Source organism: Microbacterium sp. JC 701 (assembly GCF_021026215.1).
Lineage (GTDB): Bacteria > Actinomycetota > Actinomycetes > Actinomycetales > Microbacteriaceae > Microbacterium > Microbacterium algihabitans.
Genome location: NZ_JAJNCV010000002.1, coordinates 588903 through 646573, shown reverse-complemented (window position 1 = coordinate 646573; position 57671 = coordinate 588903). Strand labels below are relative to the sequence as shown.

42 protein-coding genes, 1 tRNA gene and 1 pseudogene (1 of these 44 only partly in view) are annotated in these 57671 nt (G+C 66.4%); 21 read left to right on the top strand and 23 right to left on the bottom strand.

Features of this window, described 5'->3' with window-relative positions; translation table 11 throughout:
* From LPW41_RS11005 to LPW41_RS10985, 5 genes are all read right to left on the bottom strand, one after another.
* A protein-coding gene (locus LPW41_RS11005; RefSeq protein ID WP_144835108.1) for an SUMF1/EgtB/PvdO family nonheme iron enzyme crosses the window boundary here: on the bottom strand, positions 1-611 show its 5' portion. Its footprint begins 49 nt before the window's first position; the window shows 611 of its 660 coding nt (coding positions 1-611); it begins with the start codon at positions 609-611; its stop codon lies off the left edge, out of view.
* Positions 612-917: 306 nt separating this feature from the next.
* Positions 918-1103: a hypothetical protein gene (locus LPW41_RS11000; RefSeq protein ID WP_144835106.1), complete on the bottom strand. Its 186-nt coding sequence runs from the start codon at positions 1101-1103 to the stop codon at positions 918-920.
* 192 nt (positions 1104-1295) lie between these two features.
* A complete protein-coding gene (locus LPW41_RS10995; RefSeq protein WP_230704824.1) occupies positions 1296-1859 on the bottom strand; it encodes an LPXTG cell wall anchor domain-containing protein in 564 nt (187 codons plus the stop codon).
* A gap of 325 nt (positions 1860-2184) precedes the next feature.
* Positions 2185-4002, bottom strand: coding sequence for a DUF4012 domain-containing protein (locus LPW41_RS10990; RefSeq protein WP_230704823.1), 1818 nt, complete (start codon positions 4000-4002; stop codon positions 2185-2187).
* A gap of 69 nt (positions 4003-4071) precedes the next feature.
* A complete protein-coding gene (locus LPW41_RS10985; protein WP_230704822.1) occupies positions 4072-5589 on the bottom strand; it encodes a polysaccharide biosynthesis tyrosine autokinase in 1518 nt (505 codons plus the stop codon).
* Positions 5590-6194: 605 nt separating this feature from the next.
* Between LPW41_RS10985 and LPW41_RS10980 the strand changes: the two genes are divergently transcribed.
* On the top strand, positions 6195-6755 hold the full coding sequence (locus LPW41_RS10980) for a CPBP family intramembrane glutamic endopeptidase (RefSeq protein ID WP_230704821.1): 561 nt from the start codon (positions 6195-6197) through the stop codon (positions 6753-6755).
* A gap of 153 nt (positions 6756-6908) precedes the next feature.
* Here LPW41_RS10980 and LPW41_RS10975 read toward each other — a convergent pair whose 3' ends face one another.
* From LPW41_RS10975 to LPW41_RS17080, 3 genes are read right to left on the bottom strand one after another with little or no spacing between them, the layout of a single operon-like run.
* Positions 6909-8447, bottom strand: a complete 1539-nt coding sequence (locus LPW41_RS10975; RefSeq protein ID WP_230704820.1) for an O-antigen ligase — start codon at positions 8445-8447, stop codon at positions 6909-6911.
* Positions 8444-9385: a glycosyltransferase gene (locus LPW41_RS10970; RefSeq protein ID WP_230704819.1), complete on the bottom strand. Its 942-nt coding sequence runs from the start codon at positions 9383-9385 to the stop codon at positions 8444-8446. The genes LPW41_RS10975 and LPW41_RS10970 overlap by 4 nt, the downstream gene beginning before the upstream one ends.
* Positions 9385-10200: a glycosyltransferase gene (locus tag LPW41_RS17080; protein WP_230704818.1), complete on the bottom strand. Its 816-nt coding sequence runs from the start codon at positions 10198-10200 to the stop codon at positions 9385-9387. The genes LPW41_RS10970 and LPW41_RS17080 overlap by 1 nt, the downstream gene beginning before the upstream one ends.
* Before the next feature lie 403 nt (positions 10201-10603).
* On the opposite strand from LPW41_RS17080, the gene LPW41_RS10960 reads away from it, so the two are divergent.
* From LPW41_RS10960 to LPW41_RS17075, 4 genes are read left to right on the top strand one after another with little or no spacing between them, the layout of a single operon-like run.
* Positions 10604-12034 (top strand): lipopolysaccharide biosynthesis protein, encoded by a 1431-nt coding sequence (locus tag LPW41_RS10960; RefSeq protein WP_230704817.1) that lies wholly within the window; start codon positions 10604-10606, stop codon positions 12032-12034.
* Between the two features lie 16 nt (positions 12035-12050).
* A complete protein-coding gene (locus LPW41_RS10955; protein ID WP_230704816.1) occupies positions 12051-13046 on the top strand; it encodes a polysaccharide pyruvyl transferase family protein in 996 nt (331 codons plus the stop codon).
* The gene (locus LPW41_RS10950) at positions 13046-15031 is read left to right on the top strand and encodes a glycosyltransferase (RefSeq protein WP_230704815.1); all 1986 of its coding nucleotides are present in this window, start codon (positions 13046-13048) and stop codon (positions 15029-15031) included. The genes LPW41_RS10955 and LPW41_RS10950 overlap by 1 nt, the downstream gene beginning before the upstream one ends.
* The gene (locus LPW41_RS17075) at positions 15028-16032 is read left to right on the top strand and encodes a glycosyltransferase family 4 protein (protein WP_230704814.1); all 1005 of its coding nucleotides are present in this window, start codon (positions 15028-15030) and stop codon (positions 16030-16032) included. The genes LPW41_RS10950 and LPW41_RS17075 overlap by 4 nt, the downstream gene beginning before the upstream one ends.
* Positions 16033-16550: 518 nt before the next feature.
* Here LPW41_RS17075 and LPW41_RS10940 read toward each other — a convergent pair.
* A tRNA-Met gene (locus LPW41_RS10940) sits at positions 16551-16624 on the bottom strand.
* Between the two features lie 83 nt (positions 16625-16707).
* On the opposite strand from LPW41_RS10940, the gene LPW41_RS10935 reads away from it, so the two are divergent.
* Both LPW41_RS10935 and LPW41_RS10930 read left to right on the top strand, forming a co-directional pair.
* Entirely contained in the window at positions 16708-17205 is a 498-nt protein-coding gene (locus tag LPW41_RS10935) for a DUF6328 family protein (protein ID WP_230704813.1), read from the top strand.
* Positions 17202-18008 carry a carbon-nitrogen hydrolase family protein gene (locus tag LPW41_RS10930; RefSeq protein ID WP_230704812.1) on the top strand — a complete coding sequence of 269 codons (807 nt, stop codon included), beginning with the start codon at positions 17202-17204 and terminating at the stop codon, positions 18006-18008. Before LPW41_RS10935 ends, LPW41_RS10930 begins: the two co-directional genes overlap by 4 nt.
* Positions 18009-18042: 34 nt before the next feature.
* Here LPW41_RS10930 and LPW41_RS10925 read toward each other — a convergent pair whose 3' ends face one another.
* The 3 genes from LPW41_RS10925 to LPW41_RS10915 form a co-directional block, all read right to left on the bottom strand.
* Complete coding sequence (locus LPW41_RS10925; RefSeq protein ID WP_230704811.1) at positions 18043-18261, bottom strand: hypothetical protein; 219 nt, start codon at positions 18259-18261, stop codon at positions 18043-18045.
* 153 nt (positions 18262-18414) lie between these two features.
* Positions 18415-19620 carry an aminotransferase class I/II-fold pyridoxal phosphate-dependent enzyme gene (locus LPW41_RS10920; RefSeq protein ID WP_230704810.1) on the bottom strand — a complete coding sequence of 402 codons (1206 nt, stop codon included), beginning with the start codon at positions 19618-19620 and terminating at the stop codon, positions 18415-18417.
* Between the two features lie 195 nt (positions 19621-19815).
* Positions 19816-20787 carry an acyltransferase gene (locus LPW41_RS10915; RefSeq protein ID WP_230704809.1) on the bottom strand — a complete coding sequence of 324 codons (972 nt, stop codon included), beginning with the start codon at positions 20785-20787 and terminating at the stop codon, positions 19816-19818.
* 1064 nt (positions 20788-21851) lie between these two features.
* Between LPW41_RS10915 and LPW41_RS10910 the strand changes: the two genes are divergently transcribed.
* The 4 genes from LPW41_RS10910 (at position 21852) to LPW41_RS10895 (ending at position 27821) form a co-directional block, all read left to right on the top strand.
* On the top strand, positions 21852-23366 hold the full coding sequence (locus tag LPW41_RS10910; RefSeq protein WP_230704808.1) for a S1C family serine protease: 1515 nt from the start codon (positions 21852-21854) through the stop codon (positions 23364-23366).
* 62 nt (positions 23367-23428) lie between these two features.
* Positions 23429-24673 (top strand): CDP-glycerol glycerophosphotransferase family protein, encoded by a 1245-nt coding sequence (locus tag LPW41_RS10905; protein ID WP_230704807.1) that lies wholly within the window; start codon positions 23429-23431, stop codon positions 24671-24673.
* Positions 24670-26118: a CDP-glycerol glycerophosphotransferase family protein gene (locus LPW41_RS10900; RefSeq protein WP_230704806.1), complete on the top strand. Its 1449-nt coding sequence runs from the start codon at positions 24670-24672 to the stop codon at positions 26116-26118. The genes LPW41_RS10905 and LPW41_RS10900 overlap by 4 nt, the downstream gene beginning before the upstream one ends.
* 1166 nt (positions 26119-27284) lie before the next feature.
* Positions 27285-27821, top strand: a complete 537-nt coding sequence (locus tag LPW41_RS10895; protein ID WP_230704805.1) for a hypothetical protein — start codon at positions 27285-27287, stop codon at positions 27819-27821.
* A gap of 119 nt (positions 27822-27940) precedes the next feature.
* Here the strand turns inward: LPW41_RS10895 and LPW41_RS10890 are convergent, their stop codons facing one another.
* Together LPW41_RS10890 and LPW41_RS10885 are read right to left on the bottom strand one after the other, a co-directional pair.
* Complete coding sequence (locus LPW41_RS10890; RefSeq protein WP_230704804.1) at positions 27941-28276, bottom strand: GIY-YIG nuclease family protein; 336 nt, start codon at positions 28274-28276, stop codon at positions 27941-27943.
* Between the two features lie 481 nt (positions 28277-28757).
* Complete coding sequence (locus LPW41_RS10885; protein WP_230704803.1) at positions 28758-29840, bottom strand: glycosyltransferase family 2 protein; 1083 nt, start codon at positions 29838-29840, stop codon at positions 28758-28760.
* 43 nt (positions 29841-29883) lie between these two features.
* Here LPW41_RS10885 and LPW41_RS10880 point away from each other — a divergent pair, with 43 nt between their 5' ends.
* A complete protein-coding gene (locus LPW41_RS10880; protein WP_230704802.1) occupies positions 29884-31110 on the top strand; it encodes a CDP-glycerol glycerophosphotransferase family protein in 1227 nt (408 codons plus the stop codon).
* 1047 nt (positions 31111-32157) lie between these two features.
* Here the strand turns inward: LPW41_RS10880 and LPW41_RS10875 are convergent.
* The 3 genes from LPW41_RS10875 to LPW41_RS10865 all read right to left on the bottom strand — a co-directional run bounded on the left by LPW41_RS10875 (position 32158) and on the right by LPW41_RS10865 (position 35531).
* Positions 32158-33498 (bottom strand): aminoglycoside phosphotransferase, encoded by a 1341-nt coding sequence (locus tag LPW41_RS10875; protein WP_230704801.1) that lies wholly within the window; start codon positions 33496-33498, stop codon positions 32158-32160.
* A gap of 334 nt (positions 33499-33832) precedes the next feature.
* A complete protein-coding gene (locus LPW41_RS10870; RefSeq protein ID WP_230704800.1) occupies positions 33833-34753 on the bottom strand; it encodes a hypothetical protein in 921 nt (306 codons plus the stop codon).
* An 85-nt stretch (positions 34754-34838) separates the two neighbouring features.
* Positions 34839-35531, bottom strand: a complete 693-nt coding sequence (locus tag LPW41_RS10865) for an NTP transferase domain-containing protein (protein WP_144834736.1) — start codon at positions 35529-35531, stop codon at positions 34839-34841.
* A 971-nt stretch (positions 35532-36502) separates the two neighbouring features.
* Between LPW41_RS10865 and LPW41_RS10860 the strand changes: the two genes are divergently transcribed.
* Genes LPW41_RS10860 through LPW41_RS10850 form a run of 3 tightly spaced genes read left to right on the top strand, consistent with a single transcriptional unit; the run spans position 36503 to position 40050 of the window.
* Positions 36503-38194 carry an ATP-binding cassette domain-containing protein gene (locus LPW41_RS10860; protein ID WP_230704799.1) on the top strand — a complete coding sequence of 564 codons (1692 nt, stop codon included), beginning with the start codon at positions 36503-36505 and terminating at the stop codon, positions 38192-38194.
* A gap of 11 nt (positions 38195-38205) precedes the next feature.
* Complete coding sequence (locus LPW41_RS10855; RefSeq protein WP_230704798.1) at positions 38206-39732, top strand: hypothetical protein; 1527 nt, start codon at positions 38206-38208, stop codon at positions 39730-39732.
* A gap of 51 nt (positions 39733-39783) precedes the next feature.
* Complete coding sequence (locus LPW41_RS10850) at positions 39784-40050, top strand: DUF3039 domain-containing protein (RefSeq protein WP_144834742.1); 267 nt, start codon at positions 39784-39786, stop codon at positions 40048-40050.
* Positions 40051-40911: 861 nt separating this feature from the next.
* Here the strand turns inward: LPW41_RS10850 and LPW41_RS10845 are convergent.
* Positions 40912-42237 (bottom strand): nicotinate phosphoribosyltransferase, encoded by a 1326-nt coding sequence (locus LPW41_RS10845; protein WP_230704797.1) that lies wholly within the window; start codon positions 42235-42237, stop codon positions 40912-40914.
* A gap of 97 nt (positions 42238-42334) precedes the next feature.
* Between LPW41_RS10845 and murI the strand changes: the two genes are divergently transcribed.
* Genes murI through rdgB form a run of 3 tightly spaced genes read left to right on the top strand, consistent with a single transcriptional unit; the run spans position 42335 to position 44515 of the window.
* Positions 42335-43153, top strand: coding sequence for a glutamate racemase (gene murI / locus LPW41_RS10840; protein WP_144834746.1), 819 nt, complete (start codon positions 42335-42337; stop codon positions 43151-43153).
* Between the two features lie 38 nt (positions 43154-43191).
* The gene (gene rph, locus LPW41_RS10835; RefSeq protein WP_056230582.1) at positions 43192-43917 is read left to right on the top strand and encodes a ribonuclease PH; all 726 of its coding nucleotides are present in this window, start codon (positions 43192-43194) and stop codon (positions 43915-43917) included.
* A 1-nt stretch (position 43918) separates the two neighbouring features.
* A complete protein-coding gene (rdgB, locus tag LPW41_RS10830) occupies positions 43919-44515 on the top strand; it encodes an RdgB/HAM1 family non-canonical purine NTP pyrophosphatase (RefSeq protein WP_230704796.1) in 597 nt (198 codons plus the stop codon).
* A 167-nt stretch (positions 44516-44682) separates the two neighbouring features.
* Here rdgB and LPW41_RS10825 read toward each other — a convergent pair whose 3' ends face one another.
* Both LPW41_RS10825 and LPW41_RS10820 read right to left on the bottom strand, forming a co-directional pair.
* Positions 44683-46836 carry a hypothetical protein gene (locus LPW41_RS10825; protein ID WP_230704795.1) on the bottom strand — a complete coding sequence of 718 codons (2154 nt, stop codon included), beginning with the start codon at positions 46834-46836 and terminating at the stop codon, positions 44683-44685.
* 295 nt (positions 46837-47131) lie between these two features.
* On the bottom strand, positions 47132-47437 hold the full coding sequence (locus LPW41_RS10820; RefSeq protein ID WP_230704794.1) for a hypothetical protein: 306 nt from the start codon (positions 47435-47437) through the stop codon (positions 47132-47134).
* 383 nt (positions 47438-47820) lie between these two features.
* On the opposite strand from LPW41_RS10820, the gene LPW41_RS10815 reads away from it, so the two are divergent.
* A complete protein-coding gene (locus LPW41_RS10815; protein WP_230704793.1) occupies positions 47821-48738 on the top strand; it encodes a cation diffusion facilitator family transporter in 918 nt (305 codons plus the stop codon).
* Positions 48739-48820: 82 nt separating this feature from the next.
* Here the strand turns inward: LPW41_RS10815 and LPW41_RS10810 are convergent, their stop codons facing one another.
* The gene (locus LPW41_RS10810) at positions 48821-51016 is read right to left on the bottom strand and encodes a hypothetical protein (RefSeq protein ID WP_230704792.1); all 2196 of its coding nucleotides are present in this window, start codon (positions 51014-51016) and stop codon (positions 48821-48823) included.
* Positions 51017-51257: 241 nt separating this feature from the next.
* Here LPW41_RS10810 and LPW41_RS10805 point away from each other — a divergent pair, with 241 nt between their 5' ends.
* Entirely contained in the window at positions 51258-51959 is a 702-nt protein-coding gene (locus tag LPW41_RS10805) for a GNAT family N-acetyltransferase (RefSeq protein WP_230704791.1), read from the top strand.
* Between the two features lies 1 nt (position 51960).
* A pseudogene (locus LPW41_RS10800) lies at positions 51961-52327 on the top strand (bleomycin resistance protein).
* Positions 52328-52651: 324 nt separating this feature from the next.
* Here LPW41_RS10800 and LPW41_RS10795 read toward each other — a convergent pair.
* Together LPW41_RS10795 and LPW41_RS10790 are read right to left on the bottom strand one after the other, a co-directional pair.
* On the bottom strand, positions 52652-54640 hold the full coding sequence (locus tag LPW41_RS10795) for a hypothetical protein (protein ID WP_230704790.1): 1989 nt from the start codon (positions 54638-54640) through the stop codon (positions 52652-52654).
* A gap of 417 nt (positions 54641-55057) precedes the next feature.
* On the bottom strand, positions 55058-57496 hold the full coding sequence (locus LPW41_RS10790; protein ID WP_230704789.1) for an ATP-dependent DNA ligase: 2439 nt from the start codon (positions 57494-57496) through the stop codon (positions 55058-55060).
* Positions 57497-57671 lie beyond the last annotated feature (175 nt).

The following is a 57671-nucleotide window of genomic DNA, read 5'->3' as shown; positions in this document are numbered from 1 at the left end:
TCGAAGGCATCGCGCGGTCGCCCTCCGCGTCGTGCTGCCGCCCGCACCTCGGCCGGGGCATCCGACCAGCCGCCGCCCCGGAACACGCGCGCGTCGCTCTCGCCCTCGGGGTCGTAGAGGTCGCTGCACCACTCCCACACGTTGCCGAGGGTGTCGAAGAGGCCGTGCAGATTCGGCATCCGTCCCCCGACGTCGACGGGGCCTCGCAGGCCGTCTGCGGCCGTCCAGGCGATGTCGCGCACGGGGCCGTAGGCGGGCCCGGTGGCGCCGGCGCGGCAGGCGTACTCCCACTCGTCTTCAGTGGGCAGACGGAAGCCGTCGGAGTCGGGATCGGGGCGCACCACCTCGCCGTCGAACGAGTAGACCGGGTCAAGGCCCTCCCACTCGCTCAGGGCGTTGCAGAGGCGAATGGCCCGCAGCCAGCTGATCTCGGTCGCCGGATGCCGCGGATTGCGCGCCGGAATGCCGATGAGGTCGGCCACTTGCTCTTCGGTCACCGGGTAGACGCCGATCTCGAAGGCTTCGACCACGATCTCGCGTCGCTCGACGCCCCGCAGATCGCCGCGCAGCACGCTGCCGGCGGCGATGCGCGCCATCTCGACGTCGGTCACGCGCCCACCGCCGACGGCGCCGGGAGGGCGGGGGAGCGGCGGTCGCGACGCGCGCGATCGAGGCGGGGGGAGAAGAGCATGTGCCCAGTGAAGCGGGCCGGGGGGCCGCATCGAGGTGGGTTGACGCGCGAGGCGTGACGCCGCGTGTGGCGAGCCGGGGGGCCGCAACGCAATTTGTGGGGCGCGAGGTGCGCGGTGGGGGGAGGGGGTGCGAGCCGGGGGGCCGCAACGCAGTCTGTGGGGTGGGTGGTGCTGTGGGCTGGGGGAGCGAGCCGGGGGGCCGCAACGCAGTTCGTGGGTGTGGGGTCAGTCGTCTTCGAACATGGGCTCCCAGCCGGGCTCGAAGGGGTCTTCGGGCAGGCCGGTCTCTCGTCCGCGGTTGTCGATGGCGTCTTGCCACCGGATGCCGATGTCTTCCGGTGCGGTGACCTCAAGGCACTCGGGGCACCGCCAGCACGCCTCGATGAGGGAGCCGAAGGGTTCGAGTGACACGAGGCATTCGCCGCACTTGGGAGATGACATCCAGTCGTTCACGTGGATCACGCTAGCTTGGGCGTCTGGCTGCCGCGGGGGTGCCGGGAGCGGGTGAAGTCGGCGCCGTTTTGGAACGTGCGGAGCGTCCGTGGGAACGACGAAGGGCCGCCACCGACCTGAGTCGATGACGGCCCTTCGTAGAGGTGTGTCTTACGCGCTTTCGTTGCGACGACGCGTCTTAGTCGCGACGACGACGACAGCGCCGGCGAGCACGAGGGCTCCGCCGCCGACCCAGACACCGAGGAGCGAGTTGGCGTCCATACCGGTTGCGGGGAGAGCGGTGCTGCCGCCTTCTTCGGCGCCGCCGCCGGTGGAGCCGCCGCCCGTCGACCCGCCGCCAGCGGGCGAACCGGAGCGATCGCCCGATGCGGACAGGGTGTACGTTCCGGACGGGCTCGCGGGAAGCGTGACCACTGCGGTGGCCGTGCCCGCAGCGTCCGCGGTCTTGGTGACCGACGCCGCAGTTACCGGCAGGTTTGCCGTAGCGATGTTGGCCCCGGTGATGCCCTTGCCGACGAGAGTGAACTCGACGGGTGCGCCCGGCGTGAACCCGTCAACGGGGACGGGCCCGTCGGATGTGATTGTGATCGTGATCGTGTTGGGCCCGGTAGGAACGTATCCCTGGGTATCGGCCTGCGCAGCGACGGGCGCCGCGATCAGCAACGCGCCGGCGAGGGCGACAGCTGCACCAACCTTCGTGGTCTTGAGCTTCATGAATGCCTGCCTTAGATTCCGGTCTACCGGTCAGATGAGGGTCCGCACGCAAACGATCCCAGTGAGACATGGAGACGAAAACAATGCGGCGGTTGTTTTGAGGTCGTACCTGAGTATTGCTTAGGTGATCGCTTGAAGCAAACTGAGAGGGTTTCCGGTACGTAAATTCTTGGCGCCCGGCGCGACGCGCACGGATCGTCCCATTCGCGCAATGTTGAGCTGTGGGTTGAGGTTCAACGGAGCTCGCTCATCGATCGACTGCACGATCTTCGGCCGCCGCACCGCACCCGGCTTTCCCCGAGTGAATCGCCCGGCTTCCGCTTACCTATCGAAGAGCCGCAGTGGAGGCAGGTTTGCAGTCGGCGGATAGAACCGTTGGCCTTGATGCATCCGCCGTAGGGGTCGTGACAACCTCCGCGGAAGTGGCTGACGAGGACACAGATCGCAGAACCATCTTCGCGCTCTCCGAAGTCTGCGGTGCGAGATTTGATTCGAACGTCAGCACCTGTTGGCCGGAGAACTGTGAACGTGAGAAGCCGATACCGGTCGATGATTCTGCCGAGACGACTTCCCAATCGCTGGGGATGAAGACATTACTCACCGTGGCAGCGTTGCCCGGCGCAACGCCGAAGGCTCCGTTGGCGGTCATGTAGGAGGGCAGCGATGTCGCAGCATCAAGTGGTGCGTCGCTGGTGAGCTCGATCGCGAGCGTGATCTCGCTGGCGCTCGACGGCGAGGTCGTCTTGCACGCCCCCCAAGAAAGAGTGACCGTCGGACTGACGTAATAGCTCATCTTAGAGCCGCCACTCTCGTTCAGGTAGACACCAAATGTCGCGGTGTCCGGACTGGAGGTGGGCAGAACACCCGACAATGACGAGTCGAGCAGAATCGCTTGTTGGTCCGGGTCAGAACTCCAGATTTTTATCCTGCGTTCTTCCGTTGCGCGCGACAGCGCACTCAGCAGCTTGGGTGTCGATGCGGTGCCGCCAAGGAAAGCCTGAAAAACTGCGCCAGTGGAAGCGGCGAAAAATGCATCCTGATCCGATGGCTCGGGGTACTTTTTATAGACGCCGTTCAGTAGGAGATCCACGGCGTTGTCGGAACTGAGCTTGCTGCCATCTTCCAAGCGGACGGATCCGGTGGCTTGGAGTAAATACGACAAAACAACAGGGTCGATCGCAATCACGCCGTTCACCCGAACCCCAGTTACGATTTCATACATCTGCTGGGCGAGAGGTCCATCGATTGTGAAATCTGGGATCTGAGTCAAGTTCTGAAAGTAGCGAGCCGGCTTTGTTCCGTAGAGAGCCTGAATGTCGCCCGGCAGGTCGAAAAGAGGAGCTTTGATAGCACGGGACAGGGCGGTTCCTGATTCGGTCGCCTCCAGCGAGATGGCGCCTTGGTCCGTTCGGAGGAGAATTGTGGTTCCTGCAATTCCCCCGAGTGATCTCCATTCGGCGTTGTTCTGAACGAGGATGAGATACTCCTGCGGGCCATCGTTTCCAAGCATTGCTGGCAGTAGTTGTGCGGCTTTAGAGATGGCGTCTATGCCCGCTGCGGTCCGCGAAAAGACGCTGTCGAGGTCTTCTACTCCTCGAGCGAGTATGCCGACGAGGGGAGTTCTGTCGATCTCGTGAATCTCGTTGGCTGCCTGGGAAGAGGCTTGCGCCGCCTGAGCGGCGGGCTCTGCGAGCGGGGCAAGTGCGGTTGCTTCGATGCGACCGTTGTCAGGCTTGAGCGAATCGAGGGACGCGGTTTGCATGGCGTCGACGAGTGGTGTGACAGCACCCGCGATGAGGGTGTCCGCCGCGGTTGTGATCTGGCGGAATGCAGTCAGCTGAGGACCGGCCCATGGCGTCAGTTCTGCGAACGCCCATATCGGATCCGACGTGAGGCCACTTGCGGCAGAAGCATCGCGCGATAGTTTTTCGACGAGCGACTTCGCTTGAGTTGGTGATGTGAGCAGCTCTGCCCCTGCGCTTGTCGCCTCCCGTTGAAGGGAGAGAAGGTGCTGCGCAGCCAGTGCCCCCCGAACTCCCACCCAGACCGTCACGAAGACTGCGCAGAGAATGAGAATCGCCACGATCCACAAAGCGGTGCGTCCCACCGTCTTGCGGGTGGAGGTTTTACCAATCAACGACATTGCGAGGACTCCGGGGTGTCGAGGTTGATGGCGCTATACGAGCACGGGCCGCAGGCGACCTTCGTAAAGCTACTCATCTCGCTGGTCGGCACGCATGTCTCGCCGCGACAAAAGACCTATTTCGGTCAGGTCTGCCTCGGAGTTCGAGGGAGCGGTGCGCCCCCTGCGACGCTTTTGTTGCTTCGCCTCAGCCGCAGCCAGGCGCTTGCCGCTCTTTGTGGTTTCAACCCCGTAGCCGTATCCGTACCCGTACCCGTAGGCGGCGTAGTAAGAGTCGGGCCCACGTGTAGGCACCATCGACATCACGAAACCCGCGAGCTTTGCTCCGACAGTGGTCAGCGCTTCCGTGGCCCCCGCCAATTGATGGCGCGTCGTACGAGTGACGGACACGACCATCAAGGCGCCGCTGGTGGCACGCGCCAGAATCGCGGCATCCGTGACGGGCAGGAGCGGAGGAGCATCGCATAGCACAACGTCGAATTCTCGCTCAAGGGCGTCCAGCAGTGCGCTCATTTGTGCCGAGCCGAGCAACTCGCTCGGATTAGGGGGGATCTTTCCGGCAGGGAGGACGAACAAACTGCGGCCACCCCACGAGAGCATGACGTCATTTACGTTGGCTCGACCAATGAGCACGTCTGTAAGGCCCGCGCCACCCTCGATGCCTAGATACTCCGCAACTTTCGGTTTGCGAAGATCTGTGTCGAGCAACGCGACCCGCTTGCCGGCGTCCGCGAGCGCGATTGCAAGGTTGATTGTCGTGGAAGTCTTTCCTTCGCTCGGGATGGAGCTCGTGACAACGAAGCTGGAGCGGCCGCCCATGTCGAGGAACTGCAGGTTGGTGCGGAGAGCGCGGAAACTTTCAGCTCGCGGGCTGAGGGGATCCGCATGCACTATGAGAGGACGCTCTTTGGCCTTCGCGTCGAAGGCAATCGCCCCGATTCCCGGTGCGCCTGTGATCTGCTCGGCATCGCGGGGAGTGCGAACGCGAGTGTCGAGGCTGGATCGAAGAATCGCGCCGCCGACTCCAGCAGCCAGCCCGACAATCGCGCCGAGGATGAGGTTCAAAGCGACGTTGGGGCTGGCGGGGTTTTGCGCCGGTTCAGCGTCTTTGACCCGGCTCAGTCTTACCGGACTAGACCCATCGTTGGACGCCGGCTCGAGCTGCGGAACGGTCGTCGCAATGCTCGTGGCAACCGCGTTTGCGATGTCAGCGGCTGCTGTCGGGTTCGCGTCCGTAACGGTGATGGTAATGAGAGTCGAGTTGGACGCAGCCGTAGCCTTGACGTTGCTGGCCAACACGCTTGCAGACTCCCGAAGTCCGAGGGAGGAGATGACCGGGTCAAGGACGATCGGAGCTGTGACCAGACCGACGTACGTGTTGATTCGAGCCTGCGCAAAATTCGAGCCCTGTTGCAGCTCTGCGGTGGTGCCGCCCGCTTGAGTCGAAACGAATATCGTACTCGACGACTCGTACACCGGCGTACGGGTGAGTGTATAGGTCGTCGCAACGCCAAGCCCTAGTACCGTGAGGGTCAGGATCAGCAGCAAGTTCTTGCGGAGGATGCGGACGTATTCGCTGAGCTCCATGGTGCCTCTCGAAGACGCACGGCTGAGAACGGCCGCGCTCGGAAATCTTCATCAGTCTGTCACAAGGAATGTTTCGCGCCTGTTTTGGCGGGGCAAACTCGCCGCTCCACTACAACTGGAGGCGCGCCGTGGCTGCACTGATCGGGTGCTGATAATTTTGAGGCGACGTATGGCGGCCCGGTCGAAGATTTGCGTCCGTCCGGAGGGACCCCGCAGTTCGATTGCGATTGGGCCGAAATCTCGCGTCCAGCTGCGATGGGATTGACGTGGGCGGTAAGCGAGGACGCTCACTCCTCTATACAGTGGGCTTCACTCACCTCTCGACCTAGGTAGGTTGCCGCGTGCGAAATGACTTCCGCAGTTCCGAGGCGCCGGGAGCGACCAGAGACAGCAGACATAACGTAGACATCACGGATGCTGGCGAGTCTACGGTCGACGAGCCCAGAAGCCGCGGTCGGCGCACGAGACGCGCTGATTGGCGGCTTGGAGGCCGCTCCGTCGCGCGCTGGGATGTTCGGGTCCTCGCGCCTGCAGCCCTTCTTGGGGTGGTCGGAGTCCTGACGTCCCTAGTCATCTCACGTTTCAGCGACTCAGGGGGCGCCCCCATGTCGTCACTCGCGCTGTGGATTGCCCTGCTTTCGGCGTTTGTGCTCGCCGTCGTCCGCGCGCGCCCGGCCGCACTTTTTACCTTTAGGACGCAGGATGTTCTCTGGGGGATCGCAGTGGGCCTTGGCTTGCGCCTGCTCCAAGGTGTCCTGACACGCGCCAACTCGAGTGAGTTCCCACAGCTGGGTCCTCTTCCGGAACACGAAAGCATCAGCTGGATCTTCTCCAACCTTGTGGCGCCGGTGCTCATCGGCCCGGTGGTCGAGGAGCTCTACTTCCGAGCTGTGCTGCTTGTCGTCATCTACCAGCTGCTTCGGCGGGGATCGGGTTCATTGGCGGCTGCCGCCACCGCGACCCTCGTTTCCGCAGGTCTATTCGTGATCCTTCACGTGGTCTTCGCTCCGTTGAGTCTGCTCGGGAGCGTGCAGCTGTTCTTGTTCGGTTGCACGCTCAGCGGCCTCGTCTTCTTGACGGGCCGCGTGTGGCCCGCAGTCCTAGCGCATGTCACTTACAACGGGACATTCTTTGTTCTTGGTGCGCTCGGCCTCGTGCTGGCGTGATTCGCTTCAGCCTTTTCACGACGAGAGCCCAGATCGCCGTCTCTCCCAGCCGATTCCACGCAAGCGATTAGTCGGACCGCTTGGAAAGGGCGCCGCGCGGACCGGGGCAGGTCAGCTTTTTGCCGTGGTTGAGGCCAACAGTCTGCCTATTCACTAGGCCGTTGATCTCGGAGTCGCTGTCGACTCACCTTCACTCAACGGCTCGCTTGAAGCGCTGCGGCCTTGCTTCTCGCCAGCGAGGGGGTACAGCAGCAGAGCGAAAATTGCGCCGATGAGTATCGAGCTCGTTCGAGAAATGGCGAGCGGCGCCACTGCGGAAACGATGCCGAACCCGGCGGCCAGAGCCAACCCAAGCTGAGCTGATCGCCCGGAGTCGGTCCCCTTAGTGACTCTGACACAAAGTCTCACGACCAGCACTAGAAATGCCCCGAAAACCACTATGAAGAGCGGAACACCCAGCTTTACTAGTATCCAAACGAAGAAGTTGTGGACGTAAGTGAAGCCATAGTCGCCGCTGAAAGGGTCTCCTAGCAGTCTGTCGCGATACGGGACTCCAAACCCGCTACCCGTAAGGGGGTGTTCCCGCACGAATTGCAAGGCTGCGTCTGTCTCCCTCGTCCGCCAGTTGGCGCTCGCGTCGCTCGCAATAGTGTCCGGGTCAAGGCCCTGGAGCGCGCGACCGAAGAACGCATCACCGACGCCACTCAATCGAGCGGCGACCGACGGAACGTATTGAGCAAGCGCGACGCTCACAAACGCGGAAACCATGACGGCAGCACTGAGTAGGAGAGTCATCCGCGTGACCCACCTCAGCTTGCGCTTCGTAAGAATGAAGAAGGCTACGAGTATCACGACGATCGCGACAACGTTGTTGCGGCTAACTCCGACGGCTACCACGAACAGGGTAGAAAGGAGCGTAACTATTAGGATGGTTGGCCGAACGGGGCTGGTCCCGCGTTGACTGGCCCACACTGCTATGACAACGGCCAGAACGGCAACACACACTTGAGCGGCGGGTGGCACGAGGCGCGCGGAGTCATACAAGAATGTCTGTCCACCGACGTAAAGAACTGCCTCGTCTGCTCGCATCGCGAACAAGCCAGCGCCGGTAAACGTTTCCAAAGCAACGGCGAGGGAGGTCAACCCCACAATCGCGGCAACTAACCAAAGCAACCATCGATAGGCGCTCTCAGGCCATTTCAAGAGCGTAAGGGTAACGCCCAGTGTGACTGCCGCTGCGTACAGAAACCCCCTGCCATCTCGGATCAATGCTCCGATTTCTGCGGAGTTCAGTATTCCCCAAAAAATGCCAAAGGCCCAGGCTAAGCCGCCCAGGAGAAGTAAAACTTTCACGAGCCTCGGAAGCGATGACGCCGACCGCAGGCAGCAGAGAATCAGTATGGGCGCGAGAAGATCGTTCGGAAAAAGTGTTCCGCCTCCGACCGAGAACTGCAAGTTGAGTCCCGACGGCATAGGTGCAAGGCCGAGCAAACTAATCGCGGCGACGAGGATGGGGATGCGGTACTTCGACAGCAGGACAGCGATGAGCGCCGCGCCGCCGAGGGGTATTGCCACGGCCGCGCCGACCGACGTCGACCGAGCAATGTTCAATATTACGATGACGCCCACCGCTACGCCGAGGCCGGCTGCTGTGGCGAGGAGTATGTTCCTCAGGCGAAGATGCAATGTCATCGAAGAAGCTTGCGGAGATTATCTAGGGCGAGCGACTGCTCGGTTTGACGACGTCGGCGCACTTTGACCATAGAGTCGCGCAGATGCTCACTTTCCGCTTGTGCGCGCCCGATCGCGTCGCTGAGAGAATCCGCATCTGGACTTGCATAGATTGCGGAAGACTCGAAGAATTCGAACAGTTCAGGAAAATTGCTTGTGATCAGAGGTACGCCAAAGTTCATCGCTTCGTAGCCAGCTCGCTGCATAGTGTGCGGGCGAGTTGTGAGGGCCATGACCGCAAGCGAGTCTCTCAGCAACGCGTCATACTCAGAGGAGGACACAAATCCTGGAAAATGAACATTCGCCGGAGCTTTACTCTGAACCTCCGCCGGAGGACGCCCTGTGAGTACGAAGCTCAGTTCTGGGTACCGCGAAGCGGCTTTCAGCAGTTCGTCGACAGGTTCATCGTTCGCGTAGCTGAGGGGCACAAGTATGTGTGTTCCTCTGGAGGTTGGCACAGGCTCACCGCTGACGTTGATCACGTCATGAAGCACGGTGGACGACACCCCCGCCACCAGACACTTCTGTGCTAGGTGCTCGTTTGTCACGATTGCGTGATGGGATTTCATCGCCCTCAGGCCTGCAGTGGCAGCCCATTTCCACTTCGGGTCATAGAAGTAGCCCGTATGAAGGTCGAAGACGAATCTCGAACGTGAGTTCCTTTTGCGACCTCTGGCGGCGAGGAGCATCGGCGCGGGGGGCAACATGAAAAAGATATTCTGCGATGAGTTCGATGATTGTACGATGCGTCTGGTGCGACGATACTGATGCAGATAGCGCAACGGCAGAATTCGAGCATACTTGCCACGTTCGACAAAAATGGGTTTCAACCCAAGCAGGACAGCCAGGTCGGTCGTACGGCCGTTCTGCTCGGCCCAGCTTATGAAATACCCACTCATCATCTCGCGCGAACCCCTCGGGCGGCGGCGGCCAACATTGTTTCCCGTCTGAGTTCTTCGGGGTCTGCCACAGACGCGATACCCCGATCCGCAAGCAACGACGCGATCTGAAGTTGGTGGTCGTCCACGTGTTCGCCGAACTTCTTGCGGCGTGGCACCACGACCGGATACACACCCATATCGAGAAGCTGCAGTATTGTTCCGACGCCCGCGTGGGTGACCACGATGCTTGCGTTGCGGGCCGCGCGAGCGAAGTCTGTCGCAGACATTTGCTCGAGCACCCGTCCCGGCAGATCTGAGCGGCCGGTGGTGCCGAGCTGCCACACGGTGCGCTCGTCAGGCAACCCGGAGGCAAGCACCGCATCAATGACTCGGTCGAAGCGGTACGGCCTGATCGTCCCGAGGGTCACGAAAAGGGACGGGCTTGACGCGGCGTCAGCTTCGAACGTGTCGAACTCATCCAAGACGTTTCCTGCGTAGGTCCATTTGCGGCTCGCCCAGGCCTTGTGCTGAGTACGCAACTCTGCGAGTCGCGTGGCGGCCAGAATCCTGCCGGACAAGGAAGGGCCGTCGGTCCTGCTGACACTCTCGATGTAGAGGCGAGGAACTGACCGGCTCGCAGGACAGGACATTGCCGAAACGGCGATGGCGGCCCCGGTGCTAACGATGCCATCAAACCGTTCCCGCTTCAGCAGGCCATTGATCGATCGATGAGCTGTCCATGCGGATCTGATCGCGCGAGGAGCGACGTAGGGGACGTAATGAACCCTCTGGCCGGCCAGCAACGACACCGATTGCGGCGTCTTGAATGTCACCCAGACAGAATCCTTCGAGGCTCCTAGCGTCTCAGCCATTCGGTGGAGTTGTGCGAGATGACCACCGGTAGAGGCGACCATGAGGAACTTGCCTGAGGGTGGGAACATGCGCCCTTCATTCGAATGCTGCGGTGGGGGCCATCGCTCGATGGCCCGGAGCGGTCACCTATTCAACGTACCCTCTGCGTGAGCCGCGACCGTCCGTGTTTACGAGGACGTAACGCGCGGGCGTGCATAATCGTCGAGGGGAAGGCGCTCCTCTGAGGGGCCGTGCGATGACACGGTCACCGGGAAACCAAGTTTCAGAAGATGAGGAACGTCTGTGGATCGGAAGTCGCATCGAGGCCTCAGCGGCGTTCTCAGTAGCGCCGGAGCCGGTATCCTGTCAATCGCAGCAGGCATCGTGCTTTTGCCGATCGTGCTGGCCACCGTCGGCGCAACGCCCTACGGTATCTGGCTCGTCCTCAGCACCCTCGCGATGGTGTTGAACTACTCCGATCTCGGCGTCGGAGCTGCCGTAGTCCACTTCGCTTCCAGGCACCGCGGCGGCCGCGGCGATCATGACCTCAGTAAGCTTCTTTCCGCGGCGCTGATGTGGAATTTTGCGGCTGCGCTCGTTGTCGTACCGACATATGTACTCTTTGCGATTAGCTACACGCGAGGACAGGTAGATTCCGGAGCAATAGATGGCGGTGAGACGGACTGGCTCGTCGTGGCCGGTGCCTTCGTCATGGCTGGTCTCTTTATCCGCCCCTTTGGCTCGGCTTTAGTCGGGTCTGGTCTGCTACCGCTTGAGCGACGAAATGCGTCCGTCGCGGCGGTGGTGCGGGTCATCGGAACGCTCGCAGTCTGCTACTACGTGCCTTCCGTCGGTGCCGTGGCGACGGTCGAGGCGGCGGCCGCTCTCCTGCCCAGTATTTTGTCTATGCTCACCGTTTGGCGCAGAGGCCTGGCGAAAGTGAGGTGGGATCGGTCGACTTTCTCTGTCGGGCGCCACATGCTGAGCTTCAGCACGAGATCGTTTGTGGTTTCTCTGATCGGAGCCCTTCTTCTGCAGGGTGGCACCTTCGCCGCTGGCGTGCTTATCGGCCCCGCAAGCGCGTCATATTTCAACGCGGCCTTCCGCGTATACAGCAGTGTCAGGCAACTGATTGGGTGGCTAATCGATCCATTCCGCGCTGCGATGAGCAGGGCCGCGGCAACTGACGGCAATGAGTCAACGCGACTGCTCGCATCGCTGTCGACCGTAATCGCCCTCTGCGTCTCAGTCGGCTGTGGCGCACTGATCTTCTCCTCCGGGTGGCTAATTCCTCTCTGGCTGGGTCAGTCAGCGCCCACCAACGACGTGCAACTCGGCGTCATTATTCTGCTCACCGGCCTCATTGCGAACTCAATTCATTTGCCATTTGTCCCAGCCGCGGACTCCATCGGGCGTCCGGGGGTATTTCTGGGGCCGCAGCTCCTTTGGCTGACCATTTTTGCCGTCAGTGCTGGCCCTCTAGCGCAGGCACTTGGCGCCCCGGGAATCGCACTCGCGATGTCCCTGCCCTTGATCCTGGTTGAGCCTGTGTATCTGCTCGTCGCCCGTCGAGTTCTTCACTTCGACATGCGTGAGTGGTTCTTGCATTGCATACTCCCCGCCGCGATTGCTGCGGGAGGAGCTGCACTACTAGTTCTAGTGCTCAGGGCCTTGACTGAGTACGTACTCGACGCGTCGTTGCCCGGATGGCTGTATGGCGGATTATTCGCAATAGTTTCGCTACTTGGAATTCTGATATATCACGGATGGAAGATACCACCCGCATTTGGCTTGGTGCTTCGGTCGAAGCTCTGATTGAAAGGATTTTGAGATGAACGAAAAGGATCGGGAAGTGCTCCAGGCGCTCCGAGACCAAACGCGTCAGATTCTGCTCGAGCATCTGGGTGGAGTGACGCGTGTAGCTCTCCTTGACGTGCCCACGTATCAGAATGTTGGCGACTCGATGATTTTCGCAGGCGAACTGACGTACTTGCGGAGCATGGGGGTTGATATCGTCTACATGTCGGATATTCACCGGTTCGACCAGAGCGAACTCAATAGGCTGCTGGGTCCGGCAGGGGTTATCTTGCTCCAAGGTGGTGGAAACTTTGGTGACATCTGGCCAGAGTTCCAAGCTTTTCGTGAGAATGTGGTCGAGTCCAACCCACATCATCGGATTATTCACCTGCCGCAATCCGTGTCGTTCGACTCGGAGGCCAACGCTCAACGAACGAACGATTTACTGGCTCAGCACCCGGACTTCACCCTGCTGCTTCGAGAGAGCGAATCGATTGCACGGGGGAGGCGACTTTTGCCGGACGTCAGGGTCGAATTCTGCCCCGACATGGCGCTCGGATGGACCCCGCCGGAGGTGCGTTCGAGTCGTCATCGGGAGGTTGTCCTGGCTAGAAGGGATCGAGAGAGGGCTGCGGCGATTGCCGGTCAAACTACATCGGAGGGTGCTGTCGAGAGGGACTGGGGCCTGCGGCTTGGTTCGTCGATGGCGTGGCGCTTTGTTCGTCTGCCGGGTCGGCTAGCTCGGATTTTCCCTGTCATTCGTCGACAGCGCGGAGCTTCCGCAATTCTCCGCTGGGGCTATCTTCGGATGACTAATCTCAATCTGCGAAGCGGCGTGAAGCTCTTTTCATCGGCTTCTCATGTGACGACCGATCGTCTTCATGCTCACGTGCTCGCAGCGCTTATGGGGATCCCTCATACGGTGTACGACAACTCATACGGGAAGATCGGGGCCATCTACAGGGAGTACACGCACCTGTTCTCCACCGCTCGATTCGAGCCGACGGGTGACGGACAGGCTGCAGGATAATGAGGCACAAAGTCGTCGCGGTCATTGTAAACTTTGCCAGTGCCGACCACGTGGGCGCCTGCCTCGCGAGTCTGAAGGGGGAAGCCGACTCCGTGGTCGTCGTCGACAATTTTTCGACGCCAGAGCAAAGAGTGGCTCTCGAGCGAGCACTCCGGGAGCACGCTGGATGGGCGGAGCAGGTCGATCTGGAGTCGAACGTGGGCTTTGGTGCTGGCGTGAATCGGGGATTGGACGCCGTTTTAGCGCGAAGCCGCGGCGACGAGGACGAGATTTTCGTGTGGGTCCTGAACCCAGACACGACGGTGACGGCCGGTGCTGCCCAAGCGCTTGCTGATGTCATCGCGGGTGGGCGCGCAGATATGGTGTCGCCCGTCATTTACACAGGGTTGGAGTCCTCTCGATCCGTTTGGTTCAGTGGGGGCACTTTTGACCGGGTGAAATACCGGTCGCAGCACGATTTCGGACCAGTGGGAGACCGCGAAGAGATTTGGTCTACCGAGTTCATGACGGGCGCAGCTCCGATGGCTCGTTTGTCGACGTGGATCCAGTTGGATGGCTTCCGCGCTGACTTTTTCTTGTACTGGGAGGACCTAGATCTATCTCTTCGAGCCAGGCAGCGCGGACTTCGGCTGTCAGTCGTTCGCGACGCAAACATATGGCACCATGTCGGCGGAAGCGGTAATGCGCCGGAAGGGCGCAGTGATGTCTACTATTACTTCATGCAGCGGAATCGCGTGAGAATAGCGCGTGAATTTGGATCGGTTGCACATCTGATACGACCGGGGGCGATCGAGGAGACCCTGCGACTTTGCCTTCGGCCACTGCGCGAAAATGTCGCACCGCTAAAAAAGGCGATGGCGTCGTTGAAAGGTCTGGCAGACGGCCTGTTCGGGGGGCCGCCATCCTATGGCGCGAAGCAATATGAGGTGGCCCGTTACTACAAAACTCTGCGTTCGGCTCACCTTGAAAGAGACTCCGCTGGTTCCGCCCTGACCATCTATACGGAACTAAATTATGATCTTGATGCGGCTTTCGTGTCGCAACGTGACAATGTTCGCAAGGCAAACGTGTTCCAACTGTCGAGGCTCCTTTTGGCCCACGGGGTGAGGACATTGGAATTGAATGAACCCGCGATGGTGCGAGCTTGGCCCCAACTAGTGAGCGTATTGATTTCAACCTGGGGACTGCGCCGTCGAGGTCTGAGAGTGGTGGCCTACTGCATTGAGAATCTTCCGGTCCGCAGTCAAATCGAAGCAGTGGCCCGCGGGCGGTTCTCTTTCCTCGCTCCGATAGGAGATCGCCTGGTGACGGTACTTGCTTCGCAGTATTCCCGGCTGGCTTTCGGAACGGAGGGCGCGCTGCGCCATTACGCCCGCTACGGCGTCTTCGCTAGCAGTCGTGTCCGTCTTTTTACGTCTCTCCCCGCGCCGCGCTCCGATGTGGGGGACAGACGTGACGTGGATGCTGTATTCGTAGGAGCGCTGGATGATCGAAAAGGAATTGCCCAGTTGATGGGCGCGTGGGACGTCCTCTCGCGTCGCCTCCCCGCGCTTCGTCTCGAGATATTGGGTAAGGGGCCTCTCCTCGAATCGGTCAAGGACTGGGCGGGACAATATCCGGGAGTGCGTCTAAGGGAAAGCCCGAGCCGCGCAGAGATTGCCGATGCGCACTCTCGTGCGCGCGTAGCCATTCTGCTTTCGCAGCCAGTACCGGGCTGGAGAGAACAGGTGGGACTCCCGATCATCGAAGCCCTGGCGGCCGGTTGTACTGTCGTCACAACGACGGAGTCGGGGATCGCCGAGGAACTGGCTGCGCTTGGGCACCACACCATCGCACCGGACTCGACTGCGGAACACACCGCCGAAATCATCGAGAAGGCTGTGACCGCTCCCCTCCAGGTAGAGGACGTGCTCTCCAGCTTGCCGAGCAGTGACGGGCGAGTTGTCGCTCAGCGGTGGCTCACCGGAGCCGGGGGTGGAGAGTGAGCGGCGGATTGGTGGATGTATTTTTTTCGTCGTCGCGCGACGTTGAGTCGTGGGAGAAGCGTTTTGAAGGCGGCGAGGCGCCCGACCGCTGGCCTTACGGTCTGAACCGTCTGTTCGACGGACGGGTGCGCTACGAGCAGCTGCAGCCATTATCTCGAGCACAGACCTTCTCGGGGTTGCTCGCCCGTAAACGCCCGTCCGTGGGTGCCGGCATCGCCTGGGACGAGAATGTCGGATACCGCATGGCGCTCAGCGAGCCTCGAGAGTACATGGCCAGCGGCATCGTGTGGGCCACCGATGAGCTTGCGAGCCGCAGTAGCCCACTCGAGCTTGCGGTGAAACGGCATGCTCTACGGAAGATGGACGCTGTGTGGTGCCTCAGCTCGGCGCAGGTTGCGCCAATTCAATCCTGGTTGAATATGGAAGGCGAGCGAGTTCACTTCGTGCCATTCGGGGTAGATACGTCTTTCTGGTCCGGGGTGGAAGAGAACTCAGAACCCTGCATCTTCAGCGTGGGAGGCGATAGAGACCGCGACACGGAGACATTGTTTCGTGCACTCGCTCTGATCCGGGAGGCCATGCCGTCAGTCAGACTCCGTGTTCAAACTTCGAGCACTCTTGAACCGCCGGAAGGCGTGGAAGTCGTCCGCTACTTAACGCATGTTGAGTTGCGCTCCGCTTACAGTCAATCGTCGCTGGTGATGGTCGCAACACGCCCTAACCTGCACGTTTCTGGAATGACGGTTTCACTCGAATCGGGGGCGATGCGCCGGCCTGTTGTGATCACTGGTTCGCCCGGGATGGCTGACTACGTGGAGGACGGTGTGACTGGCTTGATCACTAAGCAGGGCGACGCTGCGCAGCTCGCCGCTGGCGCGCTCAGCTTGCTTCGAGATCCCGCACGTCGAGCGGAGATGGGATTGCGCGCGCGGGAGCGCGTGACTCGGGCGCACTCAAGTGTTCGGATGGCTGATCGAATAACGCAGCTGGTGGGTGGCTGACGAGCAGCGAGTCGGCCTTGCCGGGTCGTGAATCCCTGTTTGAGTGGGCCTCGTCAACATAGCGGGGCCTCTACGTTCGACGTGTACGATCTGGTGCTTCCACAAGCTGGGTTGGCTGGTAGCTAGCGAGAAGATCCGCGGCGGATGGGGTCGATCCTCACGCGCCAGCGAACCGGGGCCCGCCTCCAACCAACCTGACGTTCGACTGAGTCATTAGTGGGTGCTCACGCAGCAAACCGATTCGCGTCCGCGGTGCCCGTCCGAAACGTGCGTACCTACCGGTGCGCTGAAGGTGCGCGGTGCCACGGCGGCATCTCCTAACACCTGTGTGCATTGGTTGCGAAACACCATGCAGCGGGGGCTCACGGCCACCCTGACGCATCACGTAATCATCACGCTGCGACCGTAGTGGCGGGCGAGCGCCCGCGTCGTGACGAAGCATCGAGAAACCCAGTCGAGGCACTCGCGAACCAACTTAGAAGGGCCCCGGATCTTTCGATCCGGGGCCCTTCTTTCTGTTGCGGGGGCAGGATTTGAACCTACGACCTCTGGGTTATGAGCCCAGCGAGCTACCGAGCTGCTCCACCCCGCGGCACAAGAGAAAACATTACCCACAGATGAACACCATGGCAAATCCGGGCGCACCGCCCGGGAGTGTCGCGAGAGAATAGGCAGGTGAGCAACAGTTTCGACGATCTCGACGACGGACGGCCAGAAACGCCTGCGCAGCGCGCCGATCGCAACTGGAGCGAGATTCTGCAGGAACTTCGAGTGCTGCAGACGGGTACGCAGATCCTCACGGGCTTCCTCTTGGCGCTGGCGTTCCAGGCCGCTTTCACTGAGCTCGATGCCGCGCAGCGGTCGTTCTACCTCGTGCTGGTGTGCCTGGCGGCCCTGAGCGCCGTTGTGGCGCTCGCTCCGGTCGCTTTGCACCGTGCGGTTTTCCACCTGCAGGTGAAGCCCGCTCTCGTCCGCGTGGGGCACAACGCGTTGCGTGCAGCCTTGGCGCTGGTGTCTCTGCTGCTCGTCGGCGTCGTGGCGTTTGTCTTCGACGTGGTCATCGGTCTCGTCGCGGGGGTGATCGCCGGAGTCGTGCTGGGAGTGGTCATCCTCGTACTGTGGATCGTGGTGCCGGTCTTCGTCCGTCGCCGGGGGAGGGAGAGCATTCGATGAGTCACGAATCTGTGGGCATCGCCGTCGCGCAGTTCGCTCCCGCCGCGTCGCGCGAAGCGAACCTGGCCGACATCGACGAGGCGACGCGCACAGCCGCTGCACGCGGTGCTCGAGTGGTCGTCTTCCCCGAGTACTCGAGCTACTTCGTCGACCCCTTCGACGACTCGCTCGCCGCCAACGCCGAGGACCTCGATGGGCCCTTCGTTCGTCACCTCACCGCCTTGGCGGCAGAGCTCGAAGTCGTCGTGGTCGCAGGGCTGCTCGAGAAGGCCGACGACGGCAAACGGGTGCGCAACGCTGTGGTGGCGGTGGGGGCCGACGGCATCCGGAGTGCTTACCGCAAACTGCACCTCTACGACGCGTTCGGGCAACGCGAATCGGACTGGGTGGAGCCGGGTGAAATCTCGCCGCCGCAGACGTTCGAGCTCGACGGACTGCGATTCGGGCTCATGACCTGTTACGACCTGAGGTTCCCCGAGGTAGCGAGAACGCTCGCCGATGCCGGCGTCGACGTCGCGCTCGTACCGGCGGAGTGGGTGCGCGGGCCGCTGAAGGAACACCATTGGCGAACCCTGCTGCAGGCCCGCGCGATCGAGAACACGTTCTTCGTCGCTGCAGCCGACCACCCGCCGCCCCTCGGAGTGGGGTACTCGATGGTCGTCGACCCGCAGGGTGTCGTGCTGGCTCAGGTGGGCACGGCCACCGATGTGGCGGTCGCGCACGTGGATCCGGATGTCATCGCGCGCGTGCGGCGCGTAAACCCCGCTCTTGAGCTGCGTCGGTACCGCGTCACGCCACGCTGAGCGGTGATGCGGGGCGGGGAGTGCCCCGCTGCTGTCAGTGCTGCTTCTGCTCGAGACGCAGCAGCGAGACGCGGCGCGTGCGCCAAATTCCGGTGCGCACGGTGGCCATGGTGTAGCCCTCGGAGGTGAGCCGCGCGACGGCTTCAGGGGTGAGTCGAAGGCCACGCTCGGCGTTGGTCCAGCGGAGGTCTTTGCCATACAGCTCGGTGATGCGGACAGAACGAGCGGCGAGATCGTTTCGTTTACGAGACATGTTCTACATTCGTCGGCTATTCGGCGAACCGCCCGGCGAGTTTCCGGCGGTTTTGCGCTGAAAGTACCACCCGGATGTTGCGCCCCAGGTGTCTGTGACGTTGCGAACACGTATGCGGGTTTTTTCGTTCACCCGCCCGTTCACCCGTGAGATTCAGGCTCGCGACATTCCCGCGAGACGCTCCGCGGCCTCCGCCAGCACCTCGACGCGTTTGCAGGCGGCGAAGCGCACGAGCGTGGCGAAGTCGTCGCGGTGCGCGGGGGCGACGAACGCGGTGAGGGGGATGCCCACCACCCCGGCGCGCGAGGGCAGCTCGCGGCAGAACGCGTCAGCGTCGGTGGCGCCGAGGGGAGCGGCATCCACCACCGTGAAGTACGACCCGGCAGGAGTCGACACATCGAAGCCAGCCGCTCGGAGCCCCGTGCCGAGCAATGCCGCCTTCGCTGCCATCTCAGACGCGACCGAGGCGAAGAACTGGTCGGGCAGTCGCAGGCCGGTGGCAATGGCCGGCTGGAACGGCGAGCCGCCGACATAGGTCAGGTACTGCTTGACGGCGAGCACGGCGGTGACGAGGTCGGCGGGGCCGGTGACCCATCCGGTCTTCCAGCCCGTGAGCGAGAACGTCTTGCCTGCCGATGAGATGGTCAGCGTGCGCCCGGCCGCACCCGGGAGCGTCGCAATCGGCACGTGCGGTCCGTTGAACACAAGGTGCTCGTAGACCTCGTCGGTCACGATGATCGCGTCGTGCTGATGGGCGAGGCGGACGACCTCGTCGAGTACCTCGCGGGAGAACACGGTGCCCGTGGGGTTGTGGGGGTCGTTGACGAGGATCACGCGTGTGCGGTCGGTGACGGCCTCTGCCAGCTGTTCGAGGTCGGGCTGGAAGTCTGGCCAGCGCAGCGGCACCGGCACGAGGGTGGCTCCGGCGAGCGCGACGCAGGCGGCGTAAGAGTCGTAGTACGGCTCGAAGACGACGACTTCGTCGTCGGGACCGTCGATGAGCGCGAGCAGCGTCGAGGCGAGCGCCTCGGTCGCGCCGACGGTGATCAGCACCTCGCGGGTGGGGTCGAGCTCGATGCCGTAGAAGCGTTTCTGGTGCTCGGCGACCGCGGCGAGCAAGTCGGGGAACCCACGCCCAGGTGCGTACTGGTTGACGCCGTCGGCGATGGCCTTGCGCGCCGCGTCGAGCACCGGCGCCGGGCCGTCTTCGTCGGGGAATCCCTGGCCCAGGTTGATGGCGCCGGTCGAGGCTGCCAGTGCGCTCATCCCAGCGAAGATCGTGGGAACGGTCGTGCCGTCGGCGGAGAGAAGGCCCGCGCCGCGAGCGGTGCGCTGCCAGGCGCCGGAGATGTGCTGCATGGAATCAAGGATGCCGCACGGCTCCGGCCCCTACGGCGGTTTATCCTCAACGCCGAGTGCAGTTACTGAATCAATCCCCTGTGCGCCCCCGCAGACATTTAGCTACGCGACGCACGACAAATCTGGTAACTGATTAGGTGGGCTGCGAGCGCAGACACTTGCCCCAGCGCAATCTGCTCGAATGATGCTGCCCTGTCAGACCCGATCCGCGTTGACATTATTGCGACGGAGCGCTGCTCGGCGAGGGAACTCGAACAGGGCGTTTACGGGCGGAACGAGTCGAACAACCCATGCGAGTGCGACCCCAGCCGCGGTGCCACCGAGGACACCCGCGGCAAACGTCGCCAGCGGATTACCGATTACTCGATCCGCAAGCTGCACGGCGACGATCACGCCGTACCAGTGGGAGAGGTAGAAGACGAGACTGAACCGGCCGACGAACCTGACGGGCCGAAGCGCCCTCGCGTGCTGGATCCTCTGAGAGGCTGCGATCGCAGCGATAACGCCGCCAGCGACGAGCGGTGCGGACACGGCTTCGTATCGCAGGTCGACGCCGGCAACCGCGACTGCAGCCCCGACTGCGAAAACCGCGCTCGCCAGGATTACCACAATCGGGTGGGCGATGGCGGCCTCGAGACGCTGTGGGCGGTCTGACACCCACTTCCCGGCCATGAAGGCTGCGAGTAGGAGGAGGAAGCGCGACCAACTGTCATCCGGAGCGAACACGCAGGCACCGAGGGCGACCGTGGCGACGACGAGAGCGTTCATCTTTCGCGTGATCAGGGCGATCGCGTAGTAGGCCAGGAGGTAATAGAGGAACCAGAGGTGGGCTAGGGGCGAGTAGAGCACCCGGAGCCAGTCGCCCCACGGAACGCCGCCCCCGGTGGCGAGGTCGGTGGCGGAGTCGATCCCGACAACGATTACGGACCAGACGAGATAGGGCCAGAGGATGCGGCGCAGCTTTCCGACCGTGTACTGCCGCCACCCTTTCCGTAAGGAGGGAGCGACCAGCAAGCCTGACAGGAACACCATGAGGGGCATACGAACGGGCGCGAAGACAGAGTTGAATGCCTCGATGGGTTCGGGCAGGTCGCCCTGTTGTCCCGCGAAGAGAATCGAGTGGTTGATAATTACCAGCCCTATCGCGGTTCCGCGCAGAACGTCCATCCAGTCATATCGAGCTGCTGCCACACGCATCAGTATGCCGCTGGAAGGCCGTGCGTTCGTTCGCATGATAACTGCCGTGCCGTTCGCTCCCGCTGAGCGACGCATTCGATGACTCGTAAACAGAACGTCGTGCAGCCGTCGAACTGCACTGCAAACTTGCTCCCACACGGACAGAACGAGCGCGCCGGCGGTCACAATGCGCGGCCGGGCCACAGCGGTCACCTGCGCGATGTTCTGCCCGTCACTCGGCTGGTCGTACCAGCGCGTGACGTAGCCAGTTCCGAGCCGTAGTGAGGAAGCGGGCCCCGGGCGTCGAGCGCTCTGCTTGCAAGCTGGAAGACCGCCGAGGCGTCGTATGACGATCGACGAACGCGAAGGGCTGGGCCCGTGTGCCGCCGATTGACTTCTCGAAGAAGGTACACCTAACTGCTCGCGACTGGAACGTCAGGCGTCGGATCGGTTGGCGGCTCGTGTCCCGAGACCGAAGGAAGGCCGACGCAGGGTATTGCGAATGCCTGGCCATGTTCGAAGCGATCGCGCCCCACCGGGTCGGTTGAAGTGATTCCCGTCGCGCTGATTGAAAGCCATGGGTGGCGGGACGAATCCCACATTCTCGGTCAGCTGGGGGCCAAGGCAGTGACGGCGCTAATTCCGAGGCGTGTGCCCGTCGAGAGATACTCGGGAACCCATGTCGCCGATGAGGAGCGGCGTCGCGACGCCAATGATGCTGCGCACGGCGATGATGTCGCCGTCGTGGTCGGCTGGTAGGCCGCACCGGTGACGTTCTGGTCGCCGTTTGACTCGCCCTATGTGCTGTCGGAGGAAGTCGACCAATCTCCCTCCGTGGCCCTAAATTGCGGCACGGAGCTGCACCCAGTCGCTCTGCAGCGATATAGCGAAGCCCGACGCAGTTGCCCCGGCCGTATCGCAGCAACCCCCCAGCGCAACCCGGGAATGCCACCCACCCCCTTCCTGCTAGACCCATAGAGGCGGCTCACACCCGTCATAGGTGGCCCACAGGATCGGTGGTCATCGTAGAAGCGCCTGGAAGAAGGAGCATCACCATGAGCGACACCACGGACAACCGTCCCGAGGGTAACGACAACAGCCGCTACACCGACCCGCAGAACACCGGCGCGCAGACGCCCGGCACCCAGAGCGCCGGCATCCCGCCGATGCCGACCCGCTCGCCCGCCGCCGCGGCCGCCGCCTGGCCCCCGCCGGCGCCCAACACCGCGGCCCCGCAGCAGCAGGGCGCATACGCCTCGGCCCCGTCGGGTGCGACGAGCCCCACCGGTCAGGCCTTCGGCCCCGGTGCGACCGCCGCCCACCCCACGATGCCGCTGCACGACGGAGTCCCCGCGGCTCCCCGCAAAAAGAGCGCGGCCCCCCGCGTCGCCGCCCTGCTCGTCGCCGCCGCCCTCGTGGGTGGTGCGGCCGGTCTCGGCGGAACCTACGCCGGCCTCAACCTCTGGGGCGGCTCGAGCACCACGGCGGCCGCCGGCCCCTCGGCGATCACCGTCAACAACCCCGACGACGTCAACAACACCTCGGCGGTCGCCGCGAAGGTCGTGCCGAGCGTCGTCACCATCAGCGCCACGGGCGGCTCGTCGGGCGGCACCGGTTCGGGTGTCGTGCTGAGCAGCGACGGCTACGTGCTCACCAACACGCACGTTGTCACCCTCGACGGCCAGACCGGCAACGCGACCATCTCGGTCACGACCTCCGACGGCAAGGTCTACAAGGCCACCGTCGTCGGCACCGACCCCACCTACGACCTCGCCGTCATCAAGCTCGAGGGCGCCTCGGGCCTCACCCCGATCGAGTGGGCCGACTCCTCGAAGCTCAACGTCGGCGACAACACCATCGCCGTCGGCGCTCCGCTCGACCTGCCGAACACGGTGACCACCGGTATCGTCAGCGCGCTCAACCGCTCGATCCAGGTCGCCTCGTCGGCAGCTCCCAGCGATGGCAGCGACTCGCAGCAAGACCAGGGTCAGGGCGAGGGCGAGAGCCCGTTCCGCTTCGACTTCGGCCAGGGCCAGCAGCAGCAGTCGGCGAGCCAGACGATCAAGATCGCCGTCATCCAGACCGACGCCGCCATCAACCCCGGAAACTCCGGTGGCGCCCTCGTCGACAGCGACGGCAAGCTCATCGGCATCAACGTCGCCATCGCCAGCGCCGGCGGCTCGTCGTCGGGTGGCCAGTCGGGCAACATCGGCGTCGGCTTCTCGATCCCGTCCGACATCGCCAAGCGCATCTCGACCGAGATCATCGACAACGGCTCCGCCACCCACGGTCTGCTCGGTGCGTCGGTTCAGGATGCCGCGTCAATCCAGGGCGCGACCACGACCGGTGCCTACGTCGCCGAGGCGCAGAGCGGTGGAGCCGCGGCATCCGCCGGTCTTGCCAAGGGCGATGTGATCACCAAGTTCAACGGTGTGCCCATCACCAACTCGATCGACCTCACCGCCCAGGTGCGCGCGCTGGCCGCGGGCTCCAAGGCCGAGGTCACCTACAACCGCAACGGTCAGGAGAAGACCGTCGAGGTCACTCTGGGCTCCATGCCCACCAGCTGATCCGGCACTTCTTCAGGCAGCCCCCTTCGGGGCCGGACGCCACCCCGCGATAGGCTCGAGGGGTGGCGTCTTTCTCGTTCGGTGCGGGAAACGCGAGAAAACTCCGCCGCATCCCGCTCTACCTCGCCGGTCGCCTCGTGACCGCGGTCGTGCCGCGCTCGCGCGACGAATGGGTGTTCGGCTGCGCGGTCGGCATCGCCGACGGAGCCCTCGCCCTGCACCGCGTCGCCGACGCCCACGGCGAGAAGACCACCTGGCTCGTCGCCGAGGAGACCCAGGCGCGCGAGGCCTCGAGGCTTGGCATCCGGTACGTGTTCCATGACTCGCTGCGCGGGTTCTGGCGCACGGCCCGGGCCCGCGTGATCGTCGTGACCCACGGCTTCGGCGACGCCCAGCGCTACGCCGAACACGGAGCGCTGCTCGTGCAGCTGTGGCACGGCATTCCCCTCAAGCGCATCGGCCTCGATTCACCCGAGACCACGCGCGCCCCCGTGCTTCCGCGGCTGCTGCAGCCCGTGCTCGCGCACCTGTACCGGCGGGCCACGCGGCGCATCGCGGTGCTGCCGGCCGCCTCGCACCTCGTGCGCGGACGCCTCGAGAGCGCCTTCGGCCTGAGCGATGCCAGCGTTCCCGTCACGGGGGAGCCGCGCGTCGACGTGCTCTCGACCGGAACGCCCGCCGAACGTCGCGAGCGTGCGCGCACCGCCTTGTCGACAGTGCTCCGGATGCCGCTCGGCCACCGCCGCATCGTGCTGTACGCCCCCACCTGGAGAGACGGAGCAGCCGACCCCGCCGTGCCGACGATCGCCGAGTGGAACGGCATCCGGGATCTTCTCGACACCCACGACGCGATGCTGCTCGTGCGTTCGCACCCGCTGGGGGCGGGGGAGTACCGCGCGCCGGGGGAGAGCGACCGCATCCGCCTGCTCGGCAGCGACCTGGTCGCCGACGTCACCCCCCTGCTGCCCGGACTCGACGTGCTGGTGACCGACTACTCCTCGCTCGCGTTCGATGCGGCTCTCGTGCCGCTGCCGGTGGTGTTCTTCGCCCCCGACCTCGAGGCCTACACCGCCCGCCGAGGCCTGTACGGCACCTACGCGGATGTCGCGGGGGAGCGGTTCGGTCGCACGTGGGACGAGACGCTGTCGCTGCTCGCCGAGGTGCTGACCGATCCCACGGATGCCATCGCGGCCTCCGAACGCCGCAGTGCCGCCGTGCACGCCCACCGAGATGGGCGGAACGCCGAGCGCGTGTACCGGGTGATCCGGTCGCGGCTCGTTTCCCTAGGGAGGACTGATCCCCGATGACCGACGCGCGCCTGTTCGACGACGCCGGCACACCCGCCCTCGAACTGAGCGGAACGGGTGCCCGCCCGGCATCCGTCGACCTCGTCGGATCCCGCGCCCGCGTCAGCGCCCGCCTGCACGGGCGCGGTCGCACCTGGCGTGCCGTGGTTCCGCTGCAGGCCGCGCGGTGGGGTGGCGCACCGCTGCCCCTGCCGTCGGGGGAGTACCGCCTGGAGGTCCCGGATGCCGATATCTCTGACCTCACGCTCGCCGACACCGCCGTGCCCGGCTTGCGTGCCGCGCTGAGCCACGGTGTCGTGAGCATCGCCGCCCCGGTCGACCCGGTGTACGTGACGGGGGAGGGTCGCGCCGCCATCGAGCGCCGGTACGTGGGAGGAAAGCGCGAACCGCTCGAGAACGCCGTGTTCTTCGAGAGCTTCTACGGCCGCACCGCCGGCTGCAACCCGCTCGCCATCGACCGCGAGCTCGCCCGCATCGCCCCCGCCGTCACCCGGTACTGGAGTGTCGTCGACCTCTCGGTCGAGGTGCCCGAGGGCGCCATCGCCGTCGTCGAGGGCAGCCCCGAGTGGTGGCGCGCCCGCGGAGTCTCGCGCCTGCTCGTCGTCAACGACTGGCTGCGGCGCCGGTTCGTGCGCCGCCGCGGACAGCGCGTGCTGCAGACCTGGCACGGCACCCCGCTCAAGCGCCTCGCCCTGCACCGGCCCGGCTTCGACCCGCGCCGCGCGCTCGCCGTGGTGCGCGAGAGCCGCCGGTGGGACGTGCTGCTCGCGCAGAGCCCCTACGCCGCGCGGGTGTTGTCGAAGGCGTACGCGTTCGTGGGGCGGCCGATCTGGGTCGAGGGGTATCCGCGCGATGATTCGCTTTCGTCTTCGGCCTGGGGCCCGGAGACCCGGCGCCGGCTCGGGATCGGTGACGAGGAGCGCGTGTTGCTCTACGCCCCCACCTGGCGCGACGACCGCGAACGCATGGTCGACTTCGTGGACCCCGCAGCGCTTGCCCGCTCCGCCGACGCCGTCGTGCTCGTGCGCGGACACACCCGCACCCTGCTGCCCGGAACCGACGCCGCCGGCCCCCGCGTCATCGACGTCACCGGGTTCCCCGACACCGCGGCCCTGCTCGCCGCGGCCGACGCGCTCGTCACCGACTACTCGTCGGTCATGTTCGACTTCGCCATCACCGGCAAGCCGATGTACTTCCTCGTTCCCGACCTCGAGCACTACCGCGGAGAACTGCGCGGCTTCTACTTCGACCTGCTCGACCTCGCCCCCGGACCCGTCGTGCGCTCGCAGGCCGACCTCGAGCGCGCGCTCGCCGAGGTCGACCCGGCGATCTTCGCCGAACGGTACTCGCGTTTTCGCGCGTTGTTCGCTCCGCGGGACGACGGGCGGGCGGCGGAGCGTGTGGTTGCGCGGTTGCTGGACCAGGGGTTCGTGTCGCGAGGGTGACGCGAGGTGGCCGCGACGCGAGGTGGCTGAGCTTGTCGAAGCCACCGGGGGAGTGCGCAAGGCGAGGTGGCTGCGACGCGAGGTGGCTGAGCTTGTCGAAGCCACCGGGGCCGGCTGTAAGGCGAGGTGGCTGAGCCTGTCGAAGCCACCGGGGGCGGGCGGGTAGGCGAGGTGGCTGAGCTTGTCGAAGCCACCGGGGGAGTGCGTACGGCGAGGTGGCTGCGACGTGAGGTGGCTGAGCTTGTCGAAGCCACCGGGGGTTTGCGCAAGGCGAGGTGGCTGCGACGCGAGGTGGCTGAGCCCGTCGAAGCCACCGGGGGCGGGCGGGTAGGCGAGGTGGCTGAGCTTGTCGAAGCCACCGGGGGACTGCGGGACGTGAGGTGGCTGAGCCTGTCGAAGCCACCGGGGGTGGGCGTAAGGCGAGGTGGCTGCGACGCGAGGTGGCTGAGTTTGTCGAAGCCACCGGGGGTGGGCGTAAGGCGAGGTGGCTGCGACGCGAGGTGGCTGAGTTTGTCGAAGCCACCGGGGGTGGGCGTAAGGCGAGGTGGCTGCGACGCGAGGTGGCTGAGCCTGTCGAAGCCACCGGGGGTGGGCGTAAGGCGAGGTGGCTGCGACGCGAGGTGGCTGAGCCTGTCGAAGCCACCGGGGCCACTGCGGCTCCCGGTCCCTTCGACAGGCTCAGGGACCTCTGTCACCGTGGTTCCCGGTCCCTTCGACAGGCTCAGGGACCTCTGTCACCGTGGTTCCCGGTCCCTTCGACAGGCTCAGGGACCTCTGTCACCGTGGTTCCCGGTCCCTTCGACAGGCTCAGGGACCTCTGTTACCACGGGTCCCGGGCCCTTCGACAGGCTCAGGGACCTCTGTTACCACGGCTCCCGGTCCCTTCGACAGGCTCAGGGACCTCTGTCACCGTGGTTCCCGGTCCCTTCGACAGGCTCAGGGACCTCTGTCGCCACGGGTCCCGGTCCCTTCGACAGGCTCAGGGACCTCTGTCACTGCGGGTCCCGGGCCCTTCGACAGGCTCAGGGACCTTGCCACCGACAAGCTCAGGGACCTCTGCCGCACGGCATCCGCCCCTCCACCATGGACGCCGGGGCCGCACCTCCCGCCCTGGGTATCCGCGCAGTGTTCCGAGACCTCGCTGCCCTGTCTGATTGGCTGGAGCGATGGATACGACGAGAAAAGCACGCATCGCCGTCATCGTCGTTGCGGCGGTATCGCTCGCGGGATGCACCGCGGGGGAGTCGGATGCCGCGACTCCGACTCCCGTCGAGATGACGGCCCTGCCCTCGGCCTCGCCGACCTCGACCGCCGACGCCGACATCGAGCGCGACGAAGCGGCGCTGCCGATACCCGCTGAGGGCATCAGCGACTGGGCGAACACCGCCGTGCCCGCGCCGGAGCCCGGTGAGGGGGCTGGGACGCTCTCGGGCTGGATGAGCCAGAACACCTCCCCGAACATGCTCACGTCATTCACCTCGCTGCCGCCGGGCGACTACCAGGCGCAGATCGCGTGCCGCGGTGAGGGAACCATCACCGTGACGGCCGGCGAGATCGACGCCGCTCCCGCCGCAGGGCCTCTCGAGTGCGACAACTCGACCGTCGCGTTCGGCGTGCAGACCGCGCAGACGGGTCTCGAGGTCTCGCTGTCGCTGGAGGGAGCGCCGACGATCTACGCGGTGTCGGTGGTGCCCGTCGGCTGAGCCCGTCGCAACGCGAGGTGGCTGAGCCGTCGAAGCCGCCGGGAGGGTGCGTAAGGCGAGGTGGCTGAGCCTGACGAAGCCACCGGGGTCACTGCGGGGTCCCGGTCCCTTCGACAAGCTCAGGGACCTTCGTCACGTGAGGTGGCTGAGCGTGTCGAAGCCACCGGTCCCTTGCCTGATTGCGAGAGCCCCGGCAGGTCTTCCCACTGCGAGGCGATGAGCGCGAGCTTCTTCTCACGCCGCCAGCCCTGCAGTTGCTTCTCTCGCTCGAATGCCAGCTCGACCGCGTCGAACCACTCGGCATACACGAGTCGCACAGGCCTGCGCTTTCGCGTGAAGTTCGCGGCCATCTGATCGTCGTGGTTGTGCTCCCAGACGCGACTCTCGAGTTCGCGGCCCGTGCTTCCGACGTAGAACGCGCCTCCGCGGCACTCGAGGATGTAGGTCCAGGGCATCCGCCGATGCTGTCACGGCTGCCCCCTCACGCGGGGGAGCCTGTGGATAACGCGAGGTGGCTGAGCTTGTCGAAGCCACCGGGACAGCGGGTTGCGCAACGCGAGGTGGCTGAGCCTGTCGAAGCCACCGGGGTCACCGCGGGTTGCGCAACGCGAGGTGGCTGAGCTTGTCGAGGCCACCGGGGTCACTGCGGCTCCCGGGCCCTTCGACAAGCTCAGGGACCTGTGCTGCGTGAGGTGACTGAGCCTGTCGAAGCCGCCGGGACAGCGGGTTGCGCAACGCGAGGTGGCTGAATTTATCGAAGCCACCGGGCATTCTGCGGCTCCCGGGCCCTTCGACAAGCTCAGGGACCTGTGCTGCGTGAGGTGGCTGAGCCTGTCGAAGCCACCGGGGTCACTGCGGGTCCCGGGCCCTTCGACAGGCTCAGGGACCTGTGTTACGCGGGGCCCCGGTCCCTTCGACAGGCTCAGGGACCGGGGTTTACGGCAGCGGGGTATTCCGCCCGCGCAGGCGCGAGGTGTCGACCGTGTCGCGCGCGCCGTGGAACAGCGCCCACACGAATCCCGCGCCCCACGACACGTGCATCGAGGGCAGCACGGCGGCGGTCCACGCCTTGTCCCGCCACCCGCGGCCTCCGCCCCGGCCGAGCGCGACGACGGCGATCAGCGCGGCGTACGCGGCGACGGGCAGGTGCAGCAGCGATGCGGGCCCGCCCCGGCGGCGCGCGACCTGGGCCACGGCGGTGACGACCGAGATCCCGGATGCCGCGAGCAACGCCGGCGGCGCGAAGTAACGCAACGAATTGCCGCGGCCGTACCGGCGCACGAGCTCGCCCCGCCACGCGCCCGTGGCACGGAACTGCCGCACGAGCCGCGTCCAGCTCTCGCGCGGCCAGTAGACGACCGACAGGGTCGGGTCGAACCAGACGCGGTAGCCGGCGCGGCGAATGCGCAGGTTGAGCTCCCAGTCCTCCCCGCGGCGGATGCTCTCGTCGAACAGGCCGACCTCATCGAGCACGGCCCGGCGCATCACGCCGAGGTACGCCGACTCGGCCGGACCTTCATGCGACCCGCCGTGATACGCGCCGCCGCCGAGGCCCACGCGGGAGTTGTAGGCGCGCGCGACAGCGCGCTGGAAGGGCGAGCGCCCGTCGGCGCTCATCACCCCGCCGACGTTGGCGGCGCGCGTGCGGCGCAGGGTGTCGAGGGCGCGGCGCGTGTATCCGGGTGCGAGTTCGGAATGCGCATCCACGCGCACGATCGTCGGATACCTGCTCGCACCAATGGCGAGATTCAGTCCCACCGGAATGTCGGCTGCCGCATTCTCGATCAGCACGATGCGATCATCGGATGCCGCGAGCTCGCGGGCGATGACGTTCGTGGCATCCGTCGACGGTCCGAGAGCGAGCACGATCTCGACCGGTCCCGGGACCTCCTGCGACAACGTGGATGCCACCGAACGCCGCAGATATCGGGCCTCATTCAGCACGGGCATGATGAAGCTCACGCCGGCGTCATCGGCAGGTACGGGCGCGTCTCTTCCGCCGGGGGTCGGGAGGGGCATCCGTCGATCCTTTCACGGGGCACCTGGCCGGTACCCTGGAACGATGCCCCTCGTCCGCGATACCCGACTCGCCATGGGGCTGCTGCGAAAGGCCCTCGCCACCCGCAATGCGCGCCGCGACCTGCGCCGTGCGCTCGAGGCGCGTGGCCCGTTGCCGACCGGCACGTTCCAGATCGCGGTGTATTTCGCCGACGGCGCGGTCAACATGTACCAAATGCGGCAGTGGTACGCGCCATTGCAGAAGCTGGCCGAGAAATGGCCGGTCGTCGTCATTAGCCGCGCTATTCGCGGAGCCGACGCGTTGCTGAAAGACAATGCCCTGCCGATCGCCTACGCGCCCACCGTCAATGCCGTCGAAGAGGTGTTGGCCGAGCAGAACATCCGCATTGTTCTATACGTGAATCAGAACACCCGCAATTTCCAGATGTTCCGTTACGGCCAGCGCTGGCACGTGTTCATCAATCACGGCGAGTCCGACAAGATGTACATGTCGACGAACCAATACAAGGCGTACGACTACGCCTTCGTCGCCGGTGACGCCGCTCGAAATCGCCTTTCGCGCGTGCTGTGGGATTACGACCTCGACCGCCGCACGTTCTCGATCGGCCGCCCGCAGGCCGACCACTACTCGGGCGAGTTGCCGTACGCGCCCGACGACCGCACGGTCGTGCTGTACGCGCCGACCTGGGAGGGCGACCGCCCCTCGGCCCACTACGGCTCGATCGCCTCGCACGGTGAGGCCCTCGTGACGGCGCTGCTCGCCACCGGGCGTCATCGCGTGATCTATCGACCGCACCCGCGTTCGGGAGTGGTGGATGCCGCCTACGGCGCCGCCAACGCCCGCATCGTCGCCGCGCTCAAGGCGGCCAACACCGCAGACCCGGCCGTCCATCACGTGCACGACACCGGCGCGGAGCTCGGCTGGCAGCTCGCCGCGGCCGACCTCGCGATCGTCGACATCTCGGCGATGGTCTACGACCGGCTCGCCGTGGGCAAGCCGCTGATGATCACGCGGCCGACCGACCCCGAGGCCCTCGTCGACGACAGCGGATACCTCTCGGCGTGCGAGTGGCTGGATGCCGCGGCATCCGGAACCATCGTCGCTGAGGCCGACCGCGTGCTGGGCGACCCCGACGCGGTTGGCCGCCTCGAGCATTGGGTGCAGCACTACTTCGGCGACACGACGCCGGGCGCCGCGACGGAGCGTTTCGAGTCCGCGATCGCCGAGCTGATGCAGCGCTGGGACACCTGGCACCACACAGGTCCCTGAGCGTGTCGAAGGGCCCGGTACCCCCAGGTCCCTGGCGCAGCCCAGGTCCCTGAGCGTGTCGAAGGGCCCGGTACCCGCAGGTCCCTGGCGCAGCCCAGGTCCCTGAGCTTGTCGAAGGGCCCGGGACCCGCGGTGGCCCCGGTGGCTTCGACAGGCTCAGCCACCTCGCGCAGCAGAGGTCCCTGAGCTTGTCGAAGGGCCCGGTACCCGCAGGTCCCTGGCGCAGCCGAGGTCCCTGAGCTTGTCGAAGGGCCCGGTACTCGCGGTGGCCCCGGTGGCTTCGACAGGCTCAGCCACCTGGCGCAGCAGAGGTCCCTGAGCTTGTCGAAGGGCTCGGTACCCGCAGGTCCCTGGCGCAGCCCAGGTCCCTGAGCTTGTCGAAGGGCCCGGTACCCGCGGCGCCCCGGTGGCTTCGACGGGCTCAGCCACCTCGCGCAGCCCAGGTCCCTGAGCTTGTCGAAGGGCCCGGTACCCGCAGGTCCCTGGCGCAGCCCAGGTGCCTGAGCTTGTCGAAGGGCCCGGGACCCGCGGTGGCCCCGGTGGCTTCGACAGGCTCAGCCACCTCGCGTGGCAGCTGGCCCCGGTGGCTTCGACGGGCTCAGCCACCTGGCGTGACAGCCGGCCCCGGTGGCTTCGACAGGCTCAGCCACCTCGCGCAGCAGAGGTCCCTGAGCTTGTCGAAGGGCCCGGGACCCGCGGTGGCCCGGTGGTTTCGACAGGCTCAGCCACCTGGCGTGACAGATGGACCCGGTGGCTTCGACAGGCTCAGCCACCTCGCGTGACCGCGGCGCCCCGGTGGCTTCGACGGGCTCAGCCACCTGGCGTCACCGCCAGCCCCGGTGGCTTCGACAGGCTCAGCCACCTCGCGTGACCGCAGGGCCCCGGTGGCTTCGACAGGCTCAGCCACCTCGCGTTACAGCGGGCCCCGGTGGCTTCGACAGGCTCAGCCACCTCGCGTTACAGCGGGCCCCGGTGGCTTCGACGGGCTCAGCCACCTGGCGTGACAGCCGGCCCCGGTGGCTTCGACAGGCTCAGCCACCTCGCGACTCAGCCCAGCGGAGCCAGACGCCCGATCGCGGCGAGCGGGATCCCCACCCAATCCGGACGATTGCGCGTCTCGTAGATCGCCTCGTAGACAGCCTTGTCGAGCTCGAACGCGGCGAGCAGCGGGTCGTGGTCGTCGGGAGCGTGGCCCGCGGTCTCGGCGTATCCCTGCAGGAAGGCCTGCTGCGCGGCGATGACCCACGCGCGCACGGCGGCTCCGTCGTCGTCGGCCACGGCGCCCGAGACGTAGTCGAACGAGCGCAGCATGCCGGCGACATCGCGCACGGCGACGTCGGGCTTGAGCCGCTCGTGGATCGGACGCAGCGGCTCGCCCTCGAAATCGAGCAGCACCCAGCCGTTGCGCGGAGTGTCGAGCACCTGCCCGAGGTGCAGGTCGCCGTGCACGCGCTGCAGCTTCGGCCACGCGGCCTCGGCGGCGGCGGCGTACACCTCGCGGATGCGATCGGCGTACGGCTCCAGCTGCGGAACCTCGGCCAGCGCGATCGCGAGACGCCGCTCCCACGCTCCGACCACGGCGGCGCGGTCGGCCGCGTCGGGCTCGACGGTCGGGAACTGCTCGGCCAACGAAACGTGCATGCCCGCGACGCTCGCGCCGAGGGCGTAGGCCCGCGCAGCGAAGTCCTCACCGGCGGCGGCGGCGTCGAGGGCAACGCGCCACGCGTCTTCGACGCCCTCGAAGAACTCCTGCGCGAACGCGAGCGATCCGCTCACCGGCACATTCTCGGGCGTGATCCACGATCCGCGCACCTCGCCGATCGCGGCCGGCACGAACGCGGCCCCTCCCGCAGCGAGGGCGGACTGCAGCTCGACGTCGGGGTTGATGCCCGGGTTCACCTGCCGGAACAGCTTGCAGATCACCGGAGCACCCTCGTCGCCCTCGTCGGGCCGGAAGATCAGCGACGTGTTCGACTGCTCCCCGCTCAGTACGCGCGCGGTGACTTTCGTCGCGGGGCGCTGCTCGGGGGAAGCCAGCGCGATGCCGATGAAGCCGTTCTGCGCCTCACCCACTTCTCCGCCGACGGTTACCCACGAGTACAGCGCCGCGGTGAAGGCGTCGTCGGTCGTGGCATCCGCCCACACCTGACCCTCAGCGGCCGGGCCGATCAGACTGCCCGGGAGCACGGTTCCTTCGTCGCGCACGGCGACCGGAACCTGGTACACGATCGCGGGCTGCACGGCGTCGTCGCGCACGAGCAGCAGCCGCGCGTCGGCGTCGTCGAGGGGCCAGTCGGCCACGAGCGTGAGCTGTGGATCGCGCCCCTTCGTCCCATACCAGCGTTGACGCGGCATCCAGACGGCGAGCAGGTCGAGGAGGTCACCCATGTCGCGAGGCTAACGCGCCCGGCTCCGTGCCGCGCGGGACTTGCGCGACCCGCCGTGTCGATGACATGGGTCCGGATGCCGCGTCCTCTGCGCCTCGCACGCTTCGGTTGCCGCAGATGGTCGCTCGTACGTGGCCCCGGGGCCACGTACGACGCCCCGGGGCCACGTTTCACGCCCCGGTCTTCGCCGCGCGCTGGGCGGCGCGACCGCCGGGCGCCCGTGCGTGGCCCTGGGTCCACGTTCGACGCCCCGGGTCCACGTTTCACGCCCCGATCCTCGCCACGCGCTGATGCGACGCGACCGCGCGCCCAGGCGCGCGCGTACTCGGCCGTAGTCAGCCCTCCGACGCCCCGCCCGCGCCCAACTCACCCTCGCCGTCGCGCCGCCGCCGCCCGGGCAGCATCCTGCGCGCGCCCGAGCCCACGGCATCCGCGATCGCATTCCCCGCGCGGCGCACACCGCCCGCAGCCGAGCGCTCGAGTCGCTCACTGCCGGGCCGCGGCTCGAGGTCGGCCGGAAGCTGCAGGGGAGGGGCCCCGAAGGCCCGCCGCGAGTTCACCAGCACGCGCCGGCCGAGGATGTTGTTGCCGGCGCCGCCGACCACCGCGCCCACGCCGAACGGCAGGGCCTTGCCGATGAACGACGCACCGCCGCGCGTGGCGAACGTGCGCACGAACGACGTCTTGAGGCGGTCGAGGAGGGGGCCGACCATGGCCCGCGGAAGCGTCTTCGTCACCATCTCGCCCCAGTAGCCCGAGCGTGAGACTCCGCGTCCCGACGCCTGCGCGGCGAGCTGCGACACGAGGTCGACGCCCTCTTTGCCGAGCATGAGCGCGAGCACGAGGGCGCGTCCGCGGTCGGGATCCGTCACCGCGAGTCCATGCACCTCCGCCACCGACTGGGCGAAAAGTGCGGTCGCCTCGAGGAAGCCCACGGTCTCGACTCCGCTCAGCGCGAGCGTGACCCCGGTGCCGATCCCGGGCACGACAGCGGTCGCGCCGACCGCCGCACCCCCGGTGGTGACGGCCGCGAGATAGCGGCGCTCGAGGATCTTCAGGATCTCGTCGACAGTGGCATCCGGATGCCGCAGGCGGATACTCCGCAGATGCGCGAGCACCACGGGTCGCTGCACGGTCATGACGCGGTCGAGCAGTCGGATCGCACGCGGGTGCTCCTCCGACCCGACCGGCGGGATGCCGCCCTTCCAGGGCGCGTCGTCGGGCAGGGTGTGGATGCGGTGCACCTTCTCAGCCATGACGCCATCTTCTCGTCACCGCCCGAAAGTTCGGGGGGAGTTGACGGGCTCGGCGCATCCCTCGTCCGTTCGGACGAACCGCGCCTCAGACGAAGAGGTTCGCGCGCTCCAGGTCTTCGGCGAAGTCGACCTCGACCGCGTACAGGTCGCTGATGTCGAGCGGCTCGACGCGCACGCCGTCTTCGGCGATGGCGAGCTCGAGGCCGCGCTCGAAGTAGTCCTGGTCGTCGACGCGCTGCAGCTGACGCTGGAACGCCTTCTTGTCGCGCGACGAGATGTAGTTGATGCCCACGGCTTCGCCGACGCCGCCCACGACGACCTTCGACAGGTCGGCGATGAAGCCCTCGGCATCCACCGTGTACTTCACCTCTTCGTCGCTGACCTTGGCGGTGTCGACGGTGACGAACGAGCGGTCGTCGTCGATGAGGCTCGCGGCGCGCGTCAGCACGTGCGGGTCGAACACGACGTCGCCGTTCATCCACAGCACGCCGCCGCGCGAGCTCTTGGCGAGGGCGCGCAGCAGGCTCTTCGACGTGTTGGTCTGGTCGTAGCGGTCGTTGTAGACGTAGTCGACCGCGGGGAACGCGTCGACAATCGTCTCGGCGCGGTAGCCGACGACGGTGGTGATGCGCGCGGATGAGCCGAAGGCAGCACGGATGTTGTCGTGCTGCTGCTGCATGATGCTGCGGCCGTCGGCAAGGGGAGTGAGGGGCTTCGGCAGGCTGCGGCCGAGGCGCGAGCCCATGCCCGCGGCGAGGATCACGATCTGAACAGTCAAGGCTGGCTCCTGGGGGGATGAGTCGTCATGTCCGGTTCACCGGAATGTCACGCCTTCGTGTTCGATTCACGCTAGCGAAAAACCCTGATCCAGTGGCATGATTCGCGCCGACTGTTGTGGTTTCGTGATCCCGACCGATCTCTGCGCCTCGCGACCAGGCGTCGGGCGATGTCGGAGGGGGTTGGTAGTTTGGTGCGATGACAGCGTCGCTGCCGGAGCCTTACGAAACGTCCCCGTCCGACTCGGAGGGTACTGCGGCGAGCGTCGAACCTTCGGGTCCCGTCTCGCCGCCCACACCGCGCGCCCCGCGCGCCCCGCGCAAGACGCCCGCGCGTCCGAAGGCCTCGTCGGCTGCGGCTTCTGCGGGGTCGAATGAGGGTCCGGATGCCGCGTCCCCCAGCGACCCGTCCGCCTCCGACTCGGCCGCGCCGGCCAAGCCCGCTGCGAAGCCTCGCGCTCCGCGTGCGCCTCGCACGACGGCCGCAGGAGCGACTTCGCGGACCACCGCTGCCCGCAAGCCGGCCGCTCCGCGTAAACCGGCTGCTCGCACGGCAGCGTCGAACGCGACCACCGACAGCGACACGCCTCGCACGCCGGCCGCGAGCTCCGCCTCGACGGCGGCGAAGAAGCCCGCCGCGAAGCGTCCGGCCGCTAAGAAGCCCGCGACTCCTCGCACGACCGCCGCCGCCAAGGCCGCCGCGGCGAAGAAGCAGGCCGAGGCTGAGGCCGCTGCGGCGACTCCGGTTTCACCCGGCCCGCCGCCGCCGCTGCCCGACGACCTTGTCGTGCCGCCGCGTCCGCCGCTGCCGGGTGCGGTGTCGGCGAGTGATTCGGCTGTTGGTGACGCGGAGAAGACGTCTGCGGTCGAGTCGACCCCCGCTGTTGCTGACGCGACGCCGGCCGGTGTGGCGGTTGAAGAGCCTGCGGTTGCCGCAGAGACGACGCCGGCTGACGTTGCGGACGAGGAGCCCGTGCTCGCGGCGGACGAAACTCCTGCTGATGTCGCGGTCGAGGGGCCCGCGGTTGTCGCGGACGAGACTCCCGCTGATGTTGCGGTCGAAGAGCCCGCGGTTGCCGCGAACGAGACTCCCGCTGATGTCGCCGCGGGAGAGCCCGCCGTCGCCGCGGACACGACGCCCGCCGACGTCCCCGCGGGAGAGCCTGCTGTCGCCGCCCCGATCGCGGTGGACCCGACCTCTGCTGGTATCGCGGCGGACGAGCCCGCCGCTGAGGCCGTCGCAGACCCGACCCCCGCTGATGTCGCCGTCGAAGAGCCGATCGTCGACCCGAGTCAGGCGGACGCGTCCGATGCCGTGGTCGTCGATGAGATCGCTGCGCAGCCCGTCGCCGACACGACCGTCGAAGACCCCGCGGCGGAGCCTGAGATCTTGGTCGCGACTCCGCTCGAGGATGAGACCGACTCCGCGGTCGCCGAGCCCGTCGACGTCGCGGAGTCCGAAGACCCGACGCCCGCCGACGTCCGCGTCGACGAGGAGGCCCCGGCTCCAGCCGACGCCGAGTCAGCTCCGGCCGACCGAGCAACGGACGACGCCCACGACTCCGCAATCACGACTGCGGTCCTCGAGCCCGCCGACGACACGCGCACCGCGCTGCTCACGCCTGCGTCCGTCGACGATTCCGCCGCGGCTCACCCCGACGACGAGCAGCGCGACTTCACCGATCCCGAAAGCCGAGACGCCCCCGTCGACCGTGACGACGCGACCGCCGTCCTGGCCGCCGCTACGGCGGAATCCGCCAACGACGATTCCGCCGTCGTCGTGACCGACACGGATGCATCCGACGTCGCGGCATCCGCCACCGATGACCCCGCCGTCGCGGTGATCGCCGCTGACGACACCGTCGTCACGGCATCCGCCACCGAAGGCGCCGATCCCGAGACCGCCGTCCCGGCGCTCACCCTGCGGCACGTGTCGAAGTCGTTCGGCGAGCTCAAGGCCGTCGACGCGATCGACCTGACGGTTCCGGCCGGGTCGTTCTACGGACTCGTCGGGCCCAACGGCGCCGGCAAGACCACGACGCTGTCGATCATCGCGGGCCTGCTGCGACCCGATGGGGGAGCGGTCAGCATCAACGGCGTCGACGCGACCAAGCGCTCGCGCGAGGCGAAGAAGCTCATCGGCGTGCTGCCCGACCGGCTGCGCACCTTCGACCGCCTCACCGGGCGCCAGCTTCTTTCGTACTACGGCGCTCTGCGCGGCCTCCCGGCCCCGCTCGTCGAGAGCCGCACCGCCGATCTCGCGCGCGCGTTCGACCTCGTCGATGCGCTCGCCCGCCCGGTGTCGGACTACTCCGCGGGTATGACCAAGAAGGTCATGCTGGCCGGTGCGATGATCCACTCTCCGCGCCTCCTCGTGCTCGACGAGCCCTTCGAGGCCGTCGACCCCGTGTCGAGCGGCGTGATTCTCGACATCCTCGGCGCCTACGTTGAGCACGGCGGAACCGTGATCCTCTCGAGCCACGGCATGGAACTCGTCGAGCGCGTCTGCTCGCGCGTCGCCGTGATCGTGTCGGGCCAGGTGCTCGCCGAAGGAACCGTCGACGAGGTCCGCGGCGAAGGCACACTCGAACAGCGCTTCCGCGAGCTTTCCGGCGGACTCGGCGACGTGGAGGGCCTCGAGTGGTTGCACACGTTCTCCGCCTGAGACTGGCGATGATGCTGGGCGCCCTCCGGGGCGACCGGCGCGACGTCATCCGCCGCATCATCGGCGTCGTCGTCCTGATCGCCGCAACCGTGATCGCCGCGCGCAGCGCGTCGGGCATGGCGGATGCCGACACCCTCACGGTCGCTGTCGTCACGGTGTTGGCCGGTTCCGCGGTGACCCTCGGTTTCGCGGTCGGTCCGCCCGTCACGGCATCCGTCGACCCTCTCGATCCGAGGCGCTTCGCCGTCGTCGGCCCCGAGCCGCGTCCGCTGGCCGGGGCCCTGCTGGTGGCCGGTTTTCTCAGCGTGCCCGTGCTCGTCGTGCTCGTGCTCGGCATCAGCCTCGCGATCTCGTGGGGCGCGCACGGCGCCAACGCCCTCGCGAGCATCGTCTCGGTCGTGCTGGGCCTTGCGACCTGTGTGCTGTTCGCGCGCGTCAGCATGGCCCTCGGGGCGCTCGTGCAGCGGCCACGCCAGTCGCGCGAGCTGATGGGTGTGTACCTCGTCGCGATCCTCGTCGTCGTCGTGCCGGTCGGGGTGTTCCTCGGCTCGCTCGAATGGCGCGGAGCCGTGCCGTCGCAGCTGGCCTCGGCCGCCGAGATCCTCGCCTGGACGCCTATCGGCGCCGCATGGGGCATCGCCCTCGCGCCCTCCGCCGGAGCCGCCGTCGGCAGCCTCGTCGTCGCCGTGCTCACCGTCGCGCTGCTCACACTCGCCTGGTTCACCCTCGTCGACGTCTTGCTCACCACCACGCGACGACCGGTCGCCGTGCGTGAGCGCGGAGGCCTCGGCTGGTTCGCCCTGCTCCCCGGAACCCCCGGAGGAGCCGTCGCCGCCCGCAGCCTCTCGTACTGGCTGCGCGATCGCCGCTACCTCGTGAACCTCGTCATCGTGCCCATCGCCGCCGTGGTGTCGATGGTGCCGCTGCTGGTCGCCGGTGTGCCGTTCGAGCTCGCCGTGCTGCTGCCCGTGCCGATCATGGCGCTGTTCTTCGGATGGCTCCCGCACAACGACCTCGCCTACGACTCCACCGCCCTGTGGATGCACATCGCCAGCGGCATGCGCGGAGCCCCCGACCGCATCGGACGTCTCGTGCCGGTGCTGCTGATCAGCATCCCTGTGCTCGCCATCACGCTGCCGCTCGCGATCGTCGCGCACGGCCGTTGGGCCGTGTTCCCGGCCATGGTCGGCGTGTGCGCGGCGCTCTTCCTCGCCGGCCTCGGCCTCTCGAGCATCTCGTCGGTTCTCGCACCCTACGCCGTGTCGCGGCCGGGCGACAGCCCGTTCCAGCAGCCGCAGCGCACAGGATCCGGCGGGGTCATGGCGCAGGGCCTCGTCATGGCCGGAGCGATCATCACCGCGGCTCCTGCGGGGTGGCTCACCTGGCAGGCGATCGAGGGCAAAACCATCGACTCGGTGTTCGCGCTGTGGATTGGCGTCGGGGCCGGCGCCTTCGTGCTGATCGTGGGCATCGCCATCGGAGCGCTGCTGTTCGAACGCCGCGGAACCCGGCTCATGGAGTTTGCCGAAGCCACCTGAACGGGAAGCCGACAGAGCCGTCGGCGCTCTCCGCGGCTACACTGGCTGACCATGAGCACGCCTCTCGACAAGCCGGACAGCGGGGGTCTCGCTACCCTCGATCGTGAGCTCGAGGAGCTCATCCGTGAAGAGAACATCGAGCCCGGCGATCATGAGCGCTTCTCGCACTACGTGAAGAAGGACAAGATCCTCGAGTCGGCTCTGTCCGGCAAGCCGGTGCGCGCCCTCTGCGGCAAGAAGTGGACCCCGGGTCGCGACCCCGAGAAGTTCCCCGTCTGCCCCCAGTGCAAAGAGATCTACGAGTCCCTCATCAACTGAGGCCCCGCGGCTGAGCCCCGCGGGCGGTGGCTGAGCCTGTCGAAGCCTCCGCCCCGCCCGCGCGCAGGGCCGGCCGCCGGTCACGGTCGCTTCGACAAGCTCAGCGACCTCCGTTGCGAGAGCGACACCCGCGTGCGGTGGCTGAGCTTGTCGAAGCCTCCGCCCCGGACCGCACGCGCGGCGGGCCGCCGGTTACGGTCGCTTCGACAGGCTCAGCGACCTCCGTTGTGAGAGCGACACCCGCGCGCGGTGGCTGAGCCTGTCGAAGCCTCCGCCCCGGACCGCACGCGCGGCGGGCCGCCGGTTACGGTCGCTTCGACAGGCTCAGCGACCTCCGTTGCGAGAGTGACACCCGCGTGCGGTGGTTGAGCTTGTCGAAGCCTCCGCCCCCACCCGCGCGCGCGGCCGGCCGCTGGTCACGGTCGCTTCAACAGGCTCCGCGACCTCTGTTGCGAGAGTGACACCCGCGTGCGGTGGCTGAGCTTGTCGAAGCCTCCGCCCCCAGCCGAACGTAAGGCGGGCCGCTGGTCGCGGTCGCTTCGACAGGTTCAGCGACCTCTGCTGCGCGAGCTGGGCACCCTTACCCGCACGCGCGGCCGGCCGCTGGTCACGGTCGCTTCGACAGGCTCAGCGACCTCTGCTGCGCGAGCTGGGCGCCCTTACCCGCACGCGCGGCCGGCCGCTGGTCACGGTCGCTTCGACAGGCTCAGCGACCTCCGTTGCGAGAGCGACACCCGCGCGCGGTGGCTGAGCCTGTCGAAGCCCCCGCCCCACCCGCGCGCAGGGCCGGCCGCCGGTCACGGTCGCTTCGACAAGCTCAGCGACCTCTGTTGCGTCGGAGCCCCCGCCCCGCAGCGCGCGTCACTCCGCGTCGCGGTACTCCGTCGGCAGCGCCGGGTCGGCCTTGCTGAGCGCGAGCGCGCGGATCGGCAGTTCCTCGCGCACGCGCGAGTGATGGGTCCGCGCAGCCTGCACGCCCTCGCGGCCGACGAACGCGGCATCCGCTTCGCCGTCCTGCATGAGCGTCGTCTGCAGCGCCCGGGCGTCGGGGTGTTCCGACGCTGTCGACAGCTCTTCGAAGCCGTCGCTGACGATGATCAACTCAGAGGTCGCGGTGCCGCCGTCGAGCGTGCGGAACGCGGCCTTGCGTCCACCGTGCGAGGCCTTCTCGGCCGAGGCCTTGGCGACGCCGACCCATGAGCCGTCGGCCGCCTCGCGGGCCACGAGCTTGAAAACGAGCCCCGCGGTCGGCACGCCCGATCCGGTCGCGACCGACGTCCCGACGCCGTACGAGTCGACGGGGGATGCCGCGAGAGCGGCCAGCGCGTACTCGTCGAGGTCGCTGGTGACGGTGATGCGGGTCGAGGTGGCGCCGAGCTCGTCGAGCAGCGCCCGCACCTCGCCCGCGACGATTGGGAGGTCGCCCGAGTCGATGCGCACCGCGCCCAGGTCGGTTCCCGCAACGCGCACCGCGGTGCGCACGCCCTCGGCGATGTCGTAGGTGTCGATGAGCAGCGTCGTGCCGGCGCCGAGCGCCTCGATCTGCGAGCGGAACGCGTCTTCTTCGGTGTCGTGCAGCAGCGTCCACGCGTGCGCCGCGGTGCCCATGGTCGGGACTCCCCAGCGGCGTCCGGCCTCGAGGTTGCTGGTGGCCGAGAATCCGGCGATGTACGCGGCCCGCGCGGCGGCGACCGCGGCCTCTTCGCTCGCGCGGCGGGAGCCCATCTCGGCGAGCGGGCGGTCGCCCGCGGCGACGCTCATGCGCGCGGCCGCGGTGGCGACGGCGGAGTCGTAATTCAGGATGCTGAGCGCCAGCGTCTCGAGCAGAACCGCCTCGGCGAAGGTGCCCTCGACCGTCAGCAGGGGAGAACCGGGGAAGTAGATCTCGCCCTCGCGGTATCCCGTGACCGACCCGGTGAAGCGGTAATCGGCGAGGAAGTCGATGGTCGTGGCATCCACCACCCGCTCGTCACGGAGGAACCGCAGCTCATCGTCGCCGAACCGGAAGTCACGGATCGCCTCGAGCAACCGCCCCGTGCCGGCGACGACGCCGAACCGGCGCCCGCCCGACAGCCGGCGGCCGAACACCTCGAACACGCATCGGCGCGAGGCCGTGCCGTCGCGGAGCGCCGCGTCGAGCATCGTGAGTTCGTAGCGGTCGGTGTGCAGGGCGGTGCTGCGGCTCATTCGGTCAGCATATTCCGGCCCCGCCGCCGCACCCGTGCGGGCCCCCGCGCTTGACAGCCACCGCCCGCCCCACCCCCGCCCGATAGGCTGGGTGCCTATGAACGACGCGCCGATCGGGATCTTCGACTCAGGAGTCGGCGGCCTCACCGTCGCCCGCGCGGTCTCGCAGCAGTTGCCGCGCGAGTCGATCCTCTACATCGGCGACACGGCGCGTTCGCCCTACGGCCCGAAGCCCATCGCCGACGTGCGCAAGTACTCGCTCGAGGTGCTCGACACCCTGGTCGAGCAGGGCGTGAAGATGCTCGTGATCGCCTGCAACACGGCATCCGCTGCCATGCTCCGCGACGCCCGCGAGCGGTACGACGTACCAGTCGTCGAGGTGATCGGACCCGCCGTCCGCACCGCGATGTCGACCACCCGCAACGGCCGCATCGGCGTGATCGGAACGGTCGGCACCATCGGATCCCGCGCCTATCAAGACATGCTCGAGGTCAACGAGCGCCTGACGGTCTTCGCCGAGGCGTGCCCGCGCTTCGTCGAATTCGTCGAGGCCGGAGTCACCGACTCGCCCGAGGTGCTCGCCACCGCCGAGCAGTACCTCGCGCCGCTCCGCCACGCCGGCGTCGACACGCTCGTGCTCGGCTGCACGCACTATCCGTTCCTCGAGGGGGCCATCAGCTATGTGATGGGTCCCGACGTGAGCCTCGTCTCGAGCGACAGCGAAACCGCGAAAGACGTGTTCCGCCAGCTCGTGTCGCGTGATCTTCTCGCGAGTCCGGATGCCGTGCCCACCGCCCGCTACGAAGCCACGGGCTCATCGGCCGACGACTTCGTGCGCCTGGCCCATCGCTTGATGGGGCGTGAGGTGCGCGAGGTGCAGCTCGTGCAGACCGGCGCCATCGACCTGCCGCGCTGAGCCGCGGCATCCGCTACCCGTTCCCTCAGGAGGACCCCATGACCCGCAAAGACGGCCGGACCAACGACCAGCTGCGCCCCGTGACCATCGAGCGGGGTTGGTCGGCGCACGCCGAGGGCTCGGCTCTCGTCACCTTCGGCGGCACGAAGGTGCTGTGCACCGCCTCGTTCACGAACGGCGTGCCGCGCTGGCTGACCGGCAAGGGCAAGGGCTGGGTCACCGCCGAGTACGCGATGCTGCCGCGCGCGACGAATAGCCGCAACGACCGCGAGTCGATCAAGGGCAAGGTCGGCGGTCGCACGCACGAGATCTCGCGTCTGATCGGCCGCGCGCTCCGCGCCGTCGTCGACACCAAGGCGCTGGGTGAGAACACCATCGTCATCGACTGCGACGTGCTGCAGGCCGACGGTGGCACGCGCACCGCGGCGATCACGGGTGCGTACGTGGCCTTGGCGGATGCCATCGCCTGGGGCCGCGAGAAGAAGTTCATCGGTCAGCGCGCCGAGGTGCTGCGCGACTCGGTCGCCGCGGTGTCGGTGGGCATCATCGACGGCGAGCCCATGCTCGACCTCGCCTACGTCGAAGACGTGCGGGCCGAGACCGACATGAACGTCGTCGTCACCGGTCGCGGTCTGTTCGTCGAGGTGCAGGGCACCGCCGAGGGCGCTCCGTTCGACAAGCGCGAGCTCGACCAGCTGCTCGAGCTGGGTGTGAACGGCTGCGCCGAGCTGCGCGGCATCCAGACCTCGGTGCTCGAGGGCTGACATGGCTCGCATCGTTCTGGCGACGCACAACCCGCACAAGGTCGAGGAGTTTCAGGCGATCGTCGCCGAGGTGCGTCCCGACCTCGAGGTGATCGCGTACTACGGGCCTGAGCCGGTCGAAGACGGTGTGACGTTCGCCGCGAACGCAGTGATCAAGGCTCGCGCGGCCGCGGCTCACACGGGTCTGCCGGCGCTGGCCGATGACTCCGGTGTGGCAGTCGATGTGCTGGGCGGTTCGCCGGGGGTGTTCTCGGCGTACTGGGCGGGGCATAAGAAGGACGCGACCGCCAATCTCGAGCTGCTGCTCGACCAGTTGTCGGATGTCGCGGATCCGTATCGCACGGCGCGGTTCGTGTCGGTGATCGCGCTGGTGCGGCCGGATGGTGGGGAGCAGACGGTCGAGGGGCGTTGGCCGGGGCGTCTGGCGACGGCACCGGCCGGGCCGGGCGGTTTCGGCTACGACCCGATCTTCATCCCCGACGGCCAGGCCGCGGGGCAGGAGCGCACGGTCGGGGAGTGGACGGCGGCGGAGAAGAACGCGGAGTCGCATCGCGCGCGGGCGTTCCGGGAATTGGTTCCGCTGCTCGAGACAGTTTGAGGCCCTCGGACGAGCTGTGGATCCATCGGTGACGGGGTCCCGCTTCGAGCGAGAGCGCGTAGCGCGTCGAGGGCTGCTCGACGCCGGACTGCTGTTCAAAAGCTCAGCGAAGTGGGGGTCGCCGGACACCGGCCGGTGACCCCCACTGGGCTTAGAGTTACTTGGCGTTAGCAGCTCGTCTTCTTCTTCGCCAACGGCTGTCGCCAGATCGCCCCGTCGTAATAGATCTGCCCGAAGGCGATAACATCCTGTGCTTGCACCCCTCCGGTGTCGCCGGAGATCAGATGACCGTCTGTTGTGAGGAACGAAGCGGCTGCGACGGGTTCTGAACCCGACGGGACTCCTGTCGCCGTCCGTTCGATCCCGCTATCAAGGAACGAGCAGGAACCGCTCGTCTTTCGCAACGGCCACTGCCAAACGGTGCCGTTGTAGAAGAGCCGACCGAAGGCGCTCACGTCCGTAGCCTGCACGATCCCCTGGTCGCCCGAGATGAGGCGTCCGTCCGGCGCGAGGAAAGATGAGCCTGCAGCGGGCACGGAGTTGGCGGGGATGCCCACGGCATTCTTTTCGACGCCGTTGTCTAGGAAGGTGAAGCTGCCGTCGCGCTTGCGAAGCGGAATACGCCAGATATGCCCGTCCCAGTAAAGCTGACCGCAGGTATCGATGTTTGAGGCCTGTAGCGTTCCTCTGTCACCCGATATCAGCCGTCCGTCGGACGTGAGGAACGAGGAGGCTACGATCGGGCGCGAACCGGCGGGGACTCCCACGGCGGACTTCTCGGTGCCTGCGTCGAGAAAAGTGCAGCTACCGTCGTTCTTCCGAATCGGCCACCGCCAGATCGAACCGTCCCAGTAGAGATCTCCGACCGTCTGGACGTTCGAGGCCTGCACCACACCCGCGTCACCGGACAATAGACGGCCGTCCGGTGTCAGGAACGAGGAGGCTGCGGCAGGCATTGATCCACCTGTTACGCCTACGGCACTCTTCTCGGTGCCGTTATCGAGGAAGGTCGGAGTCGTCTTCTGAACGGCGAGCGCCAAACTCCAGCCGCCGTCATTGCTGGCGCTGTAAAATACGCCTACTAAGGCGACGCCGCGTGCGACGACGTAACCCGTGCCATTACCGTCGATGATTCTACCGTCCGAGGAAAGAAAAAGACCGCCCTGCACAGGGGTCGAACCAGAAGGCACCCCCGTCGCAGACTTCTGCGATGCATCGTTCAGTAGCACTGCGCAGCTTCCGTCCCGCTTCTTCAGCGGCATACTCCAATTGCCCGTGCTGTTGCTTTGGAAGATTCGGCCGCACGAATCGACGTTCGAGGACCAGACAAAGCCGTTGCTGCCGTCGATAAGTCGGCCGTCGGAAGCGAGAAACATTGCTCCCTGCACTGGTGTTGATTGCGAGGGGACTCCGGCGGCAGCGGATTCCGACGCGTTGTTGCGCAAGAAAACGCACGAACCACTGGTCTTTCTTATAGGCATAGTCCAGTCACTGTTATTGCTGCTGCTGTACATTAGTCCACAAGCGCCAACGTTCGTGGACCAAACGTAAGCGTTCGTTCCATCGATGAGTCGTCCATCTGATGCGAGGAACATGCCTCCCGCGATTGGTTGGGAATCGGCAGGAATGCCTGTGGTCTGCGTTTCGGATTGGTCGTTCCGAAGAATCGTCGTGCTGCCGTCTCGTTTGAGCAGTGGCATGCTCCACTGGCCATTGCTACCGCTCTGGTAAATGTTCCCGTATCGATTAACGTTCGTTGCCCATACGTACCCACTGCTTCCATCAATGAGTCGTCCATCGGGCGAGAGGAAAATCCCGCCCACCGCGGGCATCGAGCCGTCCGGCACACCAGACGCCGAACGACGCGTGAGATCGCTAGTGGCATAGAACGGGGATGTCTGTACGGTTCCGACGAGAGAAGCCGATGCCGAGACGGCGCCGGACGCTGTTCCGGTGACAGTCGAATTGCCGCCCCCGACCGGGACCGCGATATCGGGGAGCGTCATAGAGCCGCCGGCCCCGGTTACACCGGTGTAGCTGGTTCCTCCAGTCGAGAAAGTGAATCCACCTGCGAGGAGCGCGGTCGTCGAAACGCCGGCTTTCGGGGATCCGCTCTCTGTCACTGTCACGCGCACGCCGGAGATCACCGAACAGGCGGCGCCGGTGTACGACGAGTTGTTGAAAGACAGGACGGGGCCTGACGCCGCGAACGCGGGCGTGCTGGCACTCAGAGCGATAGCGGGAACCGCCCAGGCGGCGCCTGCAATGACCGTTCGCCGCGCGATCGGCTTTGCGGTCAGGGTTTCAGTTGAGTCGGTCACGAGGACGATCCTTTCGATCAACGTGCTGTGGTGGCCGAAGTCGGCGCGGCGGAAAGCTGGAACGACAGCAGTACTCCTTCGCACTTTGACCGCGCCCCTGCGCGTACACAGCAAAAGCACCACCTTCACCGACGGGTGAAGGTGGTGCTTTCCTGGTCAGGGGGTGAATCGAGACAGCGGCCGCAAAGGGGAGGCGCGGGGAAGATCACCCCTGAAGTCACCTACGGGCGCAGCATTCGCGCTCCATCTGTAACCGTGAGGCAGGAGCTTGCGGCGAGACGCCGATGCGGTGTGGCTACTGCAGCCAGCGACTCCAGTGCGACGGATCGGCGTCGCCCGTCACTGCGTGCATGGCCTCGGCCAGGCGGAGGGCGCCGGAGAGATCGATGCGCACGTGGAGGTCGCGCAGTTCTTCTGTCGTGATTTCGATCCACTCCCCGGAGGGCGACTTGGTCCGAACCGTCGTGAGCGTCACCGGCTGCGCGACCCCGCCGATGTCGAGCACCGCGCCGAGCTCCAAAGGATCGCTGTAGTGGGCTCCCGTCCACCACGGGTCTCGATGGATCGTGCACCAGGCAGGGCAGTTCGGCGAGGTTGTCATGACCGCGAATGTAGTCAATCTGCGGAAGCTGCCTCGGGAGTTCTCCACAGGCGCGAACTCGTCGCTTCACGCGAGTCGGCGTGTGCGGCCGGTACGCGGTCTGGTGACGAGCGGACACGAGGAGGAACCTTCCGGTTGAGGCGGAGTCATCGGTTGACACAACGATGACATGCGCATGTAAGGGTGTTTTGCGGCCGCAGCATGAGCCCCCGCTCGTTGGGGCACTTTCGCCCGCAATTCCGGGCTTCTTGCCTGGGCGTTCGGTGATTCTTGTTGAAGGAGATCACCCCGAAACTCACCTGCGAGCGAGAGCGACACCCGTTCTCATTCCCGACTTGCCCGAATCGACGTACCGGGGCAGACCCCGCACCTAGCCTGGGGCTATGCACGATCACGCGCCGGGCGGCGGCATCCGGGATGCCAGTAACAGGCGCCTGCTCACCACCGCCCTCGGATTGACCACCGTGGTGATGGTCGTGCAGATCGTCGGAGCGATCGTGTCGGGCTCTCTCGCCCTGCTCGCCGACGCGGCGCACATGTTCACCGACGCCGCGGCTCTCGTCGTCGCCCTGATCGCGACGGCGATTGCCGCCCGACCTGCTGACGACCGCCGCACGTTCGGCTACCAGCGTGCCGAGGTGCTCGGCGCCCTCGCCAACGGGATCATCCTGATCCTGCTGTGCGCGTGGGTCGGCATCGAGGCGGTGCAGCGCTTGCTCTCGCCGGCCGAAGCCGAGGTGCAGGGCGGCCTGATGCTCGTCGTTGCGATCGCCGGGCTCGTCGCGAACGCGGTGTCGATGTTCCTGCTGTCGCGAGCGCAGAAGCGCAGCATCAACGTGCGCGGCGCGTACCTCGAGGTATTCGGCGACCTGATCGGTTCGGCCGCGGTGATCGGCGCGGCGATCGTGATCGTGACGACAGGATTCACGCAGGCGGATGCCATCGCCTCGCTCTTCATCGCGGTGCTCATCGTGCCGCGGGCGATCGGGCTGCTGCGCGAGGTCGTCGTCGTGCTGACGGAGTCGGCGCCGGTGGGGGTGCACGTCGCGGAGATCCGTGAGCACCTGCGCGAGGCCGATGGCGTGGTTGACGTGCACGACGTGCACGTGTGGCAACTCACGCGCGGAGCGCCGGTCTTCAGCGCGCACGTCATCGTGGAAGACGCGGCTCTGACCGACGGTCGTGCTGCCGCGATCCTCGCGTCGCTGCAGACGTGCCTCGCGGATCACTTCGACGTCGAGCACTCGACGTTCCAGCTCGAGCCGGCGGGGCACGTGGAGCACGACTCGCGTCATCTGTGACGTGCGCGCCCAGGTTCCAGCTTGCAACGAGGAGGGCGCGGACTGCCTGCTGCAGCCCGCGCCCTGCTTGAATCCACCCGCCTCAGCAGCTTGTCTTCTTGATCGCCAACGGCAGGAACGTGTGTCCGTCGGTATTCAGGTAGATCTGACCGCACGAGTGCACGTTGTCGGCCTCGACGCTGCCCGTGTTGCCCTGGATCAGTTGACCGTTGGGAGCGAGGAACGACGATCCCGCGACGGGGACGGACCCTGACGGGATTCCCTGACATGCTGTCTCGGAGCCGTTGTCGAGGTACGTGAAGCTACCGTCCTGCTTCTTCAACGGGAGATACGAGTGGTCGTTGCGCCAGCGGAAGATGCGGCCCACCGAGTCCACGTTGGAAGCAAGCACGGCGCCCGTGGCGCCATCGATCAGCCGACCGTCGGTCGCGAGGAACCACGTGTAGGCAATCGGTCGTGAGCCTGCTGGCACACCCAACGCGGGGTTCTCGGTGCCGTCCTGCCGGTAGGTGAACGTACCGTCCAGCTTCTTCAGGGGGAGATAAGTCTTGCCGTCGGTTCCGAGATAGATCTCACCGCACGACGCGACGTTCGTCGCTTCGACGATGCCGGTGTTCCCCTGAATCAGTCGCCCATCGGTCGAAAGGAACGAGGACCCGGCGACGGGAACGGAACCCGATGGCACCCCTGTGCACGCGGTTTCAGATCCGTTCTCGAGAAAGGTGAAGGTGCCGTCCGTCTTGCGCAGTGGGAGGTAGGAATGGTTGTTCGTCCAACGGAAGATGAGGCCCCACGTGTCAACGCTCGAGGCCAAGACTGATCCGCTTGCGCCGTCGATGAGTCGGCCGTCAGGCGCCACGAACCACGAGAAGGTGACGGGTGCAGAGTTGACCGGGGTCCCCGAGGCGTTTGTCTGCGTGTTGTCGTCGCGGTACGCCGGGGTTGTTTCGGCGATGCCGAGCGGCATCTGCCAGTGGCCGTTCCAGTCGTAGTAAAGAACCTGTCCTGTCGTGCTGACCGCGGTTGCATAGACCGTGTTGCTGTTCGCACTGTCGATGAGCCGACCGTCGGGTGCAAGGAAAACGCCACCTACGACGGGGGTGGACCCGGAGGGTATGCCGGTGACAGCGGCTTCGGTGCCATCCTTGATGACGGTGAAGCTGCCGTCGGACTTCTTCAGAGGCCAGCGCCAGTGAGACCCGTCCCACAGCATGCGGCCGAAGCTTTCGACGTTCGTCGTGAGGACGGATCCGTCGTCGCCGGCGACGAGTCTGCCGTCGGGTGCGAGGAAGTAGGCGTCCGCCGCGGGAGTCGAGCCGGAAGGGACGCCGGTGGTCGCGTACTCGGCTTGCAACTTGAAGATCCGGAAGCTGCCGTCAGTCTTCTTGATAGGCAGCCGCGCGTCGTTGTGGGCGTTCTGCGGCTGATTGCCCCAGGTCGACATCTGTCCCCACGAGGCGACGCTCGTGGCCTGCGCGACGCCGTTGCCACCGTAGACGATGCTGCCGTCGGAGGTGAGGAAGTACTCCGCGACGATCGGGGTGGAGCCTGAGGGGACGCTGGGGTACGTGCGCTCCTGCCAAGACGGGTACGAGGCGCGACCGCTGACAAGGGAGCCGGTCGATCCATCGGTTTTCAGAAGGGGGACTACCCAGTTGTCGTCGTCGCGGTACATCTGGCCGAAAGTAGCGACACCTGAGGCAATGACGGCGTTGCTGTTCGCGGCATCCAGGACTCGGCCATCCGGGGCGAGGTAGCAACCGGCGAACGCCGGTAGGGAACCCGTGGGGATGTTGCTCGCGGTTTGCGCAGCACCGTTCTGTAGGTACTTCGCAACGGTCGCGTCCGTGCCGCGCAGAGTCGTCGACGAGCCGGATGTGCCCGATGCCGACGCTGAGGCCGTTCCGGTGCCGCCGGTTGCGGGCACGGTGATGCCGGGCAGCGTGAGCGAGCCGTCGGAGCCGGTGACGCTGGTGGATGTCGTGCCACCGTTCGAGAAGACGAAGCCGCCGGACAGCGAGATGGTGACGGAAACGCCTGCCTGGCCGGTGCCGTTGTCCGACGCCGTCACCTTGATTCCGTTGATGGTCGAGCAGCCCGGGCCGGTGTAGGACGACTTCGCGAACGAGAGGGTGGTGCCGGATGCCGCGAATGCGGGGGACGCAGTCGTGAGGGCGATGGCGGGGACGGACCAGGCGGCGCCGGCCAGGACCGTTCGGCGCGCGATGGGGGGCTGGGCGACCGGTGCGAGCGGTTCAGGAGTGGATGAGGTCGTCACGGAAGTGTTGTTCCTTCGGGGCAGGTATACGTGTGGTCCACTGTGGTGCGGCCGCGGGGAACCTTATGGCACGTATTCGTGCAGCCAGCGGGTGAAGTCGCCGCAAATCGCGTCATTCCGGGGCGGTCGCGACATGCAGGCGGGTGAAGTCGGGAGGCAGATCACCCCGGCGCTCACCTGCACCTCGCGGCCCCGATCTCCGCTAGCCTGCGGACAGGTACCCACACCCCCGGAGGTTCCCATGTTTTCGTCGACCGTTATGGGCCATTGGCTCCCCGCCGCTGCAGGCGATCTCGCCGAAGGCGAGGGAGTGGTCGTCATCGACCCGGAACTCCCCGAGAACCGGTCGGTCTCGGTTCTGGAGGTTGAAGACGGACCAACTGTCGTGCGTCTCTCGCCGGACCGCGCCGCGCACCTCGGACACGCGCACGGCGAACGCATCGCGGCGGACGAGGCGACGGAGCGGATCACGGCGGCCGGCATCGCCCTGAACAATCCCGACCACCTGTTCTACCTGCCGGTCGAAGAGCACGCGTCGGTGCTGGCTGAGCCGGCGGACGAACACACGCGCCGCCTCACCGACGACGACGCCGCCGCGTTCGATGCACTTGCTGCTGCGGCGCCCGAGAACGACCTCGACGAGGCGTTCGTCGAACTCGACCACTGGCTCGTGTTCGGCACGTTCGTCGAGGGGCGACTCGCCGCCGCGGCGAGTATGTTCCCCTGGCGGGGCACGCGTCTCGCCGACCTGGGGGTCATCACGCTTCCCGAGTTCCGCGGGCGCGGTCTCGCCCGGGCGACGGTGCTGGCCATGGCGGCCGAGGCGCTCGAGCAGGGCTACGAGCCGCAGTACCGGTGCCAGCTCGACAATGCGCCGTCGGTTGCCCTGGCCCTGGCATCCGGGTTCCGCCGCTTCGGCGAGTGGACCGTCATCGACGACTGACGTGGTCGACTTCGCTGCACCGAACCTGCCATCGCGTGATCTCGCGGCGACCGTTGCCTTCTACGGCGCCTTCGGGTTCGAGGTGACGCATCGCGACGAGGGGTGGCTCATCCTCCGCCGCGGCGGCGTGCAGCTCGAGTTCTTTCCCCTTCGCCGAGCTGGTGCCCGAGGAGAGCTCGTTCATGTGTTGCGTGCGGGTCGACGACGTCGACGAGCTGGTCGCGCCGATCCGCCCCGCCGCGGTGCCGGAGGCGAGGACCGGCGCGCCGCGCCTGCACCCCGTGCGCGTGCAGTCTTGGGGGCAGCGGGCGGGGTTCTTGATCGACCCCGACGGCACGCAGCTGACGCTGATCGAGAATCGGGGCTGAGCGGCGCAGGTGGGCGGCGGGGTTGCCGATCCATGGGTGGCAGTGGCCGAGACAGGCTCGGCCACCTTGCTTCAGAGGTCCCTGAGCTTGTCGAAGGGACTGGGACCCATTGGGTTGCGGTGGCTTCGACAGGCTCAGCCCCCTGAGGGTCGGGCTTGCGGTGAGTCGGTGGGCGCTTCGACAGGCTCGGCCACCTCGGCTCTCGGGTGCCAACGCGTGCGCGACTCGATTCCGCCTATGCAGCGGAAGGTGCGTACGGCCCACTCTCGTCCGTACGCACCTCCCAACTTCTCCACCGACTCCGCCGTCACCGGCGGGGCGGTCTCAACAGGTTTGTGCCATCAACGCCATCGCCCAGTTGCCGTTGTTGTCAGTGCTGAAAATCTGACCGAAGGTTGATACGCCTGAGGCGCGCACGGAGCCGTTGCTGCCGTCGATGATGCGCCCGTCGGAAGTGAGGAACATCGATCCGCCAGCCGGGGATGAGCCCGAAGAGACGCCAGAGGTGGCGGTTTCGGCGCCGTCTTGAAGGTAGGAGGCGTCGCCATTCTTCTTTTTCAGCGGCAGTCGCCACGATCCCGTAGAGATATCGCGGAAGACCTGACCGTACGTGTCGACCCCGCTCGCGAGAACAGACCCGCTGCTGCCATCGATCAAGCGCCCGTCGCTTGCGAGGAAGAGAGAGGATGCCACTGGCGTCGAACCTGAAGGCACTCCGATGACAGCCATCTCATTCCGGGTGCGGACGTACGCGACGGACCCATCCGTCTTCTTGACGGGGAGCTGCCACTCACCCGAATTGTCAGGCTGGAAGATCGCACCGAACGACGCGACGTCCGTGATCGCATAGGTCTTTCCGTCGCCGCCGTTGATCAGTCTCCCTGCGGGGGAAAGGAAGATAGCGCTCGCAACGGGTGTCGAATCTGCCGGTACTCCTGTTGCAGCCGTCTCCGTACCGGTGTCCAGATATGAGGCGCTCTTGTCCTTCTTCTTCAGGGGGAGTCGCCAGGTGTTGCTCGAAATGTTGCGATAAAGCTGGCCGAAAGACGCGACGTCTGAGGCGTACTGAGCGCCCGTACTTCCGTCTACGACGCGCCCATCGGTCGTGAGGAATAGTGACCCGCCAATGGGTGTCGCGCCCTCCGGAATGGCGGCGGGGGAGTATACGGCCCCGGTCTCAAGGTAGTTGAGAGCAGAGTCTTTACGTCGGACGGGCAGTCGCCAGTTGCCCTGGGCATCCATTACATATGCCTCGCCGAAGGCTTCGATATCCGACGGGTCGTAGACCTTCCCGGCTACACCGTCGACTACTCCGCCGTCGATGAGTCGTCCCGCGGGAGAGAGGAACTTGCTTCCGGCAACGGGTGTCGAGCCATTCGGGACGCCGGACGTCGTCTTTTCCGTGCCGTTCGACAGGTAGGTCGTGCTGCCGTCGCTCTTCTTGAGCGGAACCAGCCACGGAGTCGACGCGTTGGCTCGCCACACGCGGCCGATCGCATTCACGCCGGTGGCAATCACTGAGCCGTCGCTGCCGTCGACGAGCCGTCCGTCGGGCGTCAGGTAAAGCGAGCCGACGGCGGGAGTTGAACCGGCGGGGACACCCGTGGGCCACCGGACCGACCCTGTCTCGAGGTAGACGAAACTGCCATCCTTATTGCGGAACGAGGTGAGCCAGCCGCTCGTTCCATTCAGCGGGATAGTCTGGCTGAAGAGTTCGACGTTCGTCGGCGAGTAGCTCTTGCCGTTCTGACCGCCGTCGATGAGACGCCCGTCCTGGGCGAGGAAGCGGCTGCTGAAGATCGGGGTGGAACCGCTGGGGACACCGACGGCGGTGGACTCGGTTCCGTTCTCGACGTAGGTCGCAGTGCCGTCCTTCTTTCGGAGGCCGATCCGGTACTGCGTGTCGGAGATGCGCCACATCTGCCCCCACGCATCGACGTTCACCGCGCAGACGGCGCCGGTGCTGGCGTCAACGAGCCGGGCGTCGGAGGTAAGGTAGAGCGACCCAGCAACGGGAGTGGAACCCGCCGGGACCGTCGTTGTGTGGGAGAGCGAGCCCGAATCGAGCACGACCCCGCTCGTTGTTGCAGTCCCTGATAGAGATGCGCTGGTCGAGGGCATGCCAGAGGCGGTCGCTGAAGCCGTTGCTGATCCTCCTCCGGCGGGCACGTCGATATTGAGGAAGCCCGCGACTCCATTGCTGTCGGTCGTTGAGGTGTTCGTTGCCGCGCCGCTGGAGAAGGTCCATCCGTTTGATAGTGAGACAGTGACCGACGTGCCCGCCTTGGGCGAGCCGTTGTCGGTGACGGTCACCTTCACTCCGGAAATTCGGGAGCACCCCTTGCCGGAGTACGACGATTGGGCGAATGCAAGCTGCGCGCCGGACGCGGCGTGCGCCGGCGTAGCGGTCGCAATCGCGATGGCGGGGACCGACCACGCCGCTCCAGCGAGCACAGTCCGTCGAGCGATCGTATGTTCGGTCAGGCTGAGAGCCAGTGAATCTGGTGCGGGGTGGGACGTGTCAGAGACCACGGAAAGAACCTTTCGGATGCGGCGCAGATCGCGCGAACAACATGTAGGCGCGCCTTGGACCTTGTCTTATGTGCGAAGGGCCAATCTCCGGGTTCCATAGGGATAATGGGCGCAAACCGCAGATGAGGGGATCTTTCGGGCCTCAGAATGCGCGGTTGCGTAGACGAAAGTCACCCAGCAGTTCACCACCTGGACGCGTCAAGCCTCGCGCGTCACGTCGGAGGGGGACTTGTCCGGCCGAAGGCCGCGCCAGCGGGCTTGGCGCAGGATCCCGCCGGGGGTGAACTCCGCGAACTCGACCTCGCCGACCAGCTCGGGTCGCACCCACAGGGCGTCGCGGGCATCGGCATCCGGAACACCCTCGAATGGATCCGCGTCGGCGCGCAGGGGCTCGAGCAACGCGGAAAGCTTCGCAAGGGTCTGCTCGCCGAAGCCCGACCCCACCCGGCCGGCGTACTGCAGTCCGTCGGCGGTGGGCACGCCGACGAGCAGCGAGCCGATCGTGCCCGAGCGGTTGCCCTTGCCGGGGCGGATGCCGCCGATCACGACCTCTTGCGTGCGCGAGTGCTTCACCTTGAGCCACTGTTCCGAGCGCACCCCGCGCCGATACGCCGACCCGGGATCCTTGACGACCACGCCCTCGAGACCGAAACGGCCGCTGGTGGCGACGGCGGCGTCGACGTCGTCGAACACGGGCGGCACGACGACGGGCGCCCCCGCGTCGGCGGCCAGCGCTTCGAGCAGCTCGCGGCGTTCGGAGAGGGGGAGGGATGCCACGTCTCGCCCGTTCACCGACAACACGTCGAACAGGTAGAGGTGCACGGGCGTGCGTGCGGCCTCGTGCTCGATCTCGCGCGGCTTGGCGAGGTTCATGCGCTTCTGCAGCAGGGGGAAGCTCGGGCGGCCCTGCGCGTCGAGGGCGACGATCTCACCGTCGAGCACCGCGGGCTCGTCGCCGAGACGGAGGTCGACTGACGTCAACTCGGGGTAGGCCGCCGTCAGGTCGTTGCCGTTGCGCGAACGCAGGCGCAGGCGATGTCCATCCCAGATGCAGAGTCCCCGGATGCCGTCCCACTTCATCTCCACCCAGGCGGGGCCCCACCGCTCGGCGGCGGCGCGGGCGATGCCCGGGGTCGCGGAGGTGGCGAGCATCGGCTGGACGTCGGCGACGGTGGGGGCGTCGGTGGTCGACGGGGCCTTGGTGTGAACGGGTTCAGGGGCAGGGGACTCGTGGTCGAGCGCCACGACCGGGGCTCCGTCGCTTTGCGGTTTGCCCTCGGCATCTGTCTTCATCCGATGCAGCAGCCACTGCGACTTCTCGCCCTGGCCCTCGGTGCGGATGAGCGCGAGACGCACCCGGCCCAGTGGACCGTCGTCACGGCCCTCGAGAGTTGCGATCACCTCGTCGTCGCGCCACTTCTCGAGCTCGTAGGTGCCGGTGTCCCAGACCGTCATGATGCCCGCGCCGTACTCTCCGCGCGGGATCTCTCCGGCGAAGTCGAGGTACTGCAGCGGGTGGTCCTCGGTCATGACGGCGAGGCTGTTCTTCGCGGTCGTCGGTGGGACGCCCTTGGGCACGGCCCAGCTGACGAGCACGCCGTCGCGTTCGAGGCGGAGATCCCAGTGCAGGCGGCTGGCGTGGTGCTCCTGGATGACGAAGCGGGGGAGCCCCTCGGGGTCGGGCTCGCCGTGAGGGGCCTCGGGCACGGGCTCGGGGGTTTTACCCGCCGTTCGCTTCGAGATGTAGGCGCGCAGGGGGCTGTGCGCCTCGTCAACCGGAGCCAGCGGATCGTCGGGACGCTCGAGCACCTCGCTGAACAGCAGGTGCCGCAGGTCGGGGTCGTCGAGCTCGTCCCAGGTGCGTGGGGCGGCGACGTACGGACGCGGGCGCCCGCGCAGGGAGTACGGGGCGATCGTGGTCTTCGAGCCGTTGTTCTGACTCCAGTCGATGAACACCTTGCCGGGGCGCGCGGCCTTGGCCATCTGGCTTACGACGAGGTCGGGGTGGTCGGCCTCGATCGCGCGGGCGAGTTCTTTCGCGACCGCGCTCGCCGCGTCGCTCGACTGGCGCCCGTCGAGGCGCGCGTACAGGTGGATACCCTTGCTGCCGCTGGTCACCGGGAACGGTTCGAGGCCGATGTCCTGCAGGATCGCGCGAGCCCACCGCGCGACCTCGGCGCACTCGGCGAGGCCGACGCCCGGGCCGGGATCCAGGTCGAGCACCAGCCGGTCGGGATTCTGCCGCTCGCCGTCGGAGGTGAAGCGCCACTGCGGCACGTGCAGCTCGAGGCTCGCGACCTGCGCGAGGTAGACGAGCGTCGGCAGATCGTCGACCAGCGGGTAGTCCTTCGCGCCGCTCGAATGATCGATTGGGAAGCGCCGCACCCACGCCGGAGCGCCGGGCTCGAGGGCCTTTGCGAAGAACGGTTCGCCGGGGTCGGCATCCGTCCCCACTCCATCAGGCCAGCGCTTGCGCGTCAGCGGACGGTCGGCGACGTGGGGGAGCAGCAACGGAGCGATGCGCGAGTAGTAGTCGATCACCTCGCCCTTGGTGGTGCCCGTCTCGGGGTAGAGGACCTTATCGAGGTTCGACAGGCGCAGGCGGCGACCGCCGATGCGCACCGTCTGCTCCGTCATCGCCCCAGCGTAGAGCGGAGCGGGCGGCGGGTGCCGAGGGGGTTGCGGGTGGAGAGGTCCCTGAGCTTGTCGAAGGGTCCGGGGGTTCGCGGGGGTCCGGTGGCTTCGACAGGCTCAGCCACCTCGGTTGGGGGGTTCGCGGGGGTCCGGTGGCTTCGACAGGCTCAGCCACCTC

Bases quoted from the DNA above. Each gene is read 5' to 3' on its own strand.
- LPW41_RS10990 (WP_230704823.1), bottom strand. From the start codon at position 4,002: ATGTCGTTGATTGGTAAAACCTCCACCCGCAAGACGGTGGGACGCACC.
- LPW41_RS10820 (WP_230704794.1), bottom strand. From the start codon at position 47,437: ATGACAACCTCGCCGAACTGCCCTGCCTGGTGCACGATCCATCGAGAC.
- rdgB (WP_230704796.1), top strand. From the start codon at position 43,919: ATGGCTCGCATCGTTCTGGCGACGCACAACCCGCACAAGGTCGAGGAG.
- LPW41_RS10790 (WP_230704789.1), bottom strand. From the start codon at position 57,496: ATGACGGAGCAGACGGTGCGCATCGGCGGTCGCCGCCTGCGCCTGTCG.
- LPW41_RS10955 (WP_230704816.1), top strand. From the start codon at position 12,051: ATGAACGAAAAGGATCGGGAAGTGCTCCAGGCGCTCCGAGACCAAACG.
- LPW41_RS10980 (WP_230704821.1), top strand. From the start codon at position 6,195: ATGTCGTCACTCGCGCTGTGGATTGCCCTGCTTTCGGCGTTTGTGCTC.
- LPW41_RS10880 (WP_230704802.1), top strand. From the start codon at position 29,884: ATGCCCCTCGTCCGCGATACCCGACTCGCCATGGGGCTGCTGCGAAAG.
- LPW41_RS10975 (WP_230704820.1), bottom strand. From the start codon at position 8,447: ATGACATTGCATCTTCGCCTGAGGAACATACTCCTCGCCACAGCAGCC.
- LPW41_RS10920 (WP_230704810.1), bottom strand. From the start codon at position 19,620: ATGCAGCACATCTCCGGCGCCTGGCAGCGCACCGCTCGCGGCGCGGGC.
- LPW41_RS10815 (WP_230704793.1), top strand. From the start codon at position 47,821: ATGCACGATCACGCGCCGGGCGGCGGCATCCGGGATGCCAGTAACAGG.
- LPW41_RS10900 (WP_230704806.1), top strand. From the start codon at position 24,670: ATGACCGACGCGCGCCTGTTCGACGACGCCGGCACACCCGCCCTCGAA.
- LPW41_RS10895 (WP_230704805.1), top strand. From the start codon at position 27,285: ATGGATACGACGAGAAAAGCACGCATCGCCGTCATCGTCGTTGCGGCG.
- murI (WP_144834746.1), top strand. From the start codon at position 42,335: ATGAACGACGCGCCGATCGGGATCTTCGACTCAGGAGTCGGCGGCCTC.
- LPW41_RS10845 (WP_230704797.1), bottom strand. From the start codon at position 42,237: ATGAGCCGCAGCACCGCCCTGCACACCGACCGCTACGAACTCACGATG.
- LPW41_RS10915 (WP_230704809.1), bottom strand. From the start codon at position 20,787: ATGGACGTTCTGCGCGGAACCGCGATAGGGCTGGTAATTATCAACCAC.
- LPW41_RS10985 (WP_230704822.1), bottom strand. From the start codon at position 5,589: ATGGAGCTCAGCGAATACGTCCGCATCCTCCGCAAGAACTTGCTGCTG.
- LPW41_RS10950 (WP_230704815.1), top strand. From the start codon at position 13,046: ATGAGGCACAAAGTCGTCGCGGTCATTGTAAACTTTGCCAGTGCCGAC.
- LPW41_RS10930 (WP_230704812.1), top strand. From the start codon at position 17,202: ATGAGTCACGAATCTGTGGGCATCGCCGTCGCGCAGTTCGCTCCCGCC.
- LPW41_RS10925 (WP_230704811.1), bottom strand. From the start codon at position 18,261: ATGTCTCGTAAACGAAACGATCTCGCCGCTCGTTCTGTCCGCATCACC.
- LPW41_RS10910 (WP_230704808.1), top strand. From the start codon at position 21,852: ATGAGCGACACCACGGACAACCGTCCCGAGGGTAACGACAACAGCCGC.
- LPW41_RS10890 (WP_230704804.1), bottom strand. From the start codon at position 28,276: ATGCCCTGGACCTACATCCTCGAGTGCCGCGGAGGCGCGTTCTACGTC.
- rph (WP_056230582.1), top strand. From the start codon at position 43,192: ATGACCCGCAAAGACGGCCGGACCAACGACCAGCTGCGCCCCGTGACC.
- LPW41_RS10850 (WP_144834742.1), top strand. From the start codon at position 39,784: ATGAGCACGCCTCTCGACAAGCCGGACAGCGGGGGTCTCGCTACCCTC.
- LPW41_RS10875 (WP_230704801.1), bottom strand. From the start codon at position 33,498: ATGGGTGACCTCCTCGACCTGCTCGCCGTCTGGATGCCGCGTCAACGC.
- LPW41_RS10855 (WP_230704798.1), top strand. From the start codon at position 38,206: ATGCTGGGCGCCCTCCGGGGCGACCGGCGCGACGTCATCCGCCGCATC.
- LPW41_RS10995 (WP_230704824.1), bottom strand. From the start codon at position 1,859: ATGAAGCTCAAGACCACGAAGGTTGGTGCAGCTGTCGCCCTCGCCGGC.
- LPW41_RS10870 (WP_230704800.1), bottom strand. From the start codon at position 34,753: ATGGCTGAGAAGGTGCACCGCATCCACACCCTGCCCGACGACGCGCCC.
- LPW41_RS10885 (WP_230704803.1), bottom strand. From the start codon at position 29,840: ATGCCCCTCCCGACCCCCGGCGGAAGAGACGCGCCCGTACCTGCCGAT.
- LPW41_RS10805 (WP_230704791.1), top strand. From the start codon at position 51,258: ATGTTTTCGTCGACCGTTATGGGCCATTGGCTCCCCGCCGCTGCAGGC.
- LPW41_RS10970 (WP_230704819.1), bottom strand. From the start codon at position 9,385: ATGAGTGGGTATTTCATAAGCTGGGCCGAGCAGAACGGCCGTACGACC.